This is a genomic window from Roseateles sp. GW821-FHT09H11, from assembly GCF_059415845.1.
The window spans coordinates 282,260-338,622 of sequence record NZ_JBWKOA010000004.1 but is presented as its reverse complement, the minus strand read 5'-3'; the positions used below and the strand labels follow the sequence as shown (position 1 = coordinate 338,622).

The window sequence follows — 56,363 nt, the reverse complement described above, 5'->3', positions numbered from 1 at the left end:
TAACTGTTTCAGGTAGGTCGGTTGGCGCCCAACTGTCTTCCTACACTGCATCGCACGCCAATCGGATTGGGCCGATCGGCGTGCCCCACCAGCGGTGCCAACGCGCCAGACGTTCGGGGCTTTGCAGGCGTCGGCGAACCCGGCGTCGATCGAGAACTCTGGAGATGACAAGCATGTTGCGATTGAACAAGCTCAGCGTCGCGCTGGCTGTGGGTCTCGTCACGATGGGCGCCGCCCAGGCGGGCGTGTCGTCGGTGGACATCGACAAGGCGCCGCGGCAACTGAGCGAACAGACCGATCGTCTGATCGTGAAATACAAGGACGGCAGCACCGTCGTGCAAGGGCGCCTGGGCGCCGCGATCCAGGCGCAATCGGTGGCCAGCGATGCCATCGGCGCCCGTACCGAGCGCCTGCAGCAACTGGCGGCGCCGCTGGGCACCCGGCTGTCGCTGGTGCGCCAGATGGGCACCGGCGCCCACGTGTTCAAGCTGGACCGCCGGCTGAACCTGCAGGAACTGCGCGATCTGGGCGACCGGATCAAGGCGCAGGACGCCAACGTCGAATACGTCGAACCCGACCGCAAGATGCACGCGCTGTTCGTGCCGAACGACAGCAGCTACGGCTCGCAATGGGACCTGTCCGAGAGCGTCGGCGGCATCCGCGCACCGGCGGCCTGGGACCAGGCGACCGGCACCGGCGTCGTGGTCGCGGTCATCGACACCGGCTACCGGCCGCATGCGGACCTGTCGGGCCAGATCGTCGCGGGCTACGACATGATCGTGGACACCACGGTCTCCGTGGACGGCAACGGCCGTGACAACGACCCGAGCGACCCCGGCGACTACAACGCCGCCAATGAGTGCCAGGCCGGCGACCCGGCCTCCACGTCCAGCTGGCACGGCACGCACGTGGCCGGCACGATCGCGGCCAAGACCAACAACGCCCTGGGCGTGGCGGGCATCGCCTACAACGCCAAGGTCCAGCCGATCCGCGTGCTGGGCAAGTGCGGCGGGTACACCTCCGACATCGCCGACGGCATGACCTGGGCCTCGGGCGGCAGCGTCTCCGGCCTGCCGACCAACGCGACGCCGGCCAAGGTGCTGAACCTGTCGCTGGGCGGTGGCGGCGCCTGCGACACCACGACGCAGACGGCGATCAACGGTGCCCGCTCGCGCGGCGCCAGCGTCATCGTCGCCGCCGGCAACGAGAACCAGAACGCGTCGAACTCCAGCCCGGCGAACTGCTCGGGCGTGGTCGTGGTCGCGGCGACGGATCGCAACGGCGCCCGCGCGTACTACTCGAACTACGGCTCGATCGTGACGCTGGCCGCGCCGGGCGGCGACGTCCGTTCCAGCGCCAGCAACGGCATCCTGTCGACGCTGAACAACGGCACCAGCACGCCGGGCGCGGACAGCTACGCCTACTACCAGGGCACCTCGATGGCCACGCCGCACGTGGCCGGTGTCGCGGCCCTGATGTACAGCGCCAAGCCCACCGCCACGCCGGACGAGATCACGGCCGCGCTCAAGAGCAGCGCCCGCGCCTTCCCCGGCACCTGCAGCCAGTGCGGTTCCGGCCTGCTGGACGCGAACGCCGCGATCACGGCGATCAAGGGCGGCGGCGGTGGCGGCGGCACGATCGCCGAGGTCGAGCCCAACAACAGCCGCACCGCGCCGCAGACCGTCAGCGCGCCGGTCCAGGTGACGGGCAGCCTGTCGACTTCCGACACCAACGACTACTTCAAGGTCACGCTGCCCGCGGGCAAGACGCTGAGCGCGACCTTGACGCCGGCCAGCGGCAAGGACTTCGACCTGCAGCTGCAGAACAGCAGCGGCACGCAGCTCAAGCTCAGCGAAAACGGCGCTGGCGCCGTCGACAGCTTCACGTACGCGAACACCGGATCGTCCTCGATCGTCGTGTACGTGCGGGCTTATTACTACTCGGGCACCAGCGGCACGTACACGCTGAACCTGAGCTGGTAAGGAGCCCCGCAGGACTTGCCACTCTCCTCGTTTGGTAAGCCGGGTGCCTCGGGCCCGAACGGGGCTCCCGTTGAATCCCGCCGGTGAAAGCTGGCGGGATTTTTTTCGTTGCTCACCCCGCCGGCCGGGCGCCTCGATCGCCCACCCGACCAGCCCCCGTCGTGCGAGGCCACGCACCGGTACACTGCCCGCTTGTTTTTCGCAGCGATGTGCCCGGTCAGCCGGGGAGATCGCGTGATCATGGCCGGCATCGATTCCACCACCCCGCTCCCCACCGACATCGTCGTGCACCAGCAATCCAGGGTGCTGGAGCTCGCCTTCACCGACGGTGTGCGTTTCCGCATCCCGTTCGAGCTGATGCGCGTGCGCAGCCCGTCGGCGGAAGTGCAGGGCCACGGCCCGGGCCAGGAGACGCTGCAGACCGGCAAGCGCGATGTGACCATCGTGGCGGTCGAGCAGGTCGGCCACTACGCGCTGAAGCCGACCTTCTCCGACGGTCACGAGAGCGGCCTGTTCACCTGGGCCTATCTGTACGAGCTCGGCCGTGACCAGGACCGCCTGATGCGCGAGTACGAAGAGAAGCTGGCCGCCGCGGGCCTGGACCGCGACGCGCCCATGGCGACGAAGGCCGCGGGCGGCCATTCGCACGGCGGCGGCAGCTGCGGCAGCCATTGATCGATCGACCTTCCGCGGCGATTGCCCCCGACGCGCCCCCATTCAGCAGGACCCCACCATGAGCTCCACCCATTTCGGCTTCGAGTCCGTCGACGAAACCGCCAAGGCCAGGCGCGTGCGCGGCGTGTTCGACTCGGTCGCCGCGCGCTACGACGTCATGAACGACCTGATGTCGATGGGGATGCACCGCGCCTGGAAGCTGTACACGCTGGCCGTGGCCAACCTGAAGCCGGGCGACCGGGTGCTGGACATCGCCGGCGGCACGGGCGACATGGCCCGGCTGTTCGCGAAGAAGGTCGGCGAGCGCGGCATGGTCGTGCACACCGACATCAACGAGGCCATGCTGCGCACCGGCCGCGAGCGTCTGATCGACGAGGGCATGGTGCTGCCCACCAACCTCTGCGACGCCGAGGCGCTGCCCTACAAGGACGGCTCCTTCGACCTGGTCTGCGTGGCTTTCGGCCTGCGCAACATGACGCACAAGGACCTGGCGCTGGCCGAGATGAACCGCGTGCTGCGCCCAGGCGGCCGGCTGCTGGTGCTGGAGTTCTCGCAGGTCGCGGCGCCGCTGCGCAAGCCCTACGACTGGTATTCCTTCAAGATCCTGCCCCGCATCGGCTCGCTGATCGCCGGCGACGCCGACAGCTACCGCTACCTGGCCGAATCGATCCGCATGCACCCGCCGCAGGCCGAGCTCAAGGCCATGATGAAGACGGCGGGCTTCGGTCATGTGGACGTGCACAACCTGACCGGCGGCGTCGTGGCGCTGCACGCCGGCATCAAGTGCTGAGCGACGGCAAGGCCTGACCCCGCGCGCCAGCAAGCAGGGCCCCGAAAGGGGCCCTGGCTCATTGGGGAACGGAGATCAGCGGGCCGGCGTCAGCAGGGCGCCTTCCACTCCCGGAGTTCGGTGGCGAGGATGGGATGGCCGTCCTGCTCGGCGCGACGGGCGAGTTCGTCGACGTTGCCGTCGGTGACGAACTCATGGCCCACGCCCTTCACGAGCTGGCCGTAGACGCTGTCGAGGTCGTCGGAATCGACGTCGGTATCGGAGGTCGGGAACGGCGGCGTGTCGGCTGGCAGTTCCGGGCGGAGTTGATGCGTCGAATGGGAGGGGGAATGGGCCATCGGAGTGCTCCTTGAGTCGATGAGTCGAGGGGAGGTCTTACGGAATGGCGAGGCCGTCGTCACTTCGGGCGGACGGCCTTGCGATTGGAACGGGGCAGCTTTCCCTCCCGCAACTGCTTGACCGCGTCGCCGACAAGGTTGGCCACCAGTCGGACCTCGTCCTGCAGGGCTTCGTCGCGGTCGAGCGCCTCGTGGCTGTTGAAGTAGGGCTCGAAGTAGCCGATGTAGCGGTCGAGCCGGGACAGGCTGCCGGCGTCGATCAGGCCCATCCAATCCAGCCAGTCGCCGAGGTTGCGGCGTTGAGCTTCCACGCCGGCCACGTCGCCGTGCACCACCAGGCCGTAAGCGCGGCCTTCGAGGTGCTTGGGATAGTCCCACCCCTTTTCTTCGATCGCCTTGGCTTCCGCGGCCTTCTTGCCGTGGGTCGAAGTCGGATCGGGATTGCCGCCGTCCGCGCAGACCAGGCGGTCGATCATCAGCTTCAATGCGCTGGGCGACTGGTACCAGTAGGTCGGGGTGAACAGGATCACGCCGTGCGCGGAGACCCAGCGCTCGTAGATCTCGTTCATCCAGTCGCTGGACTGGTCGAGCGCGTGATTCGGATAGCAGCTGCAGGGCCAGTGGCAGAGCGGCATCGCGGTGGACACGCAGCCCTTGCAAGGATGGATCTGGCGGCCGTACTCGGAGGTGATCAGGCTCAGGTCCAGGACATCGATGATCACGTCGTGCCGGCTGAGCTGGTCCTTGGCGATCTGGGTCAGACGCCAGGTCTTGGACATCTCCCCCGGGCAGGTGCCGTCGTTGCGGTCGCTGCCGCAGATGAGCAGCACGCGCGAGCGCGTGGCCGGATCGCTCCAGCGCTGCTGCGCCAGCTGGAGCCGTTGATGCGCGTCCAGCCACTCGACCGAGGTCTCGTACGACGGGTCCTTGAAGCCGCTGCCCGCCGGACGGGTGATCGGCGACTTGCGGCCCTCCTTCATCGCCTCGAAGGCGATGACCTCCAGGCGCGCGATGGCCTCGTGCTCGGCGCGGTAGGCCGGGTCCTGGAAGCGGCGCATGAAGCGCTCATGGAATTGCTCGCGGGTCAGCTCCGCGGGCTGCTGGCCCTTGCGGATCACGGTCATCGGCGGCCCCTCGGGTGGCGTTTCGGACAGTATTCGGGGCCCCGCGGGAGACACCCGTCGGACGAAGGCGCCTTGTGCGACGGGTGCTGTCCTACGCGCGTCGCGGTGACGGGTCCAGGGCGGTGCGACATGCACCCTGATCACGCGGCCTGCGCGGTGCATCGCACCGTGGGCGGGCACCGGCCCGTCGTCCTCCCCCTCAAACGCGGGGTGCGGCATTCCCGCCTCCGGGGTTCCCCGCAACCTGCTTGTCACGAAGCGACCCTACGCTCCGCCCGTTCCTTCACGTGCGTGAAGTCAAGCGCACAACTTCACATGATTTGCCGACAAATTGTTGCCGTAAACGTTTGCGCAAACCGTTGAATCATCGATACGACAGTCCGGGGGTTGCCATGAAATTCAAATCCATCCTGCTCGCCGCAGGTCTCCTGTGGGCCGGTCTGGCCCAGGCCGACACCGTCGCGCTGTGGGGCTTCAACCAGGTCGGGGTCAATGCCCAGAACCAGCCGGTCTATTCGACCAAGCCGACCTACACCGACCACGGTGGTGCCTTCCTGGACACCTTGGGCGTGTCCACGACCTTCGTCAGCCAGTCCGGCTCGTCGGACACCACCGGCGGCAGCATGGCGCTCAACACCGCCGGCTACGCGAGCCAGGGCACGGGCGACCGTACGACCGGCGTGCAGTTCTCGATCGACACCACCGGATTCCAGGACATCGTCCTGACCTTCGACCAGCGCAACAGCGCCACCGCGTCCGCCTGGACCGCGCTGCTGTACACGATCGACGGCGAGAACTGGGTCGAGGCCACCACCTTCCGCATGCTGCGCGACAGCGTCTTCGTGAAGGGGCTGGGCTTCAACTTCTCCGACATCGCGGGCGTCGACGACAACGCCAATTTCGCGGTGCAACTGGTCAGCATGTTCGCGCCCGGCACGCAGGCCTACGCCGGCACCGGCGGCAATTACGGCACCGGCGGGACCATCCGCTACGACATGGTCCAGTTCGCGGGCTCGCTGATCCCCGAGGTCGACGTGCCGGAAGTGCCCGAGCCCGCCTCGATCGCGCTGGCCGTGGTCGCGCTGGGCGCGATGGGCCTGAGCATCCGCCGCCGCAAGCAGGCCTGAACCAAGTCGAGGAGAACTCCCATGAACTTCCGCACCCTGTTCCCCCAGTCCGGACGCGCCGTGCTGCGCCTCACCACGCTGAGCGCGATGGCTGTCGTGCTGACCGCCTGCGGCGGCGGCCTCAACGGCGAGAAGTCGCAGACGCAGCAGCAGGCGACCACGCCCGATGACCGCGCGACCGCGCTGACCGCCGATCCCTCGGCGAAGTACCCCGACCACCACGAGTTCGACGCCGCGCTCGACGTGCCGTTCACCGGCGCCGAGACCACCGGCGCGCGCGACTTCGCGGTCCACCTCGATTACGTCGGCGCGCCCGTCGGCACGCTGCTGGCTTATCGCGTCGAACTGCGCTCGCCCGCCGGTGCCGTCGTCAAGCGCTGGAGCGGCGTCGAGAAGTACGCCGGCGACGTCAAGAGCGTCACGTTGAACTGGGCCGGGCGCGGCAGTGCCGGCCTGCCGGATGGCATCTACACCGCGACGTTGACCGCGCTCAGCGCCAAGGCCGACGTCGCGCTGAAGAGCAGCGGCGGCGACGCCCAGTTCGCCGAGATCCTCGCCGCCCAGCAGGCCGGCGAAGGCGGCCACGCGGTCGAACAGAGCTGGAACTTCGCCATCGGCAAGCCGGCCAGGATCGCGATGGGCACGCTGCGTCCGCTGGCGATGGGCGCCGCGGGCGAGGCCGACCAGCGCGTGCGCGCGCAGTCGGCGGCGGTGGGCGCGGGCTCGTGGCCCTACACCATCTACTACGGCAGCTTCCACGGCCAGACCAACGACTCCGACGGCGGCGGCGCCATCGGCAGCTGCAACTCGTCGCAGCCGGCGCAGAGCGGCGCCTTCGGTCCCGACGCGGCCTTCCCGTACGCGAAGGACGCGGGCCTGGACATCTTCGCCAACACCGACCACAACCACTACTACGACGGCTCGTCCAGCACCAACACCAGCGGCAGCGCCACCGCGGCCAAGGCGCGCTACCAGCGCGGCCTGCAGATCGCGGCCGACTACACCGCGGCCAACGCCGGCTTCCTGGCGATGTACGGCATGGAGTGGGGTGTCATCAGCAACGGCGGCCACCTGAACATCTTCAACAGCAACGAGCTGTTCTCGTGGGAATACAACGCGCAGAACGAGCTCTTCGGCGACCGCTACATCGCCAAGAACGACTACGCCACGCTGTACTCGGTGATGCGCGCCCAGGGGCTGATCGGCCAGTTCAACCATCCGGACTCGAGCGGCCAGTTCATCATCAGCGGCACCGACATGGCCTACAGCGCCGACGGCGACGAGGTGATGGTGATGTCGGAGGTGATGAACACCTCGGCGTTCTCGTCCAACACGACCGAGAGCGAGACCTCGCGCAGTTCGTACGAGGGCTCGTGGAAGAAGCTGCTGGAGCGCGGCTTCCACGTGGCGCCGGCGACCAACCAGGACAACCACTGCGCCAACTGGGGCAAGTCCTACACGAACCGCACCGCGGTCCTGATCCCCACGGGCACGCCGCTGAGCAAGGCCGCGCTGGTCGACGCGCTGAAGGCACGCCGCGTCTTCGCGACGCTGGACAAGAACTCGCAACTGATCTTCAGCGCCAACGGCAAGATCATGGGCGAGCGCTTCGACAACGCGGGCGCGCTGGCGCTGAACGTCGGGTTCTACAACCCGAACGGCCGCACCGTCGTGCAGACCGAGATCTGGGAAGGCGTGCCCGGCCGCAATGGCACGGTCACGCTGCTGAGCAGCAACCCGACCGCCACCGTCACGCCGGCCAACGGCAAGCACTTCTACTACGCCAAGGTCACGCAGGACGACGGCAAGGTGCTGTGGTCCGCGCCGATCTGGGTCAACCAGGGCGTCAGCGGCGGCGACACCACGCCGCCCTCGGTGACCGCCGCGGTCAACGGCACCACCGGCACGATCACCTTCTCCGCCACCGCCAGCGACAACGTCGGCGTGACGCAGGTCGAGTTCTGGCTGGACGGCGCGCTGCGCGACATCGACACGACCGCGCCGTACTCGATCGCCGTCAACTCGGCGCAGCTGGCCAACGGCACGCACAGCCTCGTGGCCAAGGCCTACGACGCGGCCGGCAACACGACGACCTCGACGCCGGTCAGCTTCACCGTCAACAACGTGGTCGACGCGGCGGATGAGGTCGAGCCCAACAACACGATCTCCGCCGCGAACGCCGTCGGCAGCCGCAACCAGCTGACCGGCTTCATCGGCAGCGCCAGCGACATCGACTTCTTCAAGGTCACGCTCGCCGCCAACCAGCGCCTGCGCGTGGACATGACCGGCCCGACCTCGTCGAGCATCGACTACGACCTGTACGTGGTGAAGTCCACCGGCACGGGCCTGGCACGCTCGGAAGCGGTCGGCAGCACGGAGTCGCTGACGTACCAGAACGGCGCGACCGCGCAGACGGTCTACATCAAGGTGATGTCGTACTCGGGATCGAGCACGACCTCGCCCTACAAGCTGACGATCAGCTATCCCTGATGAAGGAACACGGCCGCTGAGGGGCGGCCGGGGAGGAGGCGGCGCGAGCGCTCTCACACTTGCTCCCTCTCCCGCTTGCGGGAGAGGGTGGGAGTGAAGGCCAGCAGCCGGTGAAGTCAGAAGAAGGCGGTCCCGCGAAGGACCGCCTTTTTTTTGTCAGCGCGCGGCCTGCGTCGCGGGCTCGACCGACTCCCAACCGCCGCCCAGCGCGAGGAACAGCTGCACCTGCTCATCGATCAGCGTGGCCTCGGAGGCGGCCAGCGCGGCATCGCTCGCGGCGAGCGCGCGCTCGGCGTCGAGCGCGTCCAGGTAGGCGACCTTGCCCCCCTGGTAGAGGCGCCGCGCCTGTCCGGCGACGATCGCCGCCTCGTCGCGCGAGGCTTGCAGCGCCGCGCGGCGGTCCAGTTCGCGGGCGTACTGGTTGAGGGCTGTCTCGGTCTCGCGCAGCGCGTTCAACACGGTACCGTCGAAGCGGGCCGCGGCCTGCCGCGTGCCGGCTTCAGCCTGTGCGATCCGCGCGTCCGCAATGCCGTTGTTGGGCAGCGTCCACGAGATCAGCGGCCCCAGGCTCCAGCTCAGCGTGTCGCTCTTGCCGAAGCCCGCGAGCGTGCCCGCCGAGCCGGCCGACAAGCCCAGGCTGATCTTCGGATAACGGTCCGCGATCGCGACGCCGATGCGCGCCGTCGCCGCATGCAGCTCGCGCTCGGCCTGCCGGATGTCGGGACGGCGGCGCAGCAGCGCGGCACCGTCGCCGACGGGGATCGTGCCGGTCACCTGCGGCGCGACGTGGCAGTCGGCCAACTCGCGCGGGAAGTCCTCGGGCAGTTCGCCGGTCAGGGTCGCGAGGCGGTACAGCGCCGACTGCCGCTGAGCCAGCAACGGCGGCAGCGCCGCCCGCAGTTGCTGGAGCTGGCTGCGGGCGCGCGCCGCGTCGATCTCGCCGACACGGCCGGCGCGCTGCAGACGCTCGGTGACATCGATCGCCTCGCGTTGCAGATCGACCGAATGCTGCGCGGATGTGAGCCGCTGACCGGTCGCGCAGGCTTCCGCATACGCGCGCGCCGTGCCCGCCGCCACGTTGACCTTCACGAGATCGAGCGCGGCCGAGGCCGCCTCGGTGCTCGCATGCGAGGACTCGATCGCGCGGCGGATCTGGCCGAACAGGTCGAGCTGGTACGAGAGGCCCACGCCCGCGCTGTAGCGGTAGGTGTCGGGCGGCACGTAGTCCTTCCTGAGCATCGACAGCCCGGACGGGTGACCGTAGCTGGGACCACCGTTGACGCTGACGGTCGGCTTCTCGCCGCCGGCGACTTCGGACTCGAGGGCCTGGACGCGTTCGAGGTTCGCGACCGCCTGCCGCAGGTCGGTGTTGCGCGCGAGGGCACGTTCCACCAGATCGTCGAGCCTGGGGTCCTGGAACAAGCGCCACCAATGCGGCGGCAGCGGGGCCGCGTCGAAGGGGACCGGCGTCGCCGCCGCCCGATCCGCGCCGGCATCGGCGCTCGCCATCTTCGCGGCGTCCGCGGCGCGTGCCTGTTCAAGGAAGGGCGCCGATGCGCGCGGCTTCATCACGACGGCGTCGGCGGGCACCTGATAGTGCGGTCCCTTCGGCGTGGTGGAGCACGCCGCCAACGCCGCGGCGGCGATCACCGCCAGCAGCGGTCTCATCACGACGCTCATGACTTCAACTCCGCCTTTGCTGTCGAGCCCGCCGTTGCCGTTGCCTTGGCCGTCGCGCCGGAGATCACCTGCACCGTCACTGTCTGACCGGCGACGAGCCGCTCCCCCGCCGGCAGCGGATCGAGCTTGACCCGCACCGGCACGCGCTGCGGCAGTCGCACCCAGTTGAAGGTCGGGTTCACGCTGGGCAGCAGGTTGGCGCTGGTGCTGCGGTCGCGGTCGGCGATGCCGGCGGAGAGGCTCTCCACGCGGCCCGTCAGCGCGCGGCTCGCGCCCATCGGCTTGACCTCGACGGCGTCGCCGACGTGGATGCGCGGCAGCTTGGTTTCCTCGAAGTAGCCCTCGACGTAGAGCGAGCCCGCATCCACGAGCGCGAGCACCGCATGCCCGGCGGTCGCATAGGCGCCCTGGCGCAGGTCGAAGTTGGTGATGGTGCCGGCGGATGGCGCGCGGATCTCGGCGCGCGCCAGATTGAGTTTGGCGCTGTCGACGGCCACCTCGGCCTGTGCGACGGCGGCGCGCGCCTGCTCGGCGCGGCTGCGGGTCTGCTCACTCGCTTCCTGTGAGACCAGCGTGCCGAGTCCCTTGTTGCGATCGGCCTCGCGCAGCGCCTGCGCCAGCGCGACCTTCTGCGCCGACAGCTGCGCCTGCGATTGCCGCAGCGCCAGCTCGTAGCGCGCGCGGTCGACCTCGAACAGCAGCGCGCCGGCGGCCACCTGCTGGTTGTCCTGCACCGGCACGGCGGTGACGAGGCCGGACACATCGGGGGCGATCTGCACGACGTTGGCGCGCACGCGGCCGTCGCGTGTCCAGGGCTGGAGCTCGTAACGGTCCCAGAGCTTGCCGGCCGCCCACAGGGCGCCGCCGACCGCCGCCAGGGTGACCACCATCGAGATCGCGCGGCGCAGGGGGAAGGAAGAAGGCTTCATGTCGTGGAGTCCAGGTTTCCGGAGTCGTTCATGCGTGGATCGGTCGACCGCTCATGCGGAGAGGTCGCTCGTTGAAGGCGGCAGGTCGTCAGCGTCGTCATCCCGGCCCGTGCAGCACGCGCAGCGAGGCGACGCTCAAGGCCCACAGCAGCAGCACGTAGACCGCGAGGTCGAACAGCGCCGGATGCCAGATCCAGCGGTATGCGCCGGCCCATGCGAGCAGCCGCCGCACGGCGGACAGCGCCAGGAGCGCCAGCGCCGCGAGCGGCATCAGCCAGGGCAGGTAGAGCCCGAAGAAATCCACTGCGCCGGTCATGCCGGGTTCTCCTTGTTCAGATCGCTCGAGCCGCTCGAGCCGCTCGAAGCGGTCGTGTCGGTCGTGTCGGTCGTTTCGATGGGTTCGCTCCCGTCGGTCGGTTCCATCTCGTCGGCAAGTCCGTCCTCTCCGGATCGATCCGGCCCCTCGGGGGAAACGATCGCGTCGATGGGCAGTCGCGGCTCCGACGCCTGCGGGAACAGGTTGCGACGCAGGCCTGTCAGCGCGCTGGCGGCCGGAATCGCTTCGGCCGGCAGCGACCGGGACGTGGGATAGACCTCGACGAGACGCGCGAGCGCCGTGTCCAGTCGATCCAGCAGAAGGGCGGGTGGCGATGCGATCGCGTCGGCGTCGCCGGCGATGCGCGCGCGCTGCCAGTCGCCGATGGCCGTCAGCAAGGGCTGCAGCGGCAGGGTCACCTCGCCCGGCAACTGGCCGCGCGCGCCTTGGAGCGCCACGAGGTCGGCGCCGACGCGCAGGTCGTGCAGCGCATCGTCGGTCGGGACGCCCGGCACCGAGCCGCCCGCCTGCGCCACGCGCGGGGCGAGCAGCGCGATGCGGTCCAGCATGCGCAGCAGGTAGGCCTGCGCGCGGCCGGCGGATCGCGGCAGGCGGGCCAGGTCGTCGAGCTCGCGCCAGGTCGCGCGCTGGATGCGGCGGGCGCTCCAGTCCGCGCCGACGGAGCGCATCAGCCGTGTCACGCGCGAGGCCACGAAAACGCCGGCCAGTTGGGCCAGCGTTCCGTTCACGAAGCTCGTCAGGTCGGCCTGCGCCGAGTCGTGCATCACCAGGGTGCCCATGACACCGAACAGGAACGGCAGCGCGGCTCCAACGGTCGACGGACGTCCAAGGAAGGCGCCGAGCACCAGGAACACCGGCGCGCACAACACGGCCAGGGTCCACATGTCCTGGACCAGCGGCAGCACCACGAGCACGAAGAACGCGCCGACCGGCAGCGACCAGAGGGTCCAGGTGAGGAAGCCATTGATCGCGGGCACCGGGTCGTCCATCGAGGCGTAGAAACAGCAGAAGATCGCGGCCATCAGCGCGGCCCCCGACCCCGACGACCATCCGGTGAGGATCCAGAAGGCGCAACAGACGAGGATCGCGATCAGCGCCGCCGCGCCGGACCACAGCGCCATGCCCAGATCCACGTGCAGCTTTGCGCCGCTCGGCGCGGGCGACGGTCGCAACGGCACGGCGGCACCCGCGAGGCCGCGGTCGATGTCGGCCCTCAGTTGCACGCTGTGCAGCCAGCCGTCGAGCAATTGGGACAGTCGTTCGGCCAGCGCGAGGCGGAGCAGCCGGGCCCAGGGATCGTCGGCGAGTTGTCCGCGCGGCGCGTCGCCCGTCAAGGCGGCGAGTTGCGCGCGCAGCGCCGGCAGTTGCGCCTGCGCATCGGCGGCGGACAGCGCCAGCCAGGGGCCGAGGCGGTCCAGCAGCGCCTGCACGTCTTCCGGCACGCCGCCATGCGCCTCCAGCGCCTGAAGGCGGTCCTCGATGCTGCCCAGCAGCGGCGTCAACGCGGCGACGCGGTCCTGCATCGCGTGCACGGCCTCCGCAGTCCATCGCAGGTGACCGGTGTCGAAGGGGATGTGCGTGGACAGCAGCCGCAGTTGCGTGATGTCGCCGGCGACCCGGCGGCGGTCGGTCCGGCCGTCACGGCGCGAGACGATGTCCGTGAGCCAGCCGCGCGTGTCGTCCAGCGTGCGATCCAGCAGCCCGAGTACCGACATCGCCAGGCTGGTGGGCCAGACCAGGCTGTGGACCAGCGTGGCGCAGAGCACGCCCAGGCCGATTTCCTCGACACGGGCGACGGCGGTGTCGAACATCGAGGACGGTGCGTCCACGGACGGGAAGCCGATCAATGCCGCCGTATATCCCGCCAGCATGAAGGCGTAGGCGCGCGGCGTGCGGTCGTGCAGCGACAGGGTCAGGCAGCCCGCGACCCACAACGCCAGGGCCAGGCTCAGGAGTTCCGGCGCATGGGCGAATCGCGGAACCAGCAGCACTGCCGCCGTGCCCCCGACCAGCGTGCCGCAGAAGCGGAAGACGGCCTTGGACCGCACGGCGCCCGCCATGGGGTTGGCGACGATGTACGCCGTCATCATGGCCCAGAAGGGGTGTGGCTGACCGGCCCAGCTCGCCAGGCACACCGCCAGCATCGCGCCGGCGAAGGCCTTGAACGAGAAGATCCACTCGGCGCGGGTGAAACGCGGCCGCAGGAGGGGCGGCAGCGACGGCATGCGCAGCGATGGCAAGGAAAGGGCGGGGAACTTCATGACTGAGGGGCTGCGGAAGTCGGCGTCACTTGCGCCGCGGCGGCACGATCGCCTTCGGCGCGCCGACGCGCTCGGACAGCGTGGCGAAGACGCGCAGCGCGGCTTCGATGTCGGCGTCCGGGATGCCCTCGTAGAGCGCGTTGCGCAGGTCGCGCAGCGTGTCCTCGATCTGCTCGCAGGCGTCCGCGCCCAAGGCGGTCAGGTGCAGCGTCTTGGCGCGACGGTCGTCGGGATCCTCGTGGCGCTCGATGAAGCCGCCGGTGATCAACTGGTCCACCGAACGCGTCAGCGACGGGCCCTCGATGCTCAGCAGCGTCGCGAGCTCGCCCTGCCGCAGGCCGTCGCCGCGGCGACCGATCATCACCAGGGGCCAGGCCAGCGCCTGCGACAGGCCGACATGGGCCATGGCCAGGTTGGCCTTCGCGCGGTACGCCCGCTCCAGCACGGGCAGCGTCATGCCGATCGACATCAGCGCGGTCTCGCGCGCGGTGCGCGTCAAGGTGCGAGGGGGCTTGGAGTTCGAGGACGTCATGACCGCGATTCTAATTAGGTAGCTTGCTATCTAATTCAGTAGGGTTTTTGTGGTCCTTCAAACCAGCCTCGGGCGGGCGAGCGCGGTGCGCGGTGGGCGAGGTACAAAAGAAAACGGCCGATCTCTCGATCGGCCGTTGCTTTTTCGCGTCGCGGGCTGTCAAGCCCGTGTAGCGACTTTGGGCGTCAGGCGCGCAAGGCGTCGGACGCGCCGGGGGTCAATCCTTGTCTTTCATCGTCAGCATGCGGTTGGTCCGCAGCGCCACCAGCGTGACGATGGAGCCCGACAGCAGGTAGGCGGTGACCGCCCACAGTCCGAACTTGGCCGACAGCCCCAGCGCCACCAGCGGGGCGAAGGCCGCGCCGATGATCCAGGCCAGGTCCGAGGTCAGCGCCGCGCCCGTGTAGCGGAAGTGGGGCAGGAAGTTGGACGTCACCGCGCCCGAGGACTGGCCGTACGACAGCCCCAGCAGCACGAAGCCGACCAGGATGAAGATGTTCTGGCCCATGGTCCCGCTGTCCAGCAGGATCGGGGCGAACAGGCTGAAGATGCCGATCGTCGTGGCCAGCATGCCCAGCGTGCTGCGCCGGCCGATCCGGTCGGCGATCAGCCCGGAGATGGGCATGGCCCCCGCCGCCAGCAGGGCGCCGATGATCTGCACGACCAGGAACTGGGTGACGTTCTGGTCCCCGTACAGCATCACCCACGACAGCGGGAACACCGTGACGATGTGGAACAGCGCATAGCTGGCCAGCGCCGCGAACGCGCCGATGAACAGGGTGGCGCCCTGCTTCTCGAACAGCTCGTCGACGTCGCAGGGGTCGAGCTCATGCTCCTCGAGGTTCTTCTCGTACTCGTGCGTCACGACCAGGCGCAGACGTGCGAACAGCGCCACGACGTTGATCGCGAACGCGGCGAAGAACGGGAAACGCCAGCCCCAGCTCAGGAAGTCGATGGTCGCCAGGCTGCTCCACAGGTAGGCGTAGAGCGCCGCGGCGATCAGGAAGCCGATCGGCGCGCCGAGCTGCCCGAGCATCGCGTACCAGCCGCGCCGGCCTTCGGGGGCGTTCAGCGCCAGCAGCGAGGGCAGGCCGTCCCAGGAGCCGCCCAGGGCCAGGCCTTGACCGATCCGGCACAGCGCCAGCAGGCCGATGGCCGCGCCGCCCCAGGTGTTGAACCCGGGCAGGACGGCGATCGTGCAGGTCGAGATCCCCAGCAGGAACAGCGCCACCGTGAGCTTCACGCTGCGGCCGAAGCGCCGCTGGATCTCCATGCCCACCAGCGTGCCGATCGGCCGCACCACGAAGGCCAGCGCCAGCAGCGCGAAGGCGTACAGCGTCCCTTCCAGCCGCTCCATGTGCGGGAAGAAGATCGACGGGAACACCAGCACCGAGGCGATGCCGTAGACGAAGAAGTCGAAGTACTCGGACGCCCGTCCGATCACCACGCCCACCGCGATGTCGCCCGGGGCGACCGCGTCCTGTTCCTCTTTCGTCGCCACCCCGCTGCCTCGCGGCAGCGGCTGCCCCACGGTCGCGAGGTGTTGCCCGGCTGTCGGAAGGGTGCTGCTGTTCATACGTCTCCTACCTGGGACAAAATGTCCAATAGTTAGCTTTGGTCAATCGGGCAAAATCTGCGCCCGGCGTGCAACGGTCGACAAGTGTCGTTTTCCCCTTTATCGCTTTCCCTTCGGAAGAAACCCCACCCGGTTTCCGCTGACGGGAACCCGAGGCGAGGAAGGGGGTTCCGCGTGAACTACGCCTGATGGTCTGCTGAGTCCCATGTACCTCAAAGCATCTGCAAAAACAAGTCCCGCCGGCCCCATCCGGTCACTGGCCCGTCTCGGGCTGCTGGCCCTGGCGCTGCCCCTCACCGCCTGCAACATGGTCGTGATGAAACCTTCGGGCGACATCGCGAACCAGCAGGCGCAGCTCATCGTCGCATCGACGCTGCTGATGCTGCTGATCATCGTCCCGGTGATCATCCTCACGCTGGTCTTCGCCTTCCGCTACCGCGCGTCCAACACCCAGGCGACCTACTCGCCGGAGTGGGACCATTCGACCCGTCTGGAACTGATCATCTGGGGCGCGCCGCTGCTGATCATCATCGCGCTGGGCGCGATGACCTGGATCAGCACCCACAAGCTCGACCCCTTCCGCCCGCTGGAACGGCTGGACGCGCAGCGCGCGATCCCCGCCGGTGTCGAGCCGCTGAACGTCGAGGTCGTGGCGCTGGACTGGAAGTGGCTGTTCATCTATCCGGACCAGGGCGTGGCGACCGTCAATGAACTGGTGGCGCCGGTGGATCGCCCGATCCACTTCAAGATCAGCTCGTCGACCGTGATGAACGCGTTCTACGTGCCCGCCATGGCCGGCATGATCTACGCGATGCCCGGCATGCAGAGCCAGCTGCACGCGGTGATCAACAAGCCCGGCGTGTACGACGGCTTCTCCGCCAACTTCAGCGGCGACGGCTTCTCGCACATGCGCTTCAAGTTCCACGGCCTGTCCAACGACGAGTTCGCCGCCTGGGTCGAGCGCAACAAGGCCGACGGCGTCGCGCTGACCAAGGAGCTGTACCTCGATCTCGAGAAGCCCTCCGAGCGCCAGCCGGTGCGCCGCTACTCGAGCGTCGCCCCCGGCCTGTTCGACGCGGTCGTCAATCGCTGCGTCGACGGTTCCAAGATGTGCATGGGCCAGATGATGGCCATCGACGCCGCCGGCGGCGGCGGCAAGGGCGCCATCGACGGCCTGGCCAGCAAGCCCTGGAGCAACGAGCAGAAGCGGATCTTCGTGGCCGCGCTGTGCACGCCTGACAACGCGGGGCAGTACGCCTCGCAATGGCAGGCCTCGGCCACCCGTAATTGACCGGCTTCCCGGTGCGTTCGCTGTGACCAGCCGCGCCGGGATCGCAAGCACAACAGAGATCCAAGATGATTGACGTTCAAAAGCTCATCTTCGGGCGCCTCAGCCTGGAGGCGCTTCCGCTGCACGAGCCGATCCTGATCGGCACCTTCGCCATGGTCGCGCTGGGAGGGCTCGTCCTCCTCGCGCTGATGACGAAGTTCCGCCTCTGGGGCCCCTTCTGGCGCGACTGGGTGACCAGCATCGACCACAAGAAGATCGGCATCATGTACATCGTGCTGGGCCTGGTGATGCTGCTGCGCGGCTTCGCCGACGCGCTCATGATGCGCGCGCAGCAGGCCATCGCCTTCGGCGACCAGTTGGGCTTCCTGCCGCCGCACCACTACGACCAGGTCTTCACCGCCCACGGCGTGATCATGATCTTCTTCGTGGCGATGCCGCTGATCACGGGCTTCATGAACTACGTCGTGCCGCTGCAGATCGGCGCGCGCGACGTGGCCTTCCCGTTCCTGAACAACTTCAGCTTCTGGATGACCACCGGCGGCGCCGTGCTGTGCATGGCCTCGCTGTTCGTCGGCGAATTCGCGCGCACCGGCTGGCTGGCCTATCCGCCGCTGTCGGGGCTGCTCGCCAGTCCGGGCGTGGGGGTGGACTACTACATCTGGTCGCTGCAGGTCGCGGGGGTCGGCACCACGCTCTCGGGCATCAACCTGATCGCGACCATCATCAAGATGCGCGCGCCGGGCATGACCATGATGAAGATGCCGGTCTTCACCTGGACCTCGCTGTGCTCGAACATCCTGATCGTGGCCTCGTTCCCGATCCTGACCGCGGCCCTGGCGCTGCTGTCGCTGGACCGTTACGTCGGCACCAACTTCTTCACGACCGATCTTGGCGGCAACGCCATGATGTACATCAACCTGATCTGGATCTGGGGCCACCCCGAGGTCTACATCCTGGTGCTGCCGGCCTTCGGCATCTTCTCTGAAGTCGTCTCGACCTTCAGCCAGAAGAAGCTGTTCGGCTACGCGTCGATGGTCTACGCGACCGTCGTGATCACGATCCTGTCCTACCTGGTGTGGCTGCACCACTTCTTCACGATGGGGTCGGGGGCCAGCGTCAACTCGTTCTTCGGCATCACGACGATGATCATCTCGATCCCGACGGGCGCGAAGATCTTCAACTGGCTGTTCACGATGTACCGCGGGCGCATCAAGTTCGAGGTCCCGATGTACTGGACCGTCGGCTTCATGGTCACCTTCGTGATCGGCGGCATGACGGGCGTGCTGCTGGCGGTGCCGCCGGCCGACTTCGTGCTGCACAACTCGCTGTTCCTGATCGCCCACTTCCACAACGTGATCATCGGCGGCGTGCTGTTCGGCCTGCTGGCGGGCATCTCGTTCTGGTTCCCGAAGGCCTTCGGCTACAAGCTGGATCCGTTCTGGGGCAAGTGCTCGTTCTGGTTCTGGCAGATCGGCTTCTTCGTCGCCTTCACGCCGCTGTACGTGCTCGGCCTGATGGGCGTGACGCGCCGCATGAGCCACTTCGACGATCCGTCCTTCCAGATCTGGTTCCAGATCGCCGCCTTCGGCGCGCTGCTGATCGCGGCCGGCATCGGCAGCTTCCTGATCCAGCTGGTGGTGAGCTACTTCAAGCGCGACCAGCTGCGCGACTTCGACGGCGATCCGTGGCAGGGCCGCACGCTGGAGTGGTCGACCTCGTCGCCCCCGCCGCAGTACAACTTCGCGTTCACGCCGGTGGTCCACGACCACGACGCGTGGCACGACATGAAGACCCGCGGACACCAGCGTCCGGTCGGCGGCTTCAAGGAGATCCACATGCCGAAGAACACCGGCGCCGGCGTGATCCTGGCCGGCCTGTCGACGCTGTTCGGCTTCGCCCTGATCTGGCACATGTGGCTGGTGGCGGGTGTCGCCTTCGCGGTGACCGTCATCGCGGCGATCGTCCATACCTTCAACTACAAGCGTGACTACTACATCCCCGCGGATGAAGTGGCCCGCACGGAAGAAGCCCGCACCAAGGTGCTGGCCGCCCAGGCCTGATTGCGCAGCGAGCGAACTCCAACATGCAAGCAACGACCATGACGAACAACACCGGCGCGCCGGTGTTCTACGACAACGGCGACCACCACCCGCAGCACGGCACGCTCCTCGGGTTCTGGATCTACCTGATGAGCGACTGCCTCATCTTCGCGGTGCTGTTCGCGACGTATGCGGTCCTGGGCCGCAGCTACGCGGCCGGCCCGTCGGGCGCCGACCTCTTCGACCTGCCGCTGGTGGCGCTGAACACCGGTTTCCTGCTGCTGTCTTCGATCACCTATGGCTTCGCCATGATCAAGATGCTGGGCAACAAGAAGACCGGCACGCTGGCCTGGCTGGCGATCACCGGCGTGCTCGGCCTGTGCTTCCTGGCGGTGGAACTCTACGAGTTCGCGCACCTGATCCACGAAGGCGCGGGTCCGCAGCGCAGCGCGTTCCTCTCCTCGTTCTTCACGCTGGTCGGCACGCACGGCCTGCACGTCACCTTCGGCTGCATCTGGCTGGTGACGCTGATGATCCAGGTCTCCAAGCTGGGCCTGACCAAGGAGAACAAGCGCCGCCTGATCTGCCTGTCGATGTTCTGGCACTTCCTGGACGTGATCTGGATCGGTGTCTTCACCTTCGTTTATCTGATGGGAGTGCTGCCGTGAGCAACAACCACCAACACGACCACGGTCATGACGCGCATGGCCACGGCCACGATGACCACGAGGACGTCGGCTACCACGCCACCGTCAAGGGCTACCTGATCGGCTTCATCCTGTCGCTGATCCTGACGGCGATCCCGTTCTTCCTGGTGATGACCAAGTCGATCTCCTCGTCGGCGGCGATGGGCATCGTGCTGCTGGGCTTCGCGGTCGTGCAGATCGTGGTCCACATGGTCTATTTCCTGCACATGAACTCGAAGGTCGAGGGCGGCTGGTCCATGCTGTCGCTGATCTTCACGATCGCCGTCGTGGTGATCATGCTGGCCGGCTCGATCTGGGTGATGTTCCACCTGAACAGCAACATGATGCCGGTCCACGACATGCGCAACATGCCCTGATGACGGCGTTCCCTCCGGAACCGCAGCGGCCGCGCCGCGGCATCGCCTTCTGGGTGCTGCTGCTGGGCGCGGCCCTTTCGTTTGCGGTCTTCGTGACGCTCGGCGTCTGGCAGGTGCAGCGGCTGGCGTGGAAGGAAGACCTGATCGCCCGGCTGGACAAGCGCCTGGCCGCCGCGCCCGAGCGCGCGCCCGGCGCGGACCGCTGGGACGCGATCACCAAGGTCGACGACGAGTACCGCAAGGTCGCGCTCACCGGCACCTTCGACCATTCGCGCGAGACGCTGGTCGGCGCGAGCACCGAGCTCGGCACCGGCTACTGGGTGCTGACGCCGCTGCGCACCGAGCGCGGCGACTGGGTGCTGGTCAACCGCGGCTTCGTGCCGCCGGAATTCAAGACGCGCGCGTCGCGCACGGCGTCGGAGACGCAGGGCGAGGATCGCGTCATCGGCCTGCTGCGCCTGAGCGAGCCGGGCGGCAGCCTGCTGCGCAGGAACGTGCCGGCGGAGGACCGCTGGTACTCGCGTGATGTCGACGCGATCGCCAAGGCGCGCAAGGTCGTCGAGGGGCCGGTGGCACCGTACTTCGTCGACGCCGCCGCGGCGGACGACCAGACCCAGTGGCCGCGCGGCGGACTGACGGTGGTGCGCTTCAACAACCACCACCTGCAGTACGCGCTGACGTGGTTCGCCATGGCCGCGATGCTTGCTGGCGTGGGCCTCTGGCTGTGGCGCGCGGAGCGCCGCCGCACGGCGGACTGAGGCGACCTCCATGCCGCTGAGCCGTCCCGATCCGGACGACGACCACCCCGACGACAGCCGCTACCTGGACGGCGCGGCCGGGACGCTGGGCATCGCGGACTCGTCCGGCGAGGGCGCGCTGCAGGCCGGCCGCAACAACCTGCAGCAGCTGGTGCAGCTGCGCTGGCTGGCGGCGGCGGGGCAGTTCGGCACGGTGCTGTCGGTGCACTTCGCGCTGCACATCCGGCTGCCGATGCCGGAGATGCTGACGCTGCTGGCGATCCTGGTGCTGTTCAACGTCGCCTGCTGGCTGCGCACGCGCTGGGTGCCGAGCGTGCGCAACGCCGAGCTCTTCGCCGGCCTGCTCGTCGACATCGCGGTGCTGAGCGGCCAGCTGTACTACAGCGGCGGCGTCACGAATCCCTTCATCTTCCTGTTCCTGCTGCAGATCGCGGTGGGCGCGGTGCTGCTGCCGTCGCGCTACATCTGGTTCACGGTGGCGGTGACGGGCGGCTGCTTCGTGGCGCTGACGCAGTGGCACCTGCCGCTGCTGGTGCCGGACATGGAAGGGCTGGCCCTGCCGCCGCACTACATCGGCGGCCTGCTGATCTGCTTCGCGATCAACGCGGCGTTGCTGGTGATCTTCATCCAGCGCATCGGACGCAACCTGCGCCAACGTGACGCGCGTTTGGCCGACCTGCGCCAGCGCGCCGCCGAGGAGGAGCACATCGTCCGCATGGGCCTGCTCGCCTCGGGCGCGGCACACGAGCTCGGCACGCCATTGGCGACGCTGTCGGTGATCCTGGGCGACTGGTCGCGGATGGCGCCGTTCGCCGGCGATCCGGAGCTGCGCGAGGAGATCGAGGAGATGCAGATCCAGCTGCGCCGCTGCAAGGCGATCGTCAGCGGGATCCTGATGTCGGCGGGCGAGCTGCGCGGCGAGGCGCCGGTGGTGACCACGCTGCAGGTCTTCCTCGACGATCTGACGGAGCACTGGCGCGCGACGCGGCCGCATCACGGCCTGGCGTACCTGCCGGCGCCGGACCTGCCGAAGGTGCGCATCGTGTCGGACGTCGGGCTCAAGCAGATGATCGACAACGTGCTGGACAACGCGCTCGAGGCCGCGCCGGGCCGGCCGGTGACGCTGCGCGCGCTCGCCCAGGACGGCGAGCTGGTGCTGCAGGTGAGCGACCGCGGCGCGGGCTTCCTGCCCGAGATGCTGGAGCGCTTCGGCAAGCCCTATCAATCGAGCAAGGGCCGCGCGGGCGGCGGGCTGGGGCTGTTCCTCGCGCTGAACGTGGTGCGCTCGCTGGGCGGGAAGCTGCAGGCGCGCAACCGGCCGGCGGAGGAGGGCGGCGGCGCCGAGGTGGAAATCCGAATGCCCCTGTCCGCGCTGGCCCCCCTTGGACTCCCCGACAATGCTGCCCATGACGCCGGATGACCTGGTCACCGATACCGACCGCCTGCTGCTGATCGTCGAGGACGACGATGCGTTCGCGCGGACGCTGTCGCGCTCGTTCGAGCGCCGCGGTTATCAGGTGCTGCGCGCGACGAGCGCCGAGCAGGTGCAGAAGCTGCTGACCGACCGCGGGCCGGAGGAAGCGCCGGAGTACGCGGTTGTCGACCTGAAGCTGGCGGGCGGCGGTTCGGGCCTGGCGTGCGTGCAGACCTTGCATGAGCACGATCCGGAGATGGTGATCGTGGTGTTGACCGGCTACGCCAGCATCGCGACGGCGGTGGAGGCGATCAAGCTCGGCGCGCGGCACTACCTGGCCAAGCCGGCGAACACCGACGACATCGAGGCCGCGTTCTCGCGCGCGCAGGGCGATGCCGAGGTCGAGGTCACCGACCGCGCGACCACGTCCATCAAGACGCTGGAGTGGGAACACATCCACGAGACGCTGGCGGCGACGGACTTCAACATCTCGGAAACCGCGCGTCGGCTGGGCATGCACCGGCGCACGCTGGCGCGCAAGCTCGAGAAGCAGCGGGTGAAGTGATTCCGCAACACCGCTCGTTTTGAGCGCGTCGGAGCGGCCTTATCCTTTTCTGACTGCGGTGAGCTTTCCGCAGCGAAAGGAGCATGAATGAAGCCCTCTGAAGCACTCGCTCTGAAGCGAGACCAATTGGGTGCGATCGTGGCCCGATATCCCACCACCAACCTGCGTGTGTACGGCTCGGTGGTGCATGGCAAGGATCAGGACAACGAGGAACTGGACTTGTTGGTGGACGCGCTGCCCGGGGCGTCGCTGTTCGATCTCGGGGGACTCTACCTCGACCTCGAAGAGGCGTTGGGCGTTCCAGTGTGCCTGCTGACGCCGCCTGAAGTGCCGATCAAATATCGCAGCAAGGTTCTCGCGGAGGCGCGACCCGTATGAGCAGGTTCAGCGTGCTCGACCATTTGGAACACATGCAGGAAGCCGCGAGCTTCGCGTGCAACCATGTGACCGGACTCGGCAAGGCCGACTTTCTGGCAGACCAGAAGACGCAACACGCTGTGCTTTTCAATGTGCTGGTGTTGGGAAGAAGCCGCCTCGAGGCTCCTGAAGGAGCATGAGCCGTTCGTGACGGCACACGCGCGTGTGCCGTGGCGGCTCATGAAGGGCATGCGCAATCGTATCGCCCACAGCGCCAGCGACATCGATGTCGACTTGGTATGGGAGGCTGTGGACGTGCACATCGTCAACCTGCTGGAACAACTTCCAGCGTTGCGGGTTGCCGCGACCGGCAATGGCTGATTGTGAATATGTAAACGCAAGAAGGGGCCGTGAGGCCCCTTCGTCGTGATGAGCGTGCAACGCGCTCCCTTGAGCGGCGCTCAGTTCGTCCGGGTCGCCTGCGGCGCGCGCATCACGCGCGACTTGCCGCCGGTGGTGACGATGATCACCGGCTCGCCGGAGGCGAAGTTCTCGTTGCCCTGCGCCTGGACGATCGCGCGGCGTTCGCCGTTGCGCAGCTGCAGCAGGATCTCGACAGCCTGTTCCTTCGTCGTGCTGCGCTCCACGGCGTTGCCCAGCGCCGCGCCAGCCACCGCGCCCAGCACACCGACGATCACGCCTTCCCGGCTGCCACCGACGCTGCCGCCGGCCACGCCACCCGCCACCGCGCCCGCAACGGCGCCGACCCCGCTCTGCGAGCCGTCCACCGTCACCGGCCGCCAGGACAGCACCGTGGCGTCCTGCACCTGCGACAGCCGCTGCGCGTCGCCGCGCTGGATCACGTCGGGATTCGTCGTCGTGCAGGCGGCCAGGGCCACCACCATCGTGGCAATCAGCAGCTTCTTCATCTCAGTTCTCCAAATCGATGCACCGGCCAACGAACATCTGTGACCTTCCGTTGACCAGGCAACAAGTCTTTACCTCGCCGGCATGGGACATGCCGCCCGCAACAGGGCATGGAGAGACTCTACAGGAGTCGGCTTTGGAGCCTCTTAAGCGCTTGCGAACGACTGCGACGGCAGCACGGGCAAGGGGGCTTCCCAGGTGCGTGGGACGCTGCGGCCCGATGAGAGGACCGGCTGCCGCTCGCGCTAGAGCAGATACAAGCGCGACGACTTCGGCACGCTCGCCAGCAGGAACTCCATCTGGTCGGCCACGATGCGGCGGCCGCGCAGGATCATGTCCTCGTGCAGGCTCGGCACGTAGGGCAGGTAGAGCAGCGACATGTGCGCCTCTTCCGGCGTGCGGTTGCCCTTGCGGCCGTTGCAGGCGCGGCAGGCGGTGATGCAGTTCATCCACGTGTCCCGGCCGTTGCGCGACACCGGCTGGATGTGCTCCCGCGTCAGCAGGTCGGCGTGCAGCACGTGCCCGCAGTACGCGCAGACATGGCGGTCCCGCGCGAAGAGCTTGAAGTTGGAGAGCGCCGGCGCCTGGCGCCAGGCGCGGCTCGGGACCGCGCCGCGCACTGCCACGATCGGATGCAGCTCGATCCGTGACTGCAGGCCGGTCAGACGCTGGTACCCGCCGCGCAGGACGTGGAAGGGCGCCCCCAGCGTCCACGCGATCGCGTCGCTGGCGTACAGCACCGCTGCTTCTTTCGACGAGATCCAGGCCTGCGGTCGGCCCGAGATGTCCAGCTGCAGAACGTCCACGGTCGTTGACCTCCTGCGACAGAGAGTAATCCAGTCGGAGGGGGCAACTCAAGTGCCAGACGGGCACGGTGGTGCCGCCGAGACGTTATTTCAGCTGTTCGCCGAACTTAGGCGCCCTTTGGCCGAGGTTCAAGTCGGCGAATGACCCGGAAGCGCTGACCCGTTCGAGTCATGTCCCCGGTCGCACGCTCGTCACGGCTCAGGACGGCAATTTCCCCAGCGCCCGGAGCTCCGCGACGGCCACCAGCCCGCCCGCCGAGAGCGCATCGTCGGGCAGCCGCGCCTGTCCCAGCCGCGTCTCCGGCGCCAGCGCGTCCAGCCGCTCCCGCAGCGTGGGCGTGTCGTCGCTGTCGATCTGCACGACGCAGAGCTGCGCATCGCCTGGCGCACCGCTCCAGCCGACCAGGTCCGCGCCGTCCAGCGCGACGATCAGTTGCGCCGCCAGCGGCGACAACGAGGCGGGCGGCCCCGCGATCATGTGCACGACAACTTCGGAGCCGTCCCGCATCGCGAGCTTCACCGTCTGGTCCAGGCGCTCCCGCAGCGCCGCGGGCGAGAGTGGCTCGGGCGCGGGCACCTCTGACCGACCGATCAGCTGGCACAGCATCACGTCGAGTTCCTCGGCCTTGTCGAAGAAGCCGTTCGCACCCGCCGCCAGCACCGCCGCGCGGTAAGCGTCGGTCTGGTGCGACAGCACGTGCACCTGTCCCCTGTAGCCCTGCTTGCGCAGCGCCTTCAGCACCGCCAGGCCGGAACCGCCCTGGGCGAGCGACAGGTCCAGCAGCACGGCGTCCGGCCGCAGGTGGCCGATCAGCGTCAGGGCGGTGGCCTCGTCGGCGGCCTCGCCGACCACGCGCAGCCCGGGCACCGCGTCGAGCCGCTGCAGCAGCTGGCGGCGGATGGTCAGCGAGTCCTCGACGAGGACGATGGTCATGGGAATCGCGGTCGCTTGCATCGTGATGTCGTGTCTCCCTCGTCGCACGTCTCGTTCGTGTTCATTCGTCCAGCGGATCGAGGTCGCCCCAGCTCGTGCGGCTGATCGCGCGCTTGACCTCGTCCATGAAGTGTCCCTGCGGGTTCGCCGGTGTGCGCGTGCCCGGCGCGGGCGTCGGCGCGGCCCCCTCGACGGCCGGGTCGCGGGTGGCGGTCGCGCGCTGCACGTGGCGGTTCAGCAGCTCGCGGTCGCGGCTCGTCAGCTGCGAGGCCGCGACGACGATCACCGGGATCGCCGCCGTGAGCGGATCGCGCTGCAGCGCCTCGACGACGCCGATGCCGTCGACCTCCGTCATCAGCAGGTCCAGCACGATGAGGTCGGGCACATGACGCCGCGCCAGCTCGATGCCTTCCTTGCCGCCGGTCGCGCGCAGCACCGAGAAGCCCGGCTGCGACAGGTGGGCGCTGAGCGACTGCAGGTCGCCGGGCGCGTCGCTGATCGCCAGCACCAGGAACTTGCGCGTGGCCGTCGGCTTGAAGCCGAGCATCTCCAGTTCCTTGCTCAGCGCCTTGCGCGACACCGGCTTGTGCAGCACCGCCGACGCGCCGAGCGACAGCGCCACCTCCTGCCCCGCGTCCACCGACACCACCACGACCGGGATGTGCGCCCAGCCCGGCAGGTTCTTCAGGCGCGACAGCAGCTCCCAGCCGTCCAGCCCGCCCGGCAGGTTGACCTCCAGCGTGATCAGGTCGGGCCGCAGCTGCGGCGCCAGCTCCAACGCCGCTTCCGCGGAGGCCACGTGGCGCACGCGGAAGCCCGCCGCGTTCAGCTGCGTCTGCATCAGCGCCGCGGCCGGTTGGTTGTGCTCGATGACCAGCGCCAGCGGGCTCGTGCCGGGTTCTTCCGGCAGGATCACGTCGGGCACGACCGGATCGCGCCATGGCAGCCAGCAGGTGAAGCAGCTGCCCTGGTCCGGCGCGCTGCTCACCGCCACCGCGCCGCCGTGCAACTGCACCAGGCGCGCCACCGTCGCCAGTCCCAGGCCGGTGCCTTCGACCTTGTGCGTCAGCACGTTGCGGACCTGGTTGAAGGGCTGGAACAGCTTGTCCAGCCCCTCGGGCGGAATGCCGATGCCATTGTCGGTGACGCTGATCTGGATGAACTCGCCGAACTCGTTGTCCGGCAGCTCGGAGCGCCGCCCGTCCGGGAAGCCCGGCAGCGCCTCGCGCGCGCGCAGCCGCGTCACGCGGCGCGCCTCGAGCCGGATGTTGCCGCCCTTGGGCGTGAACTTCGCGGCGTTGGAGAGCAGGTTGTAGATGATCTGCCGCAGACGGCGACGGTCGACACACAGCCGCTGGCCACCGCCGACGCCGAAGAAGTCCATCTGGATGCGGTTCAGCCGCGCGCGCTCCTGGACGATCGCCAGCGCGTCGCGCAGCAGCTCGTCGAGGTCCACCGGCTCGATGTCGAGGTCGACCCGGCCGGCCTCGATCTTGGCCATGTCCAGCAGGTCGTTGACCAGCGACAGCAGATGCTGCCCCGCGTTGTGGATGTGGTTGCAGAACTCGGACTGCCGGTCGCTGACCGGACCGGCCGCGCCGTCGCGCATCAGCTGGGCGAAGCCGATCACCGCGTTCAGCGGCGTGCGCAGCTCGTGCGACATCGTCGACAGGAAGGCGGTCTTGGCGCTGCTGGCGCGGCTGAGCTCGGCATTGAGCTGCTCCAGCGCGTCGTTGCGCTGCTGCAGCACGGCCAGCAGCTCCGCGCGGCTGTCGGCCAGGTCGCGCGCGGCGCGCGCCTCGGCGGCCTCCAACGCGTTGCTGTGCAGCTCGGCGTGGACGCGGCGGGCCTCGTCCTCGAACTGCTTGCGTCGCAGCTGCGCGCGCAGCCGCGCCTTGAGCAGCTCGACCTCGCCGTTGGCCTTGACGACGTAATCGTCGGCGCCAGCCTCCAGGCCGGCCAGCATCGACGCGCGCCCTTCGAAGGCCGTCAGCAGGACGACCGGGATGTCGCGCAGGGCCGGCGCGGACTTGATGCGGCGGCAGGTCTCCAGCCCGCCGATGCCCGGCATCTGCACGTCGAGCAGCACCGCGTCCACCGGCTGCACGGCGAGCAGCTCCAGCGCCAGCTCGCCGGTGCCGGCGGCGATCACGTCGTAGCCGTCGTCGCGGAGCGTCGCACCGAGTTCCGCCAGCACGTTCGCGCTGTCGTCGACCAGCAGCAGGCGCTTGGGGCCGAGCAGGCTCGCGCCCTGCTCGGGCAGGCTGGACTTGGCACTGCGCAGCATCGCGGCGACGCGCGCCAGGATCAGGTCGACGTCGTCCTGCTTGCGCGCGAACGCATCGGCGCCGGCTTCCAGCGCGCGCAGTTCCGCCTCCGGGCCTTCGTCCGCGGTCAGCAGCAGGCAGGGCGTGTGGCGCAGCGCCGGGTCCAGGCGCAGCCGGCGGATCACCGCGGCGCCGTCGATGCCCGGCATGTGCTGGTCCACGATCACCGCATTGGGCCGCAGCGCCGCGGCCTGGCGCAGGCCTTCCTCGCCGTGCGCCGCCATGTGGATGTCGTAGCCGTGCGGCTCCAGGGCCTCGCCCAGTGCCTCGCGGAAGGTCTCGCTGTCGTCGATCAGCAGCACGGAGGCGACATGCGGCTCCGGCGTCGCCACGCGTGCCTGCCGCTGGCGCACCAGCTCGCGGGCGCGGTCGACGACGTAGGTGCGGTCGTAGGGTTTGCCGACGTACTCGTCCGCGCCGTGCGCGATGCCGCGCAGCCGGTCGCCGGCCTGCGAGGCGTTGGACAGGATCAGCACGATGCAGTCGGCGCCGCCCTGCGGCGTGGCGCGCAGTTCGGCCAGCCAGCTGCCGCCGTCGCCGTCGGGCAGCTGGTTGTCCAGCAGGACCAGCGCGGGCATGCCGTCGGCCAGGGCGGCCCGGGCCTGCGCCAGCGTCGCGCATTCGACGCAGTCGAAGCCGGCGTCCTCGAGCGCCTCCCGCAGGTCCATGCGGACCGTCAGGCTGTCCTCGACGATGAGGGTTCTCTTGTTCATGTGCGGGCCCCTCCCCAGGCCATGCCGCTCAAGCCCAACAGGGCGGGGCCGATGTCGGTCAACGGCAGCACGCGCTCGGCGGCGCCCAGCTGGGCGGCTTCCCGCGGCATGCCGTAGACCATCGAACTGGCTTCATCCTGCGCCAGCGTCGAGCCGCCCGCGCGCCGGATCGCGAGCAGGCCCTGCGCCCCGTCGCGCCCCATGCCGGTCAGCAGCGCCGCCGCGACGCCCGGGCCGATCTCCGCGGCCAGTGATTCGAAGAGCTCGTCCACCGACGGCCGGCACGAGTGCCGCGGCGGTGCGTGACTGAGCTCGATCTGTCCTCCGCGCACGACCATGTGCACGTCCGGTGGCGCCAGCACGACCTGGCCGGCCAGGTCGTGCAGGCGTTCGCCGCCGTGGGCGTAGCGCACGCGGTGCGGCGTCTGCGCGTCCAGCCATTCGGCGAAGCCGCGGCTGAAGACGGCGTTGATGTGCATCACGATCAGCAGCGGCAACGGCGCCGGCGCGGGCAGCGCCTGCAACACCTTCATCAGCGCGCCCGGTCCGCCCGTGGACGCGCCCAGGGCCAGCACCGCGCGGCGCGGCGTCGGCGGGAGCGCGGACAGCCCCGCGGCGGGACGGCCGCCGATGCGTGCCCGCACATGCGTGATGACGCGGATCCGCGCCACCAGCCGCAGCAGCGTCACGTAGCGCTCCTCCCATTCGCCCTCGGGCTGGCCGGCGCTGGGCTTCTCCAGCACCTCGACAGCGCCGGCGGCCAGCGCCTCGTAGGTGCGCAGCAGCTCGCCGCGGTTGGTCGACGACGAGACGATCAGGATCGGCGTCGGGCAGTGGGCCATGATGGCCTCGGTCGCCGCCTGGCCGTCCATGCCGGGCAGCATCATGTCCATCGAGACGACGTCCGGCCGCAGCTGCTGGCACAGCGCCACGGCCCGCGCGCCGTCGTGGGCTTCGCCGACGACCTCGATGTCGCGCTGCGCGGCCAGGACCTCGCGGATGTGGGCCAGCACGGTGATCGAGTCCTCGACCACCAGCACGCGCAGCGTCTTCGTCGACGGCGGCGCACTGCCGCCCAGGCCGCCGATGCCGCCGGCACCGCCGGCCGCGCCCGATGCGCCCGATGCCCCCGATGCCCCGGAACCGCTGCTCATGCCGAGGCTCCCTGCAGCGGCACGCCGCCCGCGCCGGCCTCGGCCGAACGCGCGACCAGCCCCGCGACCTGCGCCAGGAACTCGTTCTGCGCGAACTCGCCCTTGACGATGTAGCCGTCCGCGCCGACGGCCTTGCCGCGCGCGAGGTCCTCCGGCGCATTGCGCGAGGTCACCAGCACCGCCGGGATGTCGCGCAGCGCCGCGTCGGCGCGGATGCGCGTCATGAATTCGAATCCGTCCATGCCCGGCATCTCCACGTCGCACAGGATCAGCGCATAACGCTCGCGCTTCGCGGCTTCCAGGCCGTCCTCGGCGGAGGCGGCCATGTGCACGCGATAACCGGCGGCTTCGAGGATGCTCTGTTCCAGCATGCGCGTCGTCAGCGAGTCGTCGATGACCAGGATCGTGCCGGTGCGCGGCGGCGCCGCGACGGGCCGGGGGCGCGCCTGACGCGCCGCGGCGATCAGGCCCTCGGGCGCCAGCACCGGCACCGGCTGCTGGGCCGCGTCCAGCGCCAGGCCGGAGATCAGCGGCGAGGCCGGCAGCAGCGCCGGCGGCGGTCGCAGCACGACGCTGGTGACGCCGTCCAGCGAATCCACGCCCAGCACCGCGCGTTGCCCGCCGGCGCGCAGCACCAGCGCGGAACGCGGCGGGGGGGCCGCGACGCCGGGGCGCAGCGCCTCGGCCAGTGACAGGTGGGGCAGCAGCTCGTCGCCCACGGCCACGTGCGAGCCGGTCAGTACCGGGCGCTGCAGCACGCATTCGACCGCCTCCAGCGGCACCCAGGCCGACACGCTGCCGGCGCACAGGCGGATCGCGCGCAGCGCGGCCAGTTGCAACGGCACGCAGAGCTCGACCGTCGTGCCTTCGCCGCGGCGGCTGTGCAGCGTCAGGCGGCCGCCGAGCCGGTCGGCCGTGTCGCGGACCACGTCCATGCCGACGCCGCGGCCGGCCAGCGCGTCCACGCGCCGCGCGGTGCTGAGGCCCCCGCGCAGCAGGCGGTCGATGAGCGCCGCGTCGTCGAGATGGGCCGCGCCGGGAACGCCCTTGTCGACGGCGGTGCGCCGCACGGCGTCCAGGTCCAGGCCGGCGCCGTCGTCCGAGCAGCAGAACAGCACGTCGCGACCGCGGCGCTCGATGCGCAACTCGATGCGACCTTGCGGCGGCTTGCCGGCGGCGACGCGCTCAGCCGGCGATTCGATGCCGTGCGCCACGGCGTTGCGCACCATCTGCACCAGCGCGGCGGAGATGGCGTTCAGCAGCGCGGCTTCGAGCTTCACATCGCCGCCGTGGCCGGTCAGGCGCGCCTGCTTGTCCTGGGAGCGCGCGGCGTCGCGCGTCGCACGCTGCAAGGGCGCGAACAGCTGTGACGCCGGCAGCAGACGCAGCTGCTCGGCGCTGTCGCGCAAGGCGACGAGCTCGCGCGCGAGCTGGCGCGCACCGCGTTCGATCTGGTCCTCGATGCGCGCCAGCGGGCCGGCCAGCATCTCCTGCTGGCCTTGCAGGGCGCCGCGCAGTTCGCGCAGCAGCATGCCGGCGCGCTCCAGCGGCGCGAGGTGGCCCTGCGTGCGGGCGATGTCGGCGAGCAAGCCGTCGAGTTCCTCGGGCATCAGCTGGGGGATCGTCAGCAACGCGCCGACGGGGTCGTCCACAGGATCGTCGACGCGACCATCGACGCGTTCGGGCGCTGGTGCCGCCGGGACCGGCCCGGCGGACATCTCGACCTTCGAGGAAGATGCCGCGGCGACCTTGTCCCTCGCGCCCGTACCCGCACCCGCCGCGGGCGCGTCGAGCGCCGTGATCGATTCCTCGGCGGCGTCGATCAGCGCCAGCAGCGCGTCGAGCTCGGCGCGGCCCGGCGCGTCGCCGCTGTCGCGCAGCGGCGTCAGCAGGTCCTCGATCGCATGCGCCTGCGCGGCGATCGCGGGCAGACGCACGACGCTCGCGGCGCCCTTGAGCGTGTGGGCCAGCCGCAGCAGCCGCGGGGGCAGGTCGTGCGCGGGGGCCTGCTCCGCGGCGAGGACGGCCTCGCCCATCTGCCGCAGCAGATCACGGGCTTCGACGCGGAAGAAGCGGTAGGGGTCCTTGGCCACGGCGATCGGTGTCTCGGGTTGACGGGGGAGTTGAAGGCTTTGCCGCCGGGTCAGGTCGGCTGCGACTGCACGAGGCGCAGCAGGTCGCGCGACATCTCCGCCAGCTCGGTGGCGGTCTGGGAGGTCTGGCCGGAACTGGCCTCGGTCTCGCGCGAGGCCTGCGCGGTGTTGGACAGCGCGACGTTGAGCTGCTCGACGGCGGTGGCCTGCTGCTTGGTGGAGAGTTCGATCTCGCGGGCCGCGTCCGTCGTCGTGACGACCTGGCCGGCGATCTTGGCGAAGCTGGCGGCGACGTCGTCGAACTGGCGCGCGCCCGCGTCGACCGCCTTCGAGCCGGTCTCGGTCGCCATCACGGTGGTGTTGACCGCGCCGCGCACGTCGTCGATCTGGAGGCGGATCTCCTTGGTCGACGCGGTCATGCGGTCGGCGAGCTTGCGGATCTCGTCCGCCACGACGCTGAAGCGCCGGCCGGCGTCGCCGGCCACGGTGGCCTCGATGGTCGCGTTGATCGCCAGGATGTTGGTCTGCTCGGCCAGTTCGCCCACCAGGTCCAGCACGACGCCGATCTGCTGCGACTTGCGGCCCAGGTCCAGCATGTGGTCGACGACGAGGTCGATCTGCCGCCGCATCGCGGCGATGCTCTCGCGCGCCGACTGCAGCGTGCCGTCGCCGCCGCGCGCCAGGCCGGCCGTCTGCTCGGCGATGACGACGACGCGCTGCGCGCTGTCGGCGATCTGGCGCGAGGTCGCCAGCAGTTCGGAGATGGTGGTCGAGATCTCGGTCATCGAGGTCGCCGTCTCGCGCGCGCCGGCGGCCTGCTGGTTCGCGGCGGCCTGCAGCTCCGCCGACGAGCGCTGCACGTGCTTCACCGCCGTGCCGACCTGCCCGCTCAACGCGCGGCTCAGCGTCAGCGCCGCGATCAGGACCAGCAGCGCGCCCGCCACCGTGCCCCAGACGATCGCCGCGCGCACCGTGGTGGCGGTGGACTCGACCTCCTTCGCGCGTTCGCGCAGCACGTCGTTCTCTTCCTCTTCCATCTGGCCGACGACCGCGCGCAGCTCGTCCATGCGGCGCTTGCCTTCACCCAGGGACACCGTCTTCAAGGCGTTGTCCAGGCCGCCGGTGCGGCGGGTCTCGATGCGGTCCTTGTGCAGCTGCATCAGCCCGTCGATCATCGTGACCACCTGGTTGAACCTGGCCTGCTGCGCGGGGCTGTCGCGGAGCATCGGCTTGAGTTCCGCCAGCACCCGGGGCACGTTGGCGAGGGCGCTGCGATAGGGCTCGAGGTAGGGCTCCTCGCCGGTCAGCAGGTAGCCGCGCTGCGCGGTCTCCGCATCCTTCATCAGGCTCATCACCGTGCCGATGTGACCCACCGCCGTATGCGTGCGGGCCACCTGGTAGCTGGTCTGCGTCATGACGTCGACGCCGCGGTAGGACAGGATCCCGATGAGCAGCAGCAGCGCGAAGGACAGCGCAAAGCCCACCGACAGCTTTCTTCCGAAGGTCCACATGGCACGGGTCTCCCTGTCATCGGCCGGCGGCGCCGGCGCTTGTTGTCGTCGTGAAGGTCGTCGCGGAGGTCGGCGCGCCGCTGTCGGCGTTGGCCGTGACGGCGGCGATCAGACCGTCGAGCTCGATCAGCGGGCGCAGCGCGCCGCCGCAGCGCACGGCCCAGCCGGTGCCGGCGGCGTCGCTCTGCTGCAGCCGGTCGCCGGCGGCGAGCCGCCACTGGCCGTCGAAGCCCTCGAAGGCGAGCGCCAGCGGCGCGCCGCGCGCGATCGCCCACCAGCGCACCGCGCCCGCGGGGCCGCGGCCGATCAGCGCCTGCAGGTCGTACAGCGGCAAGACCTGACCCTGATGGCCGGCGAGTCCGAGCAGCCCGGGGGCGGCGGCGGGATACGGGGCGGCGGGCATGGCGGGCGTCAGTCCGGCCAGGTCGGCCAAGTTCAGGGCGAACGGGTCGCCGGCAATCCGTATGCCCAGCACGTCGAGGACCGCCTCCTCGTCGGCGTGGCGGCGGGGCTCGCCGAACGAGCGGTCGAAGGACTCGCGCCATTCGGCGAGCAGCTCGCGGGACGCTTGCGTCATGCGCGGGTCTCCTGCATCTCGTCGCGGCACAGGCGCCGCAGGTCGTCGCGGTCGAAACCGCCGCCGAAGCGGCGCAGCCGCTCGGACGATTCGTGGTCGAGCAGTTCCAGCGCGCGGCGCAACTCGCGACCGGCGGCGACGATCTCGCCCCGCCGGCGCGCGAGCAGGCCCAGCCGCAGATGCGGCAGCGCGAAGGCGGCGTCCTTGGCGGCGGCGCGCTGGTGATGCCATTCGGCGGCGGGCAACTGGCCGCGCTCCTCCATGGCCAATCCTTGCAGGAACAGGCCTTCGGCCTGCAGCGTCGCCGGTGTTCCGGGGATGAGCAGGCGCGCGCAGGCGCGCAGGCCGTCCTCCACCTGGCCGGCTTCGATCAGCTGCAGCGCCTCGTCGAGCAGGGTCTGGTCGGCGTCCCCGTCCGGGGGCGGGACGTCCCGGGACGAGACCGTGACGACGGCAGCGGTCTGTCCCTGCGTGTCCGTCACCGGCGTGGCGGCGGGGCCCGGCGTCGTGGCCGGCCACGCGAAGGGCCAGGACGGCGTCGTCTCGGGCGCCTCGCGCCGGTAGAAGAAGCACCCATGCGCCTGCCTCAGCACGAGGCCGGCCTCCTGCGCCTCGTCCTTGCCGCGCAGCGTCTCGGCGTGGCCCAGGAAGAGCACACCGCCCGGTGCCAGCGCGCCGGTCAGATTGCGGATCGCCTGGCGCAGCGCGGTGGGCTCGAAGTACATCAGCACGTTGCGGCAGAAAACGATGTCGAAGCTGCCGGGGGCCCAGAACATCGCGTCGGGCTGACCGAGGTGCCGCTGCGCGAAGCGCACGCGCTCGCGGATCGCCGGCAGCGGCGTCCACAGGCCCGGATCGACGCCACGGAACCAGAGGTCGCGCTGTTCCTGCGGCGTCGCGCGCAGGCTCCACTCGCCGTAGCGGGCTGCCGTGGCGCGGGCCAGCGCGGCCGGGTTCAGGTCCACCGCGAGCACGTCCCAGTCCACGCCCTGTGCCTGCAGGCCGGCGCGGTGGAGGGTGATCGCGAGGGTGTAGGCCTCCTCGCCGCTGGCGCAGCCGGCGGACAACGCGCGAAGTCGCCGGGCGGGCGCGCTGCTGTCCGAGGCGCCCGACGCGCCCGACGCGCCCCGCACCAGCAGGGGCAGCAGGTCGCACCGCAGCGCGTCGAATTGTTCGGGGTGACGGAAGAAGAAGGTTTCGCCGACGGTCAGTTCCGCCGCCAGCGCGTCGAGCCGGGCGCGCGTCGGCGCCAGCTCCATCTGGTCGAGGAAGCGTTCCGGGCTGACCGGCCCCGCGACGCGCGTGAGCGCCGCGGTGAGCCGGTCATCCTGTCGTTCGTCGAAATGCAGGCCCAGCCGGGCGGCGAGCAACACGCGCAGCCGCGACAGCAGCGGAGGAGGATCGAGGGCGGCCGGCGCGGCGCGCGTCATGAGCCGGCCCCCGCTCGAGCCGGGGGCGTCCCGTCGTCCGACGGTCCGTCGATGTCGTGGAGCGCCGACAGCGCCTCTTCCGGCAGCAGTCTCGCCTGGTCGAGGACGGCGATCAGATCGTTGTCGCGCTCCGCCAGCGCGGCGATGGCGCCATGCGCGCGATCGCGCAGCAGCGGGGGCAGGGCGCGGATCTCGTCGGCCGGCAGGGCCTGCAGGCCGAGCACCTCGGTCACCGCGAGCGCGGCCCGGTGCCCGCCGGCTTGCACGATCACGTAGCGACGCGGCGGCGCCGGCTCAAGGCCGAGCAGCCCGGCCAGGTCGACGACCGGCAGCCAGTCGCCGCGGATGCGCGCCAGGCCCTGGACATGGACCACCGGCGACGCCAGTGGCCGCAGCGGCTGCGGTCGCAAGGTCTCCTCGACGGCGTCCAGCGGCAGGCCGCACAGCCGGGATTGCACCCGGCACACCAGAACCCGGAACACGCCATTCGATGGCTGGTGCATTCTTGTGGCTCCCTGTTTGCGCCAGTCTATGCCGGCGCTTGGCGGGCGCGTGTCGTCGAAGGTCACTTCGGCTCCCACGCCCCGCAGGTGAGCCAGCGTCGCAGAGAAGTCGGACGTGCGGGGTCGGGTAAACCCTCGGCATGGCTTCGTCATCGCGGCCGCATCGTCGTGATGCGGTCATGCCGGGCTGCTGAACTCGGACGAGCCGCCTGTTTTTTTAGGCCGGCATCACTAAAAAAGGGTGGTCAAGGATTGCGTTTCCGGCCCGGAACTGCTCAAAATAGAACGATCGTTCGTTTTATTATTCCGGGCACCGTGTCCACCTCCTCCTTCACCTCCGCCAAGCCTGTCGCCGCCAAGCCGCTCGCCTCGTCGCGCAGCGGCTCGCGCTCGCTGCAGAAGGGCGCGCAGACCCGTGCCGCGATTCTGGACGCGGCGTTGGGCCTGGCCTCGCACATGGGGCTGGAGGGGCTGTCCATCGGCGCGCTCGCCGATGTGACGAAGATGAGCAAGTCCGGCGTCTTCGCCCATTTCGGCTCGCGCGAGGAACTGCAGATCGCCGTGGTGCGCGAGTACCACGCCAAGTTCGAAGAGGAAGTCTTCTACACCGCGATCCGCCAGCCGCGCGGCCTGCCGCGCCTGCGCGCGCTGTTCGAGCGCTGGGTGCACCGCACCTCGGTCGAAGTCGACTCGGGCTGCATCTACATCAGCGGCGCCGTCGAATTCGACGACCGGCCGGGCCTGGTGCGCGACGCGCTGGTGGGCATGGTGCGCGACTGGCACGCCGCGATCCGCAAGGCCATCCTGCTGGCGCAGGAGGTCGGTCACCTCGTCCCGGACGCCGATCCGGACCAGATCCTCTTCGAGATGCACGGCCTGATCCTGTCGCTGCATCACGATGCGCGTTTCCTGCGCAGCGAAGGCGCGCTGGCGCGGGCCCGCACGGGCCTGGAGCGCATCCTCGGCAGCTTCGCCACGCCGGCCGGCCGCAAGGCCGATGCCGAGACGCGGCAGACACCTCCTCACTCCGCCGCCGCCGCCGCCGGCGCGACCGTGGCCGCGGCCTCGGGACGCAAGCGCGCCTGAGCGGGGCGAGTCCCTTTCGATCCTTTCACAGAACCAATCCTCAGGAGAGACCCCCATGCCTCAGTACAACCCGCCCCTGCGCGACATGAAGTTCGTGCTGCACGAGCTGCTGCACGCAGTCGACGAGCTGAAGCTGCTGCCCGCGCATGCGGAGGTCGACGAGGACACCATCAACGCGGTGCTGGAAGAGGGCGGCAAGTTCGCGTCGGAAGTCCTGACCCCGATCAACCTGTCGGGCGACCAGGAAGGCTGCACGCTGGACAAGACCACGCACGAGGTCAAGGCGCCCAAGGGCTTCAAGGAAGCCTACGCGCAGTACGTCGAGGGCGGCTGGCCCTCGCTGTCGTGCGACCCGGAGTACGGCGGCCAGGGCCTGCCGGTCCTGCTGAACCAGTTCATGTACGAGATGATGAACTCGGCCAACCAGGCCTGGACCATGTACCCGGGCCTGAGCCACGGCGCGTATGAAGCGCTGCATGCGCACGGCACGCCCGAGCAGAAGACCACCTACCTGCCCAAGCTCACCTCCGGCGAGTGGACCGGCACGATGTGCCTGACCGAGCCGCACTGCGGCACGGACCTGGGCCTGCTGCGCTCCAAGGCCGAGCCGCAGGCCGACGGCACCTACAAGATCACCGGCCAGAAGATCTTCATCTCCGCCGGCGAGCACGACCTGGCCGAGAACATCGTCCACCTGGTGCTGGCCCGCCTGCCGGACGCGCCGCAAGGCTCCAAGGGCATCTCGCTGTTCATCGTGCCGAAGTTCAACGTGAACGCCGACGGCTCGCTGGGCGAGCGCAACCCGGTCTACTGCGGCGGCCTGGAACACAAGATGGGCATCCACGGCAACGCCACCGCGCAGATCGTGCTGGACGGCGCCGTCGGCACGCTGGTCGGCCAGCCCAACAAGGGCCTGCAGGCGATGTTCGTGATGATGAACGCCGCCCGCCTGGGCGTCGGCAACCAGTCGCTGGGCCTGACCGAAGTGGCGTACCAGAACGCCGTCGTCTACGCCAAGGACCGCATCCAGATGCGCGCGCTGTCGGGCCCGAAGTCGCCGGACAAGCCGGCCGATCCGATCATCGTCCACCCCGACGTCCGCAAGATGCTGCTGACCGCGCGCGCCTACGCCGAAGGCGGCCGCGCGCTGTCGGCCTACACCGCGCTGCAGCTCGACAAGGCGCTGAGCAGCGACGACGCCGACGAGGCCAAGGCCTGCGAGGACGAAGTCGCCCTGCTGACTCCGATCATCAAGGCCTTCATCTCGGACAACGCCTGGATCGCCACCTCGCACTGCATGCAGGTCTTCGGCGGCCACGGCTACATCCACGAGTGGGGCATGGAGCAGTTCGTGCGCGACTCGCGCATCAACATGACCTACGAAGGCACGAACACCGTGCAGTCGCTGGACCTGCTGGGCCGCAAGATCCTGGGCAACAACGGCGCGACGCTGAAGAAGTTCGGCAAGAAGATCGCCGCGTTCGTCGAGGAAGAGGGCACCAGCGAAGCGATGCAGGAGTTCATCAACCCGCTGGCCGACATCGGCGACAAGGTCACCAAGCTGACCACCGAGATCGGCATGAAGGCCTTCCAGAACCCCGATGAAGTCGGCGCCGCCGCGGTGGACTACCTCCGCGTCGTGGGTCACCTGACCTTCGCCTACATGTGGGCGCGCATGGCCAAGCTGGCGCTGGAGAAGAAGGACAGCGGCGATCCGTTCTACACCGCCAAGCTGGCGACGGCGCGCTTCTACTTCGCCAAGCTGCTGCCCGAGACCGCGAGCCTGATCCGCACCGCGCGCACCGGTCTGAGCCCGCTGATGGAAATGGACGAGGCGCTGTTCTGAGGACAGCGTCACGGGCGCCCCCTCGAGCGGGGCGCCCGCGTTCCCCCTGGCGCGTCCGCCGCTGCGTTCCCAAATAAAAGATCGGAGAGAGACACGATGAAACCGCTGTTCGCCACCGCCGTCGCCCTGGGCCTCGGACTGTCCGCCAACCTGGCGCTCGCGCAGGCCTCCGCGCCGGCGGCGACCGCCACCACGCCGGTCGGCGTCTGGAAGACCATCGACGACGACACCAAGCAGGAGCGCTCGACGGTCCGCATCAGCGAGACCAACGGCGTGCTCTCCGGCAAGATCGAGAAGATCACGGATCCGGGCAAGCAGGACGCCAAGTGCGACGAATGCAGCGACGAGCGCAAGGGCCAGCCCATCATCGGGCTGACGATCCTGCGCGGCGTCAAGAAGAACGTCGGCGACGCCGCGCTCTGGGACGGCGGCGACATCCTCGACCCGGGCAACGGCAAGGTCTATCGCGTCCGCTTGCGTCCGGTCGACGGAGGCAAGAAGCTGGAGGTCCGCGGTTTCGTCGGCATGCCGATGCTGGGCCGCACGCAGACCTGGATCCGCGTCGAATAAAGCGATCGATGGACGCGCCGACATGAGCGCGCCGTACAAACCACATTCCTACATCCTCGGGATGTTCATTGGAGAAACCATGAGTCGATTCCAAGTTCGCAAGGTGGCCGTGCTCGGCGCCGGCGTGATGGGCGCGCAGATCGCCGCCCATCTGGTCAACGTGAAGGTGCCGGTCGTCCTGTTCGACCTGCCCGCCAAGGAAGGCCCGAAGAACGGCATCGTCACCAAGGCCGTCGAGGGCCTGAAGAAGCTCAAGCCGGCGCCGCTGGGCGTGGCCGAGAACGCCGCGCTGATCCAGCAGGCCAACTACGAGGAACACCTCGAGCTGCTCAAGGACTGCGACCTGATCATCGAGGCCATCGCCGAGCGCATGGACTGGAAGCTGGACCTGTACACGAAGATCGCGCCCTTCGTGGCACCGCACGCGATCGTGGCGTCCAACACCTCGGGCCTGTCGATCACCAAGCTGTCGGAAGTCCTGCCGGAATCGATCAAGCCGCGCTTCTGCGGCATCCACTTCTTCAACCCGCCGCGGTACATGTACCTCGTCGAGCTGATCAACACGCCGACCACCAACCCCGAAGTCATCGATCAGCTCGAGAGCTTCGTGACCTCGGCGGTCGGCAAGGGCGTCGTGCGCGCCAACGACACGCCCAACTTCGTCGCCAACCGCGTCGGCATCGCGGGCATGATGGCCACGATGATCGAGGCGGAGAAGTTCGGCCTCTCCGTCGACGTCGTCGACGACCTGACCGGCAAGAAGCTGGGTCGCGCCTCGTCGGGCACCTTCCGCACCGCGGACGTGGTGGGCCTGGACACGATGGCGCACGTCGTCAAGACGATGCAGGACAACCTGAAGGATGACCCCTTCTACTCGACCTACGCCACGCCCAAGGTGCTGGCGGGCCTGATCGAGAAGGGCGCGCTGGGCCAGAAGGCCGGCGCGGGCTTCTACAAGAAGGTCGGCAAGGACATCCAGCGCCTGGACTTCGCCACCGGTGAATACGTCGCCGGCGGCGGCAAGGCCGAGGAGATCGTCGCGCGCATGCTGAAGAAGCCGGCCGCGGACCGCATCAAGCTGCTGCGCGAATCGAGCAACCCGCAGGCCCAGTTCCTGTGGTCCATCCTGCGCGACTCCTTCCAGTACGTGGCCGTGCACCTGGACACCGTCGCCGACACCGCGCGCGAGATCGACTTCGCCATGCGCTGGGGCTTCGGCTCGCAGCAGGGCCCGTTCGAGCTGTGGCAAGCCGCCGGCTGGAAGCAGGTCGCGGAATGGGTCAAGGCCGACATCGACGCCGGCAAGACGCTGTCGAGCGCGCCGCTGCCCGCCTGGGTCTTCGAAGGCCCGGTCGCCGAGAACGGCGGCGTGCACTCGAAGGACGGCTCGTGGAGCGCCGCCGAAGGCAAGTTCAAGCCGCGCGCCAAGCTGCCGGTCTATGAGCGCCAGGCCTTCCCCGAAGCGCTGGTCGGCGAAGGCGCCGTCGAGCCGCTGAAGGCCGGCACCGAAGAGTTCAAGAACGAGGAAGTCCGCGTCTGGTCGCTGGACGGCGAAGTGCTGATCGCCTCGATCAACGCCAAGCTGCACCTGATCAGCCCGACGGTGACCGAGGGCCTGCTCAAGGCCGTCGAGATCGCGGAGGCCAAGTACAAGGGCCTGGTCATCTGGTCGCCGGACGACGTGTTCTCCGCCGGTGCCAACCTCGAAGCGCTGATGCCGGTCTTCATGACCAAGGGCGCCAAGGGCATCGCCCCGGAAGAGAAGAAGCTGCAGGACATGATGCTGCGCGTGCGTTACGCCAGCGTCCCGGTCATCGCCGCGATGCGCGGCCTGGCGCTGGGCGGCGGCTGCGAACTGGCGGTGCATTGCGCCCGCCGCGTCGCGCACATGGAGTCGTATGTCGGCCTGGTGGAAGTGGGCGTCGGCCTGATCCCGGGCGGCGGCGGCCTGACCTACATCGCGCGCCGCGCCGCGGAAATGGCCTCGGCCGGCAATGCCAACGCGGACATCTTCGCCTTCCTGAAGGACGGCTTCACCAACGCCGCGATGGCCAAGGTGGCGACCTCCGCGCTGGAAGCGCAGAAGCTGGGCTACCTGCTCGACAGCGACATCATCGTCCCCAACAAGGACGAGCTGCTGTTCGTCGCCACGGCCCAGGCCAAGGCGATGGCGGACTCCGGCTACCGCGCGCCGCTCAAGGCCAAGTTCCCGGTCGCGGGCCGTTCCGGCATCGCCACCGTGAAGGCCCAGCTGGCCAACATGCGTGACGGCGGCTTCATCAGCGCGCACGACTTCCACCTGGCCTCGCTGATCGCCGACGTGGTGTGCGGCGGTGAAGTGGAAGCCGGTTCGCTGGTGACCGAGGAATACCTGATGTCGCTGGAGCGCAAGCACTTCTGCAGCCTGCTCGAGCATCCGAAGACCCAAGAGCGAATCATGGGCATGCTGCAGACCGGCAAGCCGGTCCGCAACTGATCCGAGCGGCACACAAGGAACACATCATGAGCAAGCAAGTTCAAGACGCCTACATCTGCGCCGCCACCCGCCTGCCCATCGGCAAGTCGGGCCGGGGCTACTTCAAGAACACCCGTCCGGACGAGATGCTGTCCCGCGTCATCCAGGCCGCCATGGCCCAGGTGCCGGGCCTGGACCCGTCGGCGATCGAGGACGCCATCATCGGCTGCTCCTTCCCCGAAGGTGAGCAGGGCATGAACATCGCGCGCGTCGCGGCCGTGCTGTCGGGCCTGCCGAACACGGTCGGCGGCGTGACGGTGAACCGCTACTGCGCCTCGGGCATCACCGCCCTGGCGATGGCGGCGGACCGCATCCGCATCGGCGAATCCGAAGTGATGATCGCCGGCGGCGTCGAATCGATGTCCATGGTCCCGATGGGCGGCAACAAGCCCTCGTTCCCGCCCGCGATCTTCGAGCGCGACGAGAACATCGGCCTGGCCTACGGCATGGGTCTGACGGCCGAGAAGGTCGCCGACAAGTGGAAGGTCTCGCGCCAGGCGCAGGACGAGTTCTCGCTGGAGTCGCACCGCCGCGCGCTGGCCGCGATCGAAGGCGGCTACTTCAAGGACGAGATCACCCCGTTCGAGCTGAAGGACCGCCAGCCGGACTTGAACGGTGACGGAGTCATCGTCAAGAGCCGCATCGTCGACACCGACGAAGGCCCGCGCAAGGACACGTCGATGGAAGGTCTGGCCAAGCTCAAGCCGGTGTTCGCCGCCAAGGGCAGCGTCACGGCCGGCAACAGCTCGCAGACCTCGGACGGCGCGGGCGCGCTGATCGTGGCGTCGGAAGCGGCCGTGAAGCGTTTCGGCCTGACCCCGCTGGCGCGTTTCGTCTCCTTCGCCGTGCGTGGCGTGCCGCCCGAGATCATGGGCATCGGCCCGATCGAGGCGATTCCGGCGGCGCTGAAGCTGGCCGGCATCAAGGCCGAGGACCTGGGCTGGATCGAGCTGAACGAAGCCTTCGCTGCGCAATCGCTGGCGGTGTTGAACGACCTGGACAGCAAGGGCATCGTGCTGGACCGTTCCAAGGTGAACCCCAACGGCGGCGCGATCGCCCTGGGTCACCCGCTGGGCGCGACGGGCGCGATCCGTGCGGCGTCGGTGATCCACGGTCTGCGTCGCACCGGTGGCAAGTACGGCATGGTCACCATGTGCGTCGGCGCCGGCCAGGGCGCGGCGGGCATCATCGAGCGCCTGTAAGAAGCGCTCGGTTCTTCAAGTATGGTCTTCGCGAGTCCAAGAGATTCGCTGGGGCCGGAATGCTGCTGGGGGTTCCCGGAGGGATGCCCCCTGCTGCGTGGAGAGCCCGCGCTTGGCCAAGCGCAGGTAGGCGCCCTGAGAAGGACGCCCACCAGCACCGGGGAGAGATCGCGATGATCAGTTTCCGAGCGGAAGACGGCTTCGAATTGCGAGGCCATCTCTACGGCGAAGCGGCGACCGCGAAGGCGGGCTTGCTGATCGCTCCGGCGATGGGTGTCGAGCAGCGGTACTACGCGGCCTTCGCGCGCTGGATGGCGGAGCAGGGCTGGCTGGTGCTGAGCTTCGACTATCGCGGCATGGGTGCTTCGCGTCCTGACGCGATGAAGCGGTCCTTGCGAGGGCTGGAAGCCGACATCCACACCTGGGCTGAGCGCGACGCCGCCGCGGCCTTGTCGCACCTCGACCGACTGCTCGGCGACCGACGCGAGATCCACTGGCTGGGCCACAGCCTTGGCGGCCAGATCCTCGGCATGCTGCCCAACCGTTCCCGCGTGTCTCGCGCCGTGACGGTGGGCTGCGGCAGCGGCTACTGGCGCGAGAACTCGATCGGCCTGCGCCGCTACGTGTGGTGGCTCTGGTACGTGGTCGTTCCGCTCACGCTGCCGACCTTCGGCTACTTCCCCGGCCGCAAGCTGCGCAAGGTCGGCGACCTGCCGCGCGGCGTGATGGCGCAATGGCGACGCTGGTGCCTGGACCGTGAGTACATGATGGGCGAGGGTGGCGACGCGCTGCGCGCTCAGTACGCGTCGCTGTCGGTGCCGATGCTCTCGCTGGCCTTCACCGACGACGAGTTCATGTCCCGCCGCAACACGGAGTCCTTGCACGGCTTCTATGCCGGCGCGCGTCCGGAGATGCGCCGCATCGCCCCCAAGGACATCGGCGAGCGTCGCATCGGCCATTTCGGCTTCTTCCGCGATCGATTCGAGCGCAGCCTGTGGCCGCAGGTGAGCGCGTGGCTGGCATGATCGCGTCTATTCATCCGAACACCATCCGTTGCCGGACTGCATGAGGCAGCAGGCGGACGGCAGACCTAACGAGGAGAGTGCTTCATGAGCATCAAGACCGCCATCGTGAACGGCGTGCAGACCATCGAGATCGCACGACCGGAAAAGAAGAACGCGCTGACCCGCGCGATGTACCAGGAGATGGCTGACGCGCTGGTCACGGCCAACGCCGACAACGCCGTGCGCGCGGTGCTGATCCAGGGCCAGCCGCAGATCTTCACGTCGGGCAACGACATCGAGGACTTCATGGGCAGCCCGCCGCGGGACGAGGACGCGCCGGTGTTCCAGTTCATGCGGGCGATGGTGGGCTGCGACAAGCCGATCGTGGCGGCGGTGAACGGCGCGGCGATCGGCATCGGCACGACGCTGCTGCTGCACTGTGATTTCGTCTACGTGGCCGACGACGCGCGACTGGCGATGCCTTTCGTGAGCCTGGGCCTGGTGCCGGAATTCGGCTCGAGCCTGCTGGTACCGCGCCTGATGGGCCCGCGCCGCGCGGCCGAGAAGATCCTGCTGGGCGATCCCTTCACCGGCGAGCAGGCGGTGGAATGCGGCGTCGCCAACGCGGTGCTGCCGGCGGGCGAAGTCGTGGCGCATGCGCGCCGCATCGCCGAGCGTTTCAACAAGCTGCCCCCCAGCGCCGTGCGCGAGAGCAAGCAGCTGATGCGCCGTTCGTCGAAGGACGAGCTCCTGGCGACGATCCAGGCCGAGGCCGAGATCTTCGGCGCGCGCCTGCGCAGCCCCGAGGCGATGGAGGCCTTCCAGGCCTTCTTCCAGAAGCGCCAGCCGGACTTCTCGAAGTTCTGATCGGGCGCGGCGATGCCGCACTGAACGAGAGGGCGCCGTGGGCGCCCTTTCTGCTTTTTGCGGGATGCCGTCGACGGACAACCCTCATTCGCGCAATTGGCACCACTTGACCGAGTCACCGAGAGCGCCAACTGCACGACAACGTGCGATTGGCGCGATCACGCCGCCTTGAAATCATGAGCACTCCTCTGTTGATTGGAGCGAGTCCTGATGAGCAAGAAGTCGAATGGAAAGAGCGCGAAGCCGGCCAAGCGCAAAAGTCTGTGCGAGCGCTGCGGGCAGGTCGCGAAGGCGTCGGTGAAAGTGACCGAGCCGCCGAGCTGGGCGCACAAGGTCGGCACCTTTGGGCTGCCGCGCGAAGACAGTTTGAAGGTGCATTCGCCGGAGGTGGCGTTCGAACTGGCCAAGAAGGCCGGCATCATCGACGACGAGGGGAACCTGATGCCGAGGTATCAATGAACCAGGGGCAGTTGATCCTCGCATTCCACGGCTGCGATATCACGGTTCGCGACAGGCTGGTGAAGGGGCGACTCGCGCGACTCACGCCATCCGCCAATCGCTATGACTGGCTTGGGGACGGTGTGTATTTCTTTGAAGGGGATGCAGAGCGTGCGTTGGGTTTTGCGGAGGCTTCACGCCAGCAGGCTTCCAAGCTCTACTCGGCACGCCCCATTGTTTCTCCTGCCGTCGTTGGCGCGGTGCTCTGTGTCTCTCAATGCTGGGACATGACGACGCTGTCCGGTCGGCGGGAGTACCAGTCCGCCATGGCCGAACTCAGGGTCGCGCAGAACCTGTCCGGACGCCCCATGCCGGTCAATCGACCTGCTGACGCCGAGGATGAATCCATGTTGCTGCGCGGGCTGGACTGCGCGGTGTTCAACATCGGGCACGAAATGCGTGAACGGGATGGACATCCGTCTTGGCAACTCGTTCGTGCCGCCTTCTATCAGGGACGGCCGATTTTGGACGGCACCGAATTCCGCTCGGGTACGCACATCCAATTGGCTGTGCGAGATCAGCAGTGTGTGCTCGGTTGGTTTCTTCCAGAGGGCGTAGGCTCTGCGTTGCTCAGCGATGAGGAACTGGCGGAGGCTGATGCGGCAATGGCCCGCGCCGTCCAAGCGCGCACCGCCAACAAGCCTCGCGTGAGGGCCTCGCCATGACGCCGACCACACGAAGAAGAATGAACAACGCGCCCCTCAGGGCGCGTTGTCGTTCATGCGGGGCGATCGCTCATGCGGTCTCGGCCGGTCCGGCCACGCGCACCGGCAGATCGTCCGGATCGACGGTCTTGCCCGACAGCGCCAGGTCCAGCGCGTCGTGGTCCAGCGCGTTCTCCCACTTCGACACGACGATCGTCGCCACCGCGTTGCCGACGAAGTTGGTCAGCGACCGGCATTCCGACATGAAGCGGTCCACCCCCAGGATCAGCGCCATGCCGGCCACCGGCACCTCCGGCACCACCGACAGCGTGGCCGCCAGCGTGATGAAGCCCGCGCCCGTCACGCCCGCCGCGCCCTTGGAACTCAGCATCGCCACCAGCAGCAGCGTGATCTGGTGGGTCAGCGTCAGCTCGGTGTTGGTCGCCTGCGCAATGAACAGCGCCGCCAGCGTCATGTAGATGTTGGTCCCGTCCAGGTTGAACGAGTAGCCCGTCGGCACGACCAGCCCCACCACCGTCTTCTTGCAGCCCGCCTTCTCCATCTTCTCCATCAGCGACGGCAGCGCGGACTCGGACGACGAGGTGCCCAGCACCAGCAGCAGCTCGGCCTTCAGGTAGCGGATCAGCTTCAGGATCGAGAAGCCGCACAGCCGCGCCACGATGCCCAGGATCACCAGCACGAAGAACAGCGAGGTCAGGTAGAAGCTGCCCACCAGCATGCCCAGGTTGAGCAGCGAGGCCAGCCCGTACTTGCCGATGGTGAACGCCATCGCGCCCAGCGCGCCGATCGGCGCGGCCTTCATCAGGATGTGGACCATCCGGAACACCGGCGCGGTCAGCGACTCGAAGAAGGTCAGCACCGGCTTGCCGCGGTCGCCGGTCAGCGCCAGCGCGATGCCGAACAGCACCGCGACGAACAGCGTCTGCAGGATGTTGCCGTCCGCCAGCGCGCCGATCAGCGACTTCGGGATCACGTCCATCAGGAAGCTGACCAGGGTCAGGTCGTGCGTCTTCTCGACGTAGCGGTGCACTTCCTTCTGGTCCAGGTCCGCCACGTTGACGTTCATGCCGGCGCCCGGCTGCACGACGTTGGCCACGACCAGGCCGACGATCAGCGCCAGCGTGGAGAAGAACAGGAAATAGACCATCGCCTTGCCGAACACGCGGCCGACCGCGCTCAGCTGCGTCATGCTGGCGATGCCGGTCACGATGGTCAGGAAGATCACCGGCGCGATGATCATCTTCACCAGCTTGATGAAGGCGTCTCCCAGCGGCTGCAGCTTGACGGCGAAGGCGGGCTCGAAATAGCCGAGCGTGATGCCGATCGCGATCGCGATGATGACTTGCAGGTAGAGATGGCGATACCACGGCACGGACTCGGCCGGCGCGGCGGAAGCGGAGGGGGTCAGCATGGGATACGGCTCCGGTTGCGGGTGGCCGCAGGCGCCGTCACCGGCGTGTCTGCGCACCCTGGCCGGGCAGTATCCCACCCGAGGTTTTTTCGATGCTGCGGGATCTACGTACTAACCCTGGTGCGCGAATGCCCATTCGCACCACGGGGCGCAGACCAGCCGGACGGCCCCATTGCGGGGCCGCGCCGTTCACCAACGGGCAACGAGGACGGCCACGGGGCCAGGCGCAGCGTGTCGTGCCCGGGCGGCGATCAGACCGCTTCGCCGAAGACGCGCGACTTGCCGTCGCGATCGATCGCGACGTAGGTGAGGTTGGCCTCGGTCACCTTCACCACATGCGGATTGGCCGGGTTGCGCTCGGCGAAGACCTCGACGTGCACCGTGATCGACGTGCGCCCGATCCGCGTGACCTGCGCGTAGAAGCTCAGCAGGTCGCCCACCGACACCGGCTGCTTGAAGATGAACTGGTTCACCGCCACCGTCGCGATCCGGCCGCGCGAGATGCGCGCCGGCAGCACCGATCCGGCCAGGTCGACCTGCGCCATGATCCAGCCGCCGAAGATGTCGCCATTGCCGTTGGCATCCGCCGGCATCGGCATCACGCGCATCACGAGCTCGCGCGGGCCGATGGTCTCGGGCGACAGCAGGGGCGCGCCCGACGGGTGCGCGGCGGGGCCGGCGGTGCTGGCGGGGGCATTCGGATCGGTGGAGTCGCTCATGATGGCCAAACGGTGACAATGAGCGGCATTGTCGTCCAGCATGTCCGCCCTCGCCAGGGCGGATGCCCGACTCCACGGCAGGCCCACGCTCCCTCTCCATGCGCCGTTCCACACTCGCCGGCACCACGCCGACTCCCCCGGCCCCGTCCCCGTCCGCGCCGCTGCCCGAAGGCGCCGCCGCGTCCACCGCCGCGCCCGAAGCGCGCGGCGACTGGCACACCATCGCCCGCCTGCTCCCGTACTTCTGGCGCTACCGCTGGCGCGTCGGCATCGCGCTGGCCTTCATGGTCGCCGCCAAGCTGGCCAACGTCGGCGTGCCGCTGCTGCTCAAGCAGCTCGTCGACAGCCTCGACATCCCCGCCGGCAGCGCGCAGGCGCTGATGGTCGTGCCGGTCGGGCTGCTGCTGGCCTACGGCCTGCTGCGGCTGTGCACCTCGCTGTTCACCGAGGCCCGCGAGCTGATTTTCGCCAAGGCCACCGAGGGCGCCTCGCGCAGCATCTCGCTGCAGGTGTTCCGTCACCTGCACGACCTCAGCCTGCGCTTCCACCTCGAGCGCCAGACCGGCGGCATGACCCGCGACATCGAGCGCGGCACGCGCGCCGTGCATGCGCTGATCTCGTACTCGCTCTACAGCATCTTCCCGACGCTGGTCGAGGTCGTGCTCGTGCTCAGCCTGCTCGCGGTGAAGTTCGACGTGCTCTTCGCCTGGATCACCGGCGCGGCGCTGGTGTTCTACATCGGCTTCACGATCGTGGTTACCGAGTGGCGCACCAAGTACCGCCGCCTGCTCAACGAGCTCGATTCGCACGCGCACAGCAAGGCGATCGACTCGCTGCTGAACTACGAGACGGTGAAGTACTTCAACAACGAGGACTTCGAGGCCGCCCGCTACGACCAGAGCCTGGAGCGCCTGCGCCGCGCGCAGCTGAAGTCGCAGCGGACGCTGTCGCTGCTCAACAGCGGGCAGCAGGTGATCATCGCGGTCGCGCTGGTGGCGATGCTGTGGCGCGCGACACAGGGCGTCGTCGACGGCCGCATGAGCCTGGGCGATCTCGTGATGATCAACGCGTTCATGATCCAGCTCTACATCCCGCTGAACTTCCTCGGCGTGATCTACCGCGAGATCAAGCAGAGCCTGACCGACCTGGACAAGATGTTCGGCCTGCTGGCCCGCGAGCGCGAGATCGCCGACGCGCCCGGCGCGCAGGCGCTGCGCGTGAGCGGCGCGGCGGTGCGTTTCGATGACGTGCACTTCGCCTACGAGCCGCAGCGCCCCATCCTCAAGGGCGTGAGCCTGGAGATCCCGGCGGGGAAGAAGGTCGCGGTGGTCGGCCCCAGCGGTTCGGGCAAGAGCACGCTGGCGCGGCTGCTCTACCGCTTCTACGACGCGCAGTCGGGCCGCATCGCCATCGACGATCAGTCCCTGGCCGAGGTCACGCAGCACAGCGTGCGCCGCGCCATCGGCATCGTGCCGCAGGACACGGTGCTGTTCAACGACACGATCGCCTACAACATCGCCTACGGCCGGCCCGAGGCGACGACCGAGGAGATCGAGGCCGCCGCGAAGTCCGCGCACATCCACGACTTCATCCGCCATCTGCCCCAGGGCTACCAGACCATGGTCGGCGAGCGCGGGCTGAAGCTCTCCGGCGGCGAGAAGCAGCGCGTGGCCATCGCGCGCACGCTGTTGAAGAACCCGCCCATCCTGATCTTCGACGAGGCGACGTCGGCACTGGACTCGCGCAACGAGCGCGCCATCCAGGCCGAGCTCGAGGCCGCCGCGCAGGACAAGACCGTGCTGGTCATCGCGCACCGGCTGTCCACCGTGGTCGACGCGCACGAGATCCTGGTGATGGAGCAGGGTCTCATCGTCGAGCGCGGCACGCACGCGGCGCTGCTGGCGCAACGCGGCCGCTACGCCCAGATGTGGGCCCTTCAGCAGGACGGGCAGGACCGACAGGATCCGCAGGGATAAACTCCCGCGCCGTGGAAACCAAATGGCTTGAAGACTTCGTGAGCCTGGCGGAGACGCGCAGCTTCTCCCGCTCGGCCCAACTGCGGCATGTCACGCAGCCCGCGTTCTCGCGCCGCATCCAGGCGCTCGAGGCCTGGGCGGGCGTCGATCTGGTCGACCGCTCGTCCTATCCGACGCGGCTCACCGCCGCTGGCGAGACGCTGCTCGGCCAGGCCGTCGACCTGCTCGGCAACCTGCAGGCGACGCGCAACATGCTGCGCAGCCACCAGTCGGCGGGGCAGGACATGATCGAGTTCGCCGTCCCGCACTCGCTGTCCTTCAGCTTCTTCCCCCATTGGCTGATGGAACTGCGCCAGCGCTTCGGCGAGGTGAAGTGCCGGCTCAACGCGCTCAACGTCCACGACGCGACGCTGCAGCTCAGCGAAGGCAACTGCGACCTGCTGGTCGTCTACCACCACCCCAGCCAGCCGCTGCAGCTGGACCCGGAGCGTTACGAGTCGGTCTCGCTCGGCCACGAGACGCTGGCCGCGTATGCGAAAGCTGACACAAGCGGCGCGCCGATGTTCCGGATTTCCGGACACCCGGGCCAGAAGATCCCGTTCCTCAGTTACGCCTCGGGCGCCTACCTCGGGCGATTGGTGGAACTGATCGTCAAGGGCGCGGCGCAACCGCTCAACTTCGAATCGGTCTTCGAGACCGACATGGCCGAGAGCCTCAAGGCCATGGCCATCGAGGGCCACGGGCTGGCCTTCCTCCCGGCGAGCTCGGTGAAGAAGGAAGTGAAGGCGCGCCGCCTGGTGCGGGCGGCCGAGCCCGGCCAGTACGAACTCAACATGGAGCTGCGCATGTATCGCGAGCGTCAGGGGTCGACGCGGCGGGTCAAGCCGGTCGCGCAGGCGCTGTGGAACTTCCTGACCCACGCCGAGAAAATCGCTCCCTGACCTCGATAGCTCAACCAGGCACGGAACCTGCATACGTAAGCCACGCAACAAGTCGAGATGCGTGATACTCCCTACCCAGCAAAGCGACCGGTCATGGTCTGCTCTGCCGGTTGGGGGGACCACCGTTCGAACCTCCCTCGAATCCGCTTTTTGAATCCGAACAAAGCAGGAGCATCTATGAAGAAGGCATTGCTGGTACTGGCCCTTGGCGCTGCGTTGGTTGGCGTGGCGCAGGCCGACACGCTCAAGAAGATCAAGGACACCGGCAGCGTGACCATGGGCGTGCGCGAGTCCTCGGGCGCGCTGTCGTACACGCTCGGCGACGGCAAGTACGTGGGCTACCACGTCGAGATCTGCCAGCGCGTGCTGGCCGACGTCCAGAAGCAACTGGGTCTGGCCAAGCTGGACATCAAGTACCTGCCGGTGACTTCGCAGAACCGCGTGCCGCTGGTGCAGAACGGCACCGTGGACATCGAGTGCGGTTCCACCACCAACAACCTGACGCGCCAGAAGGACGTGGCTTTCGCCGTCACGACCTACGTCGAGGAAGTGCGCATCGCCGTGAAGGCCGATTCCGGCATCACCACGATCGCCCAGCTCAACGGCAAGACCGTCGCGACGACCACCGGCACGACCTCGGTCCAGCTGCTGCGCAAGCATGAGCGCGCCACCGGCGTGGACTTCAAGGAAGTGCTGGGCAAGGACCACGCCGACAGCTTCCTGCTGCTGGAGTCGGGCCGTGCCGACGCCTTCGTGATGGACGGCCAGATCCTGGCCGGCAACATCGCCAAGTCGCGCAATCCGGCGGGCTTCAAGATCGTGGGTGAAGTGCTGTCGGTCGAGCCGATCGCCATCATGATCCGCAAGGACGACCCGGCCTTCAAGAAGGCCGTGGACGACAGCATCAAGGGCCTGATGAAGTCCGGCGACATCGCCAAGCTGTACGACAAGTGGTTCACGCAGCCGATCCCGCCGACCAACACCAAGGTCGGCCTGCCGGCCACGGCGGCGACCAAGGACGCGTGGGCGAACCCGAACGACAAGCCGGTCGAGGAATACCTCAAGAAGTGATCGGCCTCGCCTGAGTACAAGGCGCCCCGCGGGGCGCCTTGTCGCAACAGGCTTTCGTTTTGATGGATGGAGCACGCCATGGCGAGCTGGGATTGGCAGTTGTACTGCACAGACATGGTGACCGGGGAGGCCGCGCCGAAGTGTTTCGGGGCCCCCGGTTATGAGACCTACCTGGACGCGATGATCCACGGCTGGGGGTGGACGATGTTCGTCTCGGTCGCCGGCCTGCTGGTCGCGCTGGTGGCCGGATCGCTGATCGGCGTGCTGCGCACGGTGCCGAACAGGAAGCTGGCGATGTTCGGGGAATCCTGGACGGAGCTGTTCCGGAACATTCCGCTGATCGTCCAGCTCTTCGTCTGGTACCACGTGATCCCGCGCCTGTTCCCGGTGCTGGACATGCCGCCCAGCGTGCTGGTGGTGATCGCGATCGGGCTGTTCACCTCGGCGCGGATCGCCGAGCAGGTCAAGGCCGGCATCCTGACGCTGCCCAAGGGCCAGCGTTACGCGGGCCAGGCGCTGGGGCTGACGCTGCCGCAGACCTATCGCCACGTGCTGCTGCCGATGGCGTTCCGCATCGTCATCCCGCCGCTGACCAGCGAGAGCATGAACATCGTCAAGAACTCGGCGGTCGCCTTCGCGGTGAGCATTCCCGACCTGGCGCAGTTCTCGCTGCAGGCGTCGGAGCAGTCGAGCTTCGTGCAGATCTTCCTGCCGGTGACCATCCTGTATTTCGTCTCGGCCTACGCGATCAACCGCGTGGCCAAGGTGATCGAGTGGTACGTGCGCGTGCCCGGCATCCTGGGGGCGAAGTGACATGACGCAACTCGATTTCTCGTTCCTGACCTGGGATGTCCTGGTCTCGTTCGTGTCCAAGGGGCTGTGGTTCTCGATCCAGCTGACCGTCTCGGCCATGATCGGCGGCATCGTGCTGGGCACGGTGCTGGCGCTGATGCGCCTGTCGGGCAAGTGGTGGCTGGAGCGCCCGGCGGCGATCTACGTCGACACGCTGCGCTCGATCCCCCTGGTGATGGTGATCCTGTGGTTCTTCCTGCTGATCCCGTACATCGCGGGTCCGCTGGGCGCGGAGAAGACGGCGCTGATCACCTTCACGCTGTTCGAGGCGACCTACTACTCGGAGATCATGCGCGCGGGCATCCAGTCGGTGTCCAAGGGTCAGGTCTTCGCGGGGTACGCGATGGGCATGACCTACCGCCAGACCATGAGCCTGGTGGTGCTGCCGCAGGCCTTCCGCAACATGCTGCCGGTGCTGCTGACGCAGACGATCGTGCTGTTCCAGGACACGTCGCTGGTCTACGCGATCGGCGCCTATGACCTGCTGAAGGGCTTCGTGTCCGCCGGCTCGAACTTCAACCGGCCGATGGAGACCTACCTGGTCGCGGCCGCTGTCTATTTCGTGATCTGCTTCAGCCTGTCCATGCTGGTCCGCCGGCTGCAGAAGAAGATCGCCATCATCCGCTGAGGTCCGCTCCATGATCGAAATCAAGAACGTCTCCAAGTGGTACGGCCCGTTCCAGGTGCTGACCGATTGCTCCACCAACATCCAGAAGGGCGAGGTGGTGGTGGTGTGCGGTCCGTCGGGGTCGGGCAAGTCCACGCTGATCAAGACCGTCAACGCGCTGGAGCCGATCCAGGCGGGCGACATCGTCGTCGACGGCACCAGCCTGACCAACCCCAAGACCAACCTGCCCAAGCTGCGCTCGCGCGTGGGCATGGTGTTCCAGCATTTCGAGCTGTTCCCGCACCTGTCGGTGACGGAGAACCTGACGCTGGCGCAGGTGAAGGTGCTGGGCCGCAACATGGCGGACGCCAAGACGCGCGGCCTGAAGATGCTGGAGCGCGTGGGCCTGATGGCGCACAAGGACAAGTTCCCGGGCCAGCTCTCGGGCGGTCAGCAGCAGCGCGTGGCGATCGCGCGGGCGCTGTCGATGGATCCGATCGTGATGCTGTTCGACGAGCCGACCTCGGCGCTGGACCCGGAGATGGTCGGCGAGGTGCTGGACGTGATGGTCCAGCTGGCCAACGAGGGCATGACGATGATGTGCGTGACGCACGAGATGGGTTTCGCGCGCAAGGTCAGCCATCGCGTCATCTTCATGGACGCCGGCAAGATCATCGAGGACTGCACCCGCGACGAATTCTTCGGCGATCCGGAGGCGCGTTCGCCGCGCGCCAAGGACTTCCTGGCGAAGATCCTGCAGCACTGAACCTGGACGCCGCTGGCGTCCCGCGTACCGCCACGAAGGCCCGCTCCGCAAGGTGCGGGCCTTCTGCTTTCCGGCCTTCACCGGAAGGCGGAGGGGTTGTCACTCGTCCACGGCATGCATGAGCGAAAGACCCCTGGTTGAGGTCAGTGACGAGCGGCGGTCGGATCCCAACAATCGGTGTCTTCGCGATTCGACCGAACTGTGCGGCGAGCCGCACGAGGCGCGATGACATCGTGCGGGAATCCGCCCGGCAACACCTGGCACCAACCAAGGAGATCTGAATGAACATGCAAGACCATCACACCCTTCCGAGGTCTCAACAGCCGGTGACCCGGCAGGAGTTCCAGACCAAGATGGATGAGATCGATATGGAGCTGGCGTCGGCGCGTCGATGGCGCCACCTCCGTGGCAGTCTCTGGAACCTGTTCGTGGGCGGACTGAGCGGTATGGGCATCGTCATGCTGATGGTGCTGGCGGGCGTGCATTTGGGGCGGTGAGACAATCCCGCCCCATGAGCGAAACCCTTGTCCTGACCCGTCCCGACGACTGGCACGTGCACCTGCGCGACGGTGCCGCCTTGCAGAGCGTCGTCCCGTATACCGCGCGCCAGTTCGCGCGCGCGATCGCGATGCCGAACCTGAAGCCGCCGATCACGACGGCCGAGCAGGCCCTCGCGTACCGCCAGCGCATCCTCGCCGCGGTGCCCGTCGGCGTGGACTTCGAGCCGCTGATGACGCTCTATCTGACCGACCGCACCACGCCGGATGACATCGCCGCCGCCAAGGCCGCCGGTGTCGTCGCGCTCAAGCTCTATCCGGCCGGCGCCACGACCAACAGCGATGCCGGCGTCACCGACATCCGCAAGACCTACGCGACGCTCGAGGCCATGCAGAAGGCCGGCCTGCTGCTGCTGGTGCACGGCGAAGTGACCGACGGCGACGTCGATGTCTTCGACCGCGAGGCCTTCTTCATCGACCGCGTGATGCAGCCGCTGCGCAAGGATTTCCCCGAACTGAAGGTCGTCTTCGAGCACATCACGACGAAGGAAGCCGCGCAGTACGTCACCGGTGCCGACCGCTTCACCGGCGCGACCGTCACGCCGCAGCATCTGCTCTACAACCGCAATGCGATCTTCATGGGCGGGCTGCGTCCGCACTACTACTGCCTGCCGGTGCTCAAGCGCGAGGAGCATCGCCTCGCGCTGATCAAGGCCGCGACCTCCGGCAGCGCCAAGTTCTTCCTCGGCACCGACAGCGCGCCACACGCGTCGGTGATGAAGGAGAACTCGGTCTGCGGCGCCGGCTGCTTCACCGCGCTGTCCGCGATCGAGCTCTACGCCGAGGCCTTCGAGGCCGCGGGCGCGCTCGACAAGCTCGAGGCTTTCGCCAGCTTCCACGGCGCCGACTTCTATGGCCTGCCGCGCAACACCACGCAGGTCACGCTGCGCAAGACCGACTGGACGCT

At 68.6% G+C, this 56,363-nt stretch carries 52 protein-coding genes (1 of these 52 cut by a window edge); 32 read left to right on the top strand and 20 right to left on the bottom strand.

Annotated elements, in window-relative coordinates; translation table 11 throughout:
- Nucleotides 1-173 precede the first annotated feature (173 nt).
- From AC07PR_RS15500 to ubiE, 3 genes are all read left to right on the top strand, one after another.
- Nucleotides 174-1,982, top strand: a complete 1,809-nt coding sequence (locus AC07PR_RS15500; RefSeq protein ID WP_495135787.1) for a S8 family peptidase — start codon at nt 174-176, stop codon at nt 1,980-1,982.
- Nucleotides 1,983-2,222: 240 nt separating this feature from the next.
- Nucleotides 2,223-2,657: a gamma-butyrobetaine hydroxylase family protein gene (locus AC07PR_RS15495; RefSeq protein ID WP_495135786.1), complete on the top strand. Its 435-nt coding sequence runs from the start codon at nt 2,223-2,225 to the stop codon at nt 2,655-2,657.
- 58 nt (nt 2,658-2,715) lie between these two features.
- Nucleotides 2,716-3,447 carry a bifunctional demethylmenaquinone methyltransferase/2-methoxy-6-polyprenyl-1,4-benzoquinol methylase UbiE gene (gene ubiE, locus AC07PR_RS15490; protein WP_377157234.1) on the top strand — a complete coding sequence of 244 codons (732 nt, stop codon included), beginning with the start codon at nt 2,716-2,718 and terminating at the stop codon, nt 3,445-3,447.
- 89 nt (nt 3,448-3,536) lie between these two features.
- Here ubiE and AC07PR_RS15485 read toward each other — a convergent pair whose 3' ends face one another.
- Together AC07PR_RS15485 and AC07PR_RS15480 are read right to left on the bottom strand one after the other, a co-directional pair.
- Complete coding sequence (locus tag AC07PR_RS15485; RefSeq protein WP_431101950.1) at nt 3,537-3,785, bottom strand: hypothetical protein; 249 nt, start codon at nt 3,783-3,785, stop codon at nt 3,537-3,539.
- 59 nt (nt 3,786-3,844) lie between these two features.
- Nucleotides 3,845-4,909: a flavodoxin family protein gene (locus AC07PR_RS15480; protein WP_495135785.1), complete on the bottom strand. Its 1,065-nt coding sequence runs from the start codon at nt 4,907-4,909 to the stop codon at nt 3,845-3,847.
- 392 nt (nt 4,910-5,301) lie between these two features.
- On the opposite strand from AC07PR_RS15480, the gene AC07PR_RS15475 reads away from it, so the two are divergent.
- The gene (locus AC07PR_RS15475) at nt 5,302-6,036 is read left to right on the top strand and encodes a PEP-CTERM sorting domain-containing protein (protein ID WP_377157228.1); all 735 of its coding nucleotides are present in this window, start codon (nt 5,302-5,304) and stop codon (nt 6,034-6,036) included.
- Between the two features lie 21 nt (nt 6,037-6,057).
- A complete protein-coding gene (locus AC07PR_RS15470; RefSeq protein ID WP_495135784.1) occupies nt 6,058-8,526 on the top strand; it encodes a CehA/McbA family metallohydrolase in 2,469 nt (822 codons plus the stop codon).
- A 156-nt stretch (nt 8,527-8,682) separates the two neighbouring features.
- Here AC07PR_RS15470 and AC07PR_RS15465 read toward each other — a convergent pair whose 3' ends face one another.
- From AC07PR_RS15465 to AC07PR_RS15440, 6 genes are all read right to left on the bottom strand, one after another.
- The gene (locus AC07PR_RS15465) at nt 8,683-10,206 is read right to left on the bottom strand and encodes a TolC family protein (protein WP_495135783.1); all 1,524 of its coding nucleotides are present in this window, start codon (nt 10,204-10,206) and stop codon (nt 8,683-8,685) included.
- Complete coding sequence (locus tag AC07PR_RS15460) at nt 10,203-11,135, bottom strand: efflux RND transporter periplasmic adaptor subunit (RefSeq protein WP_495135782.1); 933 nt, start codon at nt 11,133-11,135, stop codon at nt 10,203-10,205. Before AC07PR_RS15460 ends, AC07PR_RS15465 begins: the two co-directional genes overlap by 4 nt.
- A gap of 97 nt (nt 11,136-11,232) precedes the next feature.
- A complete protein-coding gene (locus AC07PR_RS15455) occupies nt 11,233-11,451 on the bottom strand; it encodes a DUF1656 domain-containing protein (RefSeq protein ID WP_377157221.1) in 219 nt (72 codons plus the stop codon).
- Nucleotides 11,448-13,733: an FUSC family protein gene (locus AC07PR_RS15450; RefSeq protein ID WP_495135781.1), complete on the bottom strand. Its 2,286-nt coding sequence runs from the start codon at nt 13,731-13,733 to the stop codon at nt 11,448-11,450. The genes AC07PR_RS15455 and AC07PR_RS15450 overlap by 4 nt, the downstream gene beginning before the upstream one ends.
- A 25-nt stretch (nt 13,734-13,758) precedes the next feature.
- Nucleotides 13,759-14,265, bottom strand: a complete 507-nt coding sequence (locus AC07PR_RS15445) for a MarR family winged helix-turn-helix transcriptional regulator (protein ID WP_377157219.1) — start codon at nt 14,263-14,265, stop codon at nt 13,759-13,761.
- A gap of 217 nt (nt 14,266-14,482) precedes the next feature.
- Nucleotides 14,483-15,841 carry an MFS transporter gene (locus tag AC07PR_RS15440; protein WP_377157218.1) on the bottom strand — a complete coding sequence of 453 codons (1,359 nt, stop codon included), beginning with the start codon at nt 15,839-15,841 and terminating at the stop codon, nt 14,483-14,485.
- A 205-nt stretch (nt 15,842-16,046) separates the two neighbouring features.
- Between AC07PR_RS15440 and cyoA the strand changes: the two genes are divergently transcribed.
- From cyoA to AC07PR_RS15390, 10 genes are all read left to right on the top strand, one after another.
- Nucleotides 16,047-17,132 carry a ubiquinol oxidase subunit II gene (cyoA, locus tag AC07PR_RS15435; protein WP_377157217.1) on the top strand — a complete coding sequence of 362 codons (1,086 nt, stop codon included), beginning with the start codon at nt 16,047-16,049 and terminating at the stop codon, nt 17,130-17,132.
- Nucleotides 17,133-17,197: 65 nt separating this feature from the next.
- The gene (gene cyoB, locus AC07PR_RS15430; RefSeq protein ID WP_483109045.1) at nt 17,198-19,192 is read left to right on the top strand and encodes a cytochrome o ubiquinol oxidase subunit I; all 1,995 of its coding nucleotides are present in this window, start codon (nt 17,198-17,200) and stop codon (nt 19,190-19,192) included.
- Nucleotides 19,193-19,230: 38 nt separating this feature from the next.
- Nucleotides 19,231-19,839, top strand: a complete 609-nt coding sequence (gene cyoC, locus AC07PR_RS15425; protein ID WP_377157213.1) for a cytochrome o ubiquinol oxidase subunit III — start codon at nt 19,231-19,233, stop codon at nt 19,837-19,839.
- Nucleotides 19,836-20,234, top strand: a complete 399-nt coding sequence (cyoD, locus tag AC07PR_RS15420) for a cytochrome o ubiquinol oxidase subunit IV (protein ID WP_377157211.1) — start codon at nt 19,836-19,838, stop codon at nt 20,232-20,234. The genes cyoC and cyoD overlap by 4 nt, the downstream gene beginning before the upstream one ends.
- Entirely contained in the window at nt 20,234-20,992 is a 759-nt protein-coding gene (locus tag AC07PR_RS15415) for an SURF1 family protein (protein ID WP_495135780.1), read from the top strand. The genes cyoD and AC07PR_RS15415 overlap by 1 nt, the downstream gene beginning before the upstream one ends.
- 10 nt (nt 20,993-21,002) lie before the next feature.
- On the top strand, nt 21,003-22,412 hold the full coding sequence (locus AC07PR_RS15410) for an ATP-binding protein (RefSeq protein WP_377157208.1): 1,410 nt from the start codon (nt 21,003-21,005) through the stop codon (nt 22,410-22,412).
- On the top strand, nt 22,399-22,971 hold the full coding sequence (locus AC07PR_RS15405; RefSeq protein WP_377157207.1) for a response regulator transcription factor: 573 nt from the start codon (nt 22,399-22,401) through the stop codon (nt 22,969-22,971). The genes AC07PR_RS15410 and AC07PR_RS15405 overlap by 14 nt, the downstream gene beginning before the upstream one ends.
- An 87-nt stretch (nt 22,972-23,058) precedes the next feature.
- Nucleotides 23,059-23,349: a nucleotidyltransferase family protein gene (locus AC07PR_RS15400; protein WP_377157206.1), complete on the top strand. Its 291-nt coding sequence runs from the start codon at nt 23,059-23,061 to the stop codon at nt 23,347-23,349.
- Nucleotides 23,346-23,528 (top strand): HepT-like ribonuclease domain-containing protein, encoded by a 183-nt coding sequence (locus AC07PR_RS15395; protein WP_377157205.1) that lies wholly within the window; start codon nt 23,346-23,348, stop codon nt 23,526-23,528. Before AC07PR_RS15400 ends, AC07PR_RS15395 begins: the two co-directional genes overlap by 4 nt.
- Before the next feature lie 7 nt (nt 23,529-23,535).
- Complete coding sequence (locus tag AC07PR_RS15390) at nt 23,536-23,709, top strand: HepT-like ribonuclease domain-containing protein (RefSeq protein WP_377157204.1); 174 nt, start codon at nt 23,536-23,538, stop codon at nt 23,707-23,709.
- A gap of 80 nt (nt 23,710-23,789) precedes the next feature.
- Here the strand turns inward: AC07PR_RS15390 and AC07PR_RS15385 are convergent, their stop codons facing one another.
- From AC07PR_RS15385 to AC07PR_RS15340, 10 genes are all read right to left on the bottom strand, one after another.
- Nucleotides 23,790-24,257, bottom strand: coding sequence for an outer membrane lipoprotein (locus AC07PR_RS15385; protein ID WP_377157203.1), 468 nt, complete (start codon nt 24,255-24,257; stop codon nt 23,790-23,792).
- Nucleotides 24,258-24,500: 243 nt separating this feature from the next.
- On the bottom strand, nt 24,501-25,061 hold the full coding sequence (locus AC07PR_RS15380; protein ID WP_431101965.1) for an HNH endonuclease: 561 nt from the start codon (nt 25,059-25,061) through the stop codon (nt 24,501-24,503).
- A 199-nt stretch (nt 25,062-25,260) separates the two neighbouring features.
- On the bottom strand, nt 25,261-25,995 hold the full coding sequence (locus AC07PR_RS15375; protein WP_495135779.1) for a response regulator: 735 nt from the start codon (nt 25,993-25,995) through the stop codon (nt 25,261-25,263).
- A gap of 61 nt (nt 25,996-26,056) precedes the next feature.
- Nucleotides 26,057-29,035, bottom strand: a complete 2,979-nt coding sequence (locus tag AC07PR_RS15370; RefSeq protein ID WP_483109052.1) for a response regulator — start codon at nt 29,033-29,035, stop codon at nt 26,057-26,059.
- Nucleotides 29,032-30,189: a chemotaxis-specific protein-glutamate methyltransferase CheB gene (gene cheB, locus AC07PR_RS15365; RefSeq protein ID WP_495135778.1), complete on the bottom strand. Its 1,158-nt coding sequence runs from the start codon at nt 30,187-30,189 to the stop codon at nt 29,032-29,034. The genes AC07PR_RS15370 and cheB overlap by 4 nt, the downstream gene beginning before the upstream one ends.
- Nucleotides 30,186-32,282 carry a hybrid sensor histidine kinase/response regulator gene (locus AC07PR_RS15360; protein WP_483109054.1) on the bottom strand — a complete coding sequence of 699 codons (2,097 nt, stop codon included), beginning with the start codon at nt 32,280-32,282 and terminating at the stop codon, nt 30,186-30,188. The genes cheB and AC07PR_RS15360 overlap by 4 nt, the downstream gene beginning before the upstream one ends.
- 50 nt (nt 32,283-32,332) lie before the next feature.
- On the bottom strand, nt 32,333-33,793 hold the full coding sequence (locus tag AC07PR_RS15355) for a CHASE3 domain-containing protein (RefSeq protein WP_495135777.1): 1,461 nt from the start codon (nt 33,791-33,793) through the stop codon (nt 32,333-32,335).
- Nucleotides 33,794-33,809: 16 nt separating this feature from the next.
- Nucleotides 33,810-34,370 (bottom strand): chemotaxis protein CheW, encoded by a 561-nt coding sequence (locus tag AC07PR_RS15350; RefSeq protein ID WP_377157185.1) that lies wholly within the window; start codon nt 34,368-34,370, stop codon nt 33,810-33,812.
- Nucleotides 34,367-35,800 (bottom strand): CheR family methyltransferase, encoded by a 1,434-nt coding sequence (locus AC07PR_RS15345; RefSeq protein WP_495135776.1) that lies wholly within the window; start codon nt 35,798-35,800, stop codon nt 34,367-34,369. Before AC07PR_RS15345 ends, AC07PR_RS15350 begins: the two co-directional genes overlap by 4 nt.
- Complete coding sequence (locus AC07PR_RS15340) at nt 35,797-36,303, bottom strand: chemotaxis protein CheW (protein WP_495135775.1); 507 nt, start codon at nt 36,301-36,303, stop codon at nt 35,797-35,799. Before AC07PR_RS15340 ends, AC07PR_RS15345 begins: the two co-directional genes overlap by 4 nt.
- 315 nt (nt 36,304-36,618) lie before the next feature.
- On the opposite strand from AC07PR_RS15340, the gene AC07PR_RS15335 reads away from it, so the two are divergent.
- The 9 genes from AC07PR_RS15335 (at nt 36,619) to AC07PR_RS15295 (ending at nt 46,556) form a co-directional block, all read left to right on the top strand.
- Complete coding sequence (locus tag AC07PR_RS15335; RefSeq protein WP_495135774.1) at nt 36,619-37,389, top strand: TetR/AcrR family transcriptional regulator; 771 nt, start codon at nt 36,619-36,621, stop codon at nt 37,387-37,389.
- Between the two features lie 55 nt (nt 37,390-37,444).
- Nucleotides 37,445-39,235, top strand: a complete 1,791-nt coding sequence (locus tag AC07PR_RS15330) for an acyl-CoA dehydrogenase C-terminal domain-containing protein (RefSeq protein ID WP_377157175.1) — start codon at nt 37,445-37,447, stop codon at nt 39,233-39,235.
- 96 nt (nt 39,236-39,331) lie between these two features.
- Nucleotides 39,332-39,805 carry a DUF2147 domain-containing protein gene (locus AC07PR_RS15325; RefSeq protein ID WP_377157173.1) on the top strand — a complete coding sequence of 158 codons (474 nt, stop codon included), beginning with the start codon at nt 39,332-39,334 and terminating at the stop codon, nt 39,803-39,805.
- A gap of 79 nt (nt 39,806-39,884) precedes the next feature.
- Nucleotides 39,885-42,281: a 3-hydroxyacyl-CoA dehydrogenase/enoyl-CoA hydratase family protein gene (locus AC07PR_RS15320; RefSeq protein WP_377157172.1), complete on the top strand. Its 2,397-nt coding sequence runs from the start codon at nt 39,885-39,887 to the stop codon at nt 42,279-42,281.
- 26 nt (nt 42,282-42,307) lie between these two features.
- Nucleotides 42,308-43,522, top strand: coding sequence for an acetyl-CoA C-acyltransferase (locus AC07PR_RS15315; protein WP_495135773.1), 1,215 nt, complete (start codon nt 42,308-42,310; stop codon nt 43,520-43,522).
- Between the two features lie 173 nt (nt 43,523-43,695).
- Nucleotides 43,696-44,547: an alpha/beta hydrolase family protein gene (locus AC07PR_RS15310; protein WP_495135772.1), complete on the top strand. Its 852-nt coding sequence runs from the start codon at nt 43,696-43,698 to the stop codon at nt 44,545-44,547.
- 84 nt (nt 44,548-44,631) lie between these two features.
- Complete coding sequence (locus tag AC07PR_RS15305; protein WP_297524543.1) at nt 44,632-45,393, top strand: enoyl-CoA hydratase; 762 nt, start codon at nt 44,632-44,634, stop codon at nt 45,391-45,393.
- Nucleotides 45,394-45,603: 210 nt separating this feature from the next.
- Nucleotides 45,604-45,852: a hypothetical protein gene (locus AC07PR_RS15300; RefSeq protein WP_431101980.1), complete on the top strand. Its 249-nt coding sequence runs from the start codon at nt 45,604-45,606 to the stop codon at nt 45,850-45,852.
- Nucleotides 45,849-46,556: a hypothetical protein gene (locus AC07PR_RS15295; RefSeq protein WP_495135771.1), complete on the top strand. Its 708-nt coding sequence runs from the start codon at nt 45,849-45,851 to the stop codon at nt 46,554-46,556. Before AC07PR_RS15300 ends, AC07PR_RS15295 begins: the two co-directional genes overlap by 4 nt.
- Before the next feature lie 70 nt (nt 46,557-46,626).
- Here AC07PR_RS15295 and AC07PR_RS15290 read toward each other — a convergent pair whose 3' ends face one another.
- Nucleotides 46,627-47,967 carry a dicarboxylate/amino acid:cation symporter gene (locus AC07PR_RS15290; RefSeq protein ID WP_377157165.1) on the bottom strand — a complete coding sequence of 447 codons (1,341 nt, stop codon included), beginning with the start codon at nt 47,965-47,967 and terminating at the stop codon, nt 46,627-46,629.
- A gap of 251 nt (nt 47,968-48,218) precedes the next feature.
- Entirely contained in the window at nt 48,219-48,686 is a 468-nt protein-coding gene (locus tag AC07PR_RS15285) for an acyl-CoA thioesterase (RefSeq protein ID WP_483109061.1), read from the bottom strand.
- Between the two features lie 98 nt (nt 48,687-48,784).
- On the opposite strand from AC07PR_RS15285, the gene AC07PR_RS15280 reads away from it, so the two are divergent.
- The 8 genes from AC07PR_RS15280 to pyrC all read left to right on the top strand — a co-directional run.
- Nucleotides 48,785-50,662: an ABCB family ABC transporter ATP-binding protein/permease gene (locus AC07PR_RS15280; protein WP_495135770.1), complete on the top strand. Its 1,878-nt coding sequence runs from the start codon at nt 48,785-48,787 to the stop codon at nt 50,660-50,662.
- Nucleotides 50,663-50,673: 11 nt separating this feature from the next.
- A complete protein-coding gene (locus AC07PR_RS15275) occupies nt 50,674-51,603 on the top strand; it encodes a LysR substrate-binding domain-containing protein (RefSeq protein WP_483109063.1) in 930 nt (309 codons plus the stop codon).
- Nucleotides 51,604-51,780: 177 nt separating this feature from the next.
- On the top strand, nt 51,781-52,674 hold the full coding sequence (locus AC07PR_RS15270) for an amino acid ABC transporter substrate-binding protein (protein WP_377157159.1): 894 nt from the start codon (nt 51,781-51,783) through the stop codon (nt 52,672-52,674).
- A 78-nt stretch (nt 52,675-52,752) separates the two neighbouring features.
- Nucleotides 52,753-53,487, top strand: a complete 735-nt coding sequence (locus tag AC07PR_RS15265; RefSeq protein WP_483109064.1) for an amino acid ABC transporter permease — start codon at nt 52,753-52,755, stop codon at nt 53,485-53,487.
- Nucleotide 53,488: 1 nt separating this feature from the next.
- The gene (locus tag AC07PR_RS15260; protein ID WP_377157157.1) at nt 53,489-54,154 is read left to right on the top strand and encodes an amino acid ABC transporter permease; all 666 of its coding nucleotides are present in this window, start codon (nt 53,489-53,491) and stop codon (nt 54,152-54,154) included.
- 10 nt (nt 54,155-54,164) lie between these two features.
- Nucleotides 54,165-54,899, top strand: a complete 735-nt coding sequence (locus AC07PR_RS15255) for an amino acid ABC transporter ATP-binding protein (RefSeq protein ID WP_377157155.1) — start codon at nt 54,165-54,167, stop codon at nt 54,897-54,899.
- Nucleotides 54,900-55,180: 281 nt separating this feature from the next.
- Nucleotides 55,181-55,396 (top strand): hypothetical protein, encoded by a 216-nt coding sequence (locus tag AC07PR_RS15250; RefSeq protein WP_377157152.1) that lies wholly within the window; start codon nt 55,181-55,183, stop codon nt 55,394-55,396.
- 14 nt (nt 55,397-55,410) lie between these two features.
- Nucleotides 55,411-56,363, top strand: the 5' portion of a protein-coding gene (gene pyrC, locus AC07PR_RS15245; RefSeq protein WP_495135769.1) for a dihydroorotase. Its footprint extends 82 nt past the window's final position; 953 of the gene's 1,035 nt are visible here — the first part of the coding sequence; the start codon lies at nt 55,411-55,413; its stop codon lies beyond the right edge, outside the window.

Bases quoted from the DNA above. Each gene is read 5' to 3' on its own strand.
- AC07PR_RS15460 (WP_495135782.1), bottom strand. From the start codon at position 11,135: ATGAAGCCTTCTTCCTTCCCCCTGCGCCGCGCGATCTCGATGGTGGTC.
- AC07PR_RS15250 (WP_377157152.1), top strand. From the start codon at position 55,181: ATGAACATGCAAGACCATCACACCCTTCCGAGGTCTCAACAGCCGGTG.
- AC07PR_RS15270 (WP_377157159.1), top strand. From the start codon at position 51,781: ATGAAGAAGGCATTGCTGGTACTGGCCCTTGGCGCTGCGTTGGTTGGC.
- cyoC (WP_377157213.1), top strand. From the start codon at position 19,231: ATGACGAACAACACCGGCGCGCCGGTGTTCTACGACAACGGCGACCAC.
- AC07PR_RS15495 (WP_495135786.1), top strand. From the start codon at position 2,223: ATGGCCGGCATCGATTCCACCACCCCGCTCCCCACCGACATCGTCGTG.
- AC07PR_RS15290 (WP_377157165.1), bottom strand. From the start codon at position 47,967: ATGCTGACCCCCTCCGCTTCCGCCGCGCCGGCCGAGTCCGTGCCGTGG.
- AC07PR_RS15470 (WP_495135784.1), top strand. From the start codon at position 6,058: ATGAACTTCCGCACCCTGTTCCCCCAGTCCGGACGCGCCGTGCTGCGC.
- AC07PR_RS15315 (WP_495135773.1), top strand. From the start codon at position 42,308: ATGAGCAAGCAAGTTCAAGACGCCTACATCTGCGCCGCCACCCGCCTG.
- cheB (WP_495135778.1), bottom strand. From the start codon at position 30,189: ATGAGCAGCGGTTCCGGGGCATCGGGGGCATCGGGCGCATCGGGCGCG.
- AC07PR_RS15450 (WP_495135781.1), bottom strand. From the start codon at position 13,733: ATGAAGTTCCCCGCCCTTTCCTTGCCATCGCTGCGCATGCCGTCGCTG.
- AC07PR_RS15265 (WP_483109064.1), top strand. From the start codon at position 52,753: ATGGCGAGCTGGGATTGGCAGTTGTACTGCACAGACATGGTGACCGGG.
- AC07PR_RS15395 (WP_377157205.1), top strand. From the start codon at position 23,346: ATGAGCAGGTTCAGCGTGCTCGACCATTTGGAACACATGCAGGAAGCC.
- AC07PR_RS15300 (WP_431101980.1), top strand. From the start codon at position 45,604: ATGAGCAAGAAGTCGAATGGAAAGAGCGCGAAGCCGGCCAAGCGCAAA.
- AC07PR_RS15500 (WP_495135787.1), top strand. From the start codon at position 174: ATGTTGCGATTGAACAAGCTCAGCGTCGCGCTGGCTGTGGGTCTCGTC.
- AC07PR_RS15340 (WP_495135775.1), bottom strand. From the start codon at position 36,303: ATGCACCAGCCATCGAATGGCGTGTTCCGGGTTCTGGTGTGCCGGGTG.
- AC07PR_RS15255 (WP_377157155.1), top strand. From the start codon at position 54,165: ATGATCGAAATCAAGAACGTCTCCAAGTGGTACGGCCCGTTCCAGGTG.
- AC07PR_RS15385 (WP_377157203.1), bottom strand. From the start codon at position 24,257: ATGAAGAAGCTGCTGATTGCCACGATGGTGGTGGCCCTGGCCGCCTGC.
- AC07PR_RS15345 (WP_495135776.1), bottom strand. From the start codon at position 35,800: ATGACGCGCGCCGCGCCGGCCGCCCTCGATCCTCCTCCGCTGCTGTCG.
- AC07PR_RS15485 (WP_431101950.1), bottom strand. From the start codon at position 3,785: ATGGCCCATTCCCCCTCCCATTCGACGCATCAACTCCGCCCGGAACTG.
- AC07PR_RS15440 (WP_377157218.1), bottom strand. From the start codon at position 15,841: ATGAACAGCAGCACCCTTCCGACAGCCGGGCAACACCTCGCGACCGTG.
- AC07PR_RS15330 (WP_377157175.1), top strand. From the start codon at position 37,445: ATGCCTCAGTACAACCCGCCCCTGCGCGACATGAAGTTCGTGCTGCAC.
- ubiE (WP_377157234.1), top strand. From the start codon at position 2,716: ATGAGCTCCACCCATTTCGGCTTCGAGTCCGTCGACGAAACCGCCAAG.
- cyoA (WP_377157217.1), top strand. From the start codon at position 16,047: ATGTACCTCAAAGCATCTGCAAAAACAAGTCCCGCCGGCCCCATCCGG.
- AC07PR_RS15415 (WP_495135780.1), top strand. From the start codon at position 20,234: ATGACGGCGTTCCCTCCGGAACCGCAGCGGCCGCGCCGCGGCATCGCC.
- AC07PR_RS15475 (WP_377157228.1), top strand. From the start codon at position 5,302: ATGAAATTCAAATCCATCCTGCTCGCCGCAGGTCTCCTGTGGGCCGGT.
- AC07PR_RS15310 (WP_495135772.1), top strand. From the start codon at position 43,696: ATGATCAGTTTCCGAGCGGAAGACGGCTTCGAATTGCGAGGCCATCTC.
- AC07PR_RS15280 (WP_495135770.1), top strand. From the start codon at position 48,785: ATGCGCCGTTCCACACTCGCCGGCACCACGCCGACTCCCCCGGCCCCG.
- AC07PR_RS15405 (WP_377157207.1), top strand. From the start codon at position 22,399: ATGACGCCGGATGACCTGGTCACCGATACCGACCGCCTGCTGCTGATC.
- AC07PR_RS15480 (WP_495135785.1), bottom strand. From the start codon at position 4,909: ATGACCGTGATCCGCAAGGGCCAGCAGCCCGCGGAGCTGACCCGCGAG.
- AC07PR_RS15400 (WP_377157206.1), top strand. From the start codon at position 23,059: ATGAAGCCCTCTGAAGCACTCGCTCTGAAGCGAGACCAATTGGGTGCG.
- AC07PR_RS15285 (WP_483109061.1), bottom strand. From the start codon at position 48,686: ATGAGCGACTCCACCGATCCGAATGCCCCCGCCAGCACCGCCGGCCCC.
- cyoB (WP_483109045.1), top strand. From the start codon at position 17,198: ATGATTGACGTTCAAAAGCTCATCTTCGGGCGCCTCAGCCTGGAGGCG.
- AC07PR_RS15320 (WP_377157172.1), top strand. From the start codon at position 39,885: ATGAGTCGATTCCAAGTTCGCAAGGTGGCCGTGCTCGGCGCCGGCGTG.
- AC07PR_RS15355 (WP_495135777.1), bottom strand. From the start codon at position 33,793: ATGTGGACCTTCGGAAGAAAGCTGTCGGTGGGCTTTGCGCTGTCCTTC.
- AC07PR_RS15305 (WP_297524543.1), top strand. From the start codon at position 44,632: ATGAGCATCAAGACCGCCATCGTGAACGGCGTGCAGACCATCGAGATC.
- AC07PR_RS15410 (WP_377157208.1), top strand. From the start codon at position 21,003: ATGCCGCTGAGCCGTCCCGATCCGGACGACGACCACCCCGACGACAGC.
- AC07PR_RS15455 (WP_377157221.1), bottom strand. From the start codon at position 11,451: ATGACCGGCGCAGTGGATTTCTTCGGGCTCTACCTGCCCTGGCTGATG.
- AC07PR_RS15445 (WP_377157219.1), bottom strand. From the start codon at position 14,265: ATGACGTCCTCGAACTCCAAGCCCCCTCGCACCTTGACGCGCACCGCG.
- AC07PR_RS15295 (WP_495135771.1), top strand. From the start codon at position 45,849: ATGAACCAGGGGCAGTTGATCCTCGCATTCCACGGCTGCGATATCACG.
- AC07PR_RS15260 (WP_377157157.1), top strand. From the start codon at position 53,489: ATGACGCAACTCGATTTCTCGTTCCTGACCTGGGATGTCCTGGTCTCG.
- AC07PR_RS15370 (WP_483109052.1), bottom strand. From the start codon at position 29,035: ATGAACAAGAGAACCCTCATCGTCGAGGACAGCCTGACGGTCCGCATG.
- AC07PR_RS15465 (WP_495135783.1), bottom strand. From the start codon at position 10,206: ATGAGCGTCGTGATGAGACCGCTGCTGGCGGTGATCGCCGCCGCGGCG.
- AC07PR_RS15375 (WP_495135779.1), bottom strand. From the start codon at position 25,995: ATGACCATCGTCCTCGTCGAGGACTCGCTGACCATCCGCCGCCAGCTG.
- AC07PR_RS15325 (WP_377157173.1), top strand. From the start codon at position 39,332: ATGAAACCGCTGTTCGCCACCGCCGTCGCCCTGGGCCTCGGACTGTCC.
- AC07PR_RS15350 (WP_377157185.1), bottom strand. From the start codon at position 34,370: ATGACGCAAGCGTCCCGCGAGCTGCTCGCCGAATGGCGCGAGTCCTTC.